This is a genomic window from Klebsiella sp. CN_Kp100 (genome assembly GCF_040065315.1).
Taxonomy (GTDB): Bacteria; Pseudomonadota; Gammaproteobacteria; order Enterobacterales; family Enterobacteriaceae; genus Klebsiella; species Klebsiella oxytoca.
In genome coordinates this window covers 1-56,400 of the sequence record NZ_JBEAIJ010000034.1, presented here as the reverse complement: position 1 = coordinate 56,400, position 56,400 = coordinate 1, and the positions used below count along the sequence as shown (strand labels likewise).

The 56,400-nt window shown below is 56.0% G+C and carries 53 protein-coding genes and 1 riboswitch (1 of these 54 only partly in view); of the genes, 27 read left to right on the top strand and 26 right to left on the bottom strand.

Annotated features, from left to right (window positions below; translation table 11 throughout):
* Positions 1-183: the 5' portion of a YdgH/BhsA/McbA-like domain containing protein gene (locus ABLV12_RS12365; protein WP_004106665.1), read on the bottom strand. The gene continues 87 nt to the left of window position 1, outside the view; only the first 183 of its 270 coding nucleotides appear in the window; it begins with the start codon at positions 181-183; the stop codon falls past the left edge of the window.
* A 110-nt stretch (positions 184-293) separates the two neighbouring features.
* A complete protein-coding gene (bioH, locus tag ABLV12_RS12360; RefSeq protein WP_004116175.1) occupies positions 294-1,076 on the bottom strand; it encodes a pimeloyl-ACP methyl ester esterase BioH in 783 nt (260 codons plus the stop codon).
* Between the two features lie 37 nt (positions 1,077-1,113).
* Between bioH and gntX the strand changes: the two genes are divergently transcribed.
* The 5 genes from gntX (at position 1,114) to rsmJ (ending at position 7,094) form a co-directional block, all read left to right on the top strand.
* Positions 1,114-1,788, top strand: coding sequence for a DNA utilization protein GntX (gene gntX / locus ABLV12_RS12355; RefSeq protein ID WP_023321737.1), 675 nt, complete (start codon positions 1,114-1,116; stop codon positions 1,786-1,788).
* A gap of 58 nt (positions 1,789-1,846) precedes the next feature.
* On the top strand, positions 1,847-2,422 hold the full coding sequence (nfuA, locus tag ABLV12_RS12350) for a Fe-S biogenesis protein NfuA (protein ID WP_004106660.1): 576 nt from the start codon (positions 1,847-1,849) through the stop codon (positions 2,420-2,422).
* 330 nt (positions 2,423-2,752) lie between these two features.
* Complete coding sequence (gntT, locus tag ABLV12_RS12345) at positions 2,753-4,069, top strand: gluconate transporter (RefSeq protein ID WP_004106658.1); 1,317 nt, start codon at positions 2,753-2,755, stop codon at positions 4,067-4,069.
* A gap of 210 nt (positions 4,070-4,279) precedes the next feature.
* Positions 4,280-6,322: an oligopeptidase A gene (gene prlC / locus ABLV12_RS12340; protein ID WP_004106656.1), complete on the top strand. Its 2,043-nt coding sequence runs from the start codon at positions 4,280-4,282 to the stop codon at positions 6,320-6,322.
* A 7-nt stretch (positions 6,323-6,329) separates the two neighbouring features.
* Positions 6,330-7,094: a 16S rRNA (guanine(1516)-N(2))-methyltransferase RsmJ gene (gene rsmJ, locus ABLV12_RS12335; RefSeq protein ID WP_004116171.1), complete on the top strand. Its 765-nt coding sequence runs from the start codon at positions 6,330-6,332 to the stop codon at positions 7,092-7,094.
* Positions 7,095-7,232: 138 nt separating this feature from the next.
* On the opposite strand, the gene dtpB is transcribed toward rsmJ, so the two are convergent.
* Together dtpB and uspA are read right to left on the bottom strand one after the other, a co-directional pair.
* Entirely contained in the window at positions 7,233-8,699 is a 1,467-nt protein-coding gene (dtpB, locus tag ABLV12_RS12330; protein WP_064397800.1) for a dipeptide/tripeptide permease DtpB, read from the bottom strand.
* A gap of 261 nt (positions 8,700-8,960) precedes the next feature.
* Positions 8,961-9,398 (bottom strand): universal stress protein UspA, encoded by a 438-nt coding sequence (gene uspA / locus ABLV12_RS12325; protein ID WP_004106650.1) that lies wholly within the window; start codon positions 9,396-9,398, stop codon positions 8,961-8,963.
* A gap of 380 nt (positions 9,399-9,778) precedes the next feature.
* Between uspA and uspB the strand changes: the two genes are divergently transcribed.
* Complete coding sequence (gene uspB / locus ABLV12_RS12320) at positions 9,779-10,114, top strand: universal stress protein UspB (RefSeq protein ID WP_004106649.1); 336 nt, start codon at positions 9,779-9,781, stop codon at positions 10,112-10,114.
* Between the two features lie 67 nt (positions 10,115-10,181).
* Here uspB and pitA read toward each other — a convergent pair whose 3' ends face one another.
* Positions 10,182-11,678 carry an inorganic phosphate transporter PitA gene (gene pitA / locus ABLV12_RS12315; protein ID WP_004106648.1) on the bottom strand — a complete coding sequence of 499 codons (1,497 nt, stop codon included), beginning with the start codon at positions 11,676-11,678 and terminating at the stop codon, positions 10,182-10,184.
* A gap of 229 nt (positions 11,679-11,907) precedes the next feature.
* On the opposite strand from pitA, the gene ABLV12_RS12310 reads away from it, so the two are divergent.
* A complete protein-coding gene (locus ABLV12_RS12310) occupies positions 11,908-13,104 on the top strand; it encodes an NAD(P)/FAD-dependent oxidoreductase (protein WP_017145283.1) in 1,197 nt (398 codons plus the stop codon).
* Between the two features lie 34 nt (positions 13,105-13,138).
* On the opposite strand, the gene ABLV12_RS12305 is transcribed toward ABLV12_RS12310, so the two are convergent.
* The 5 genes from ABLV12_RS12305 to ABLV12_RS12285 form a co-directional block, all read right to left on the bottom strand.
* Positions 13,139-15,022, bottom strand: a complete 1,884-nt coding sequence (locus ABLV12_RS12305; protein WP_160886719.1) for a sigma 54-interacting transcriptional regulator — start codon at positions 15,020-15,022, stop codon at positions 13,139-13,141.
* Positions 15,023-15,162: 140 nt separating this feature from the next.
* Entirely contained in the window at positions 15,163-16,326 is a 1,164-nt protein-coding gene (locus tag ABLV12_RS12300) for a metallo-dependent hydrolase (RefSeq protein ID WP_017145285.1), read from the bottom strand.
* A 12-nt stretch (positions 16,327-16,338) separates the two neighbouring features.
* The gene (locus ABLV12_RS12295) at positions 16,339-17,733 is read right to left on the bottom strand and encodes a DASS family sodium-coupled anion symporter (protein WP_004106639.1); all 1,395 of its coding nucleotides are present in this window, start codon (positions 17,731-17,733) and stop codon (positions 16,339-16,341) included.
* Between the two features lie 66 nt (positions 17,734-17,799).
* Positions 17,800-18,498 (bottom strand): RraA family protein, encoded by a 699-nt coding sequence (locus ABLV12_RS12290; RefSeq protein ID WP_004106638.1) that lies wholly within the window; start codon positions 18,496-18,498, stop codon positions 17,800-17,802.
* Between the two features lie 10 nt (positions 18,499-18,508).
* The gene (locus ABLV12_RS12285; RefSeq protein ID WP_004106636.1) at positions 18,509-19,462 is read right to left on the bottom strand and encodes a hydroxyacid dehydrogenase; all 954 of its coding nucleotides are present in this window, start codon (positions 19,460-19,462) and stop codon (positions 18,509-18,511) included.
* Positions 19,463-19,795: 333 nt separating this feature from the next.
* Here ABLV12_RS12285 and ABLV12_RS12280 point away from each other — a divergent pair, with 333 nt between their 5' ends.
* Complete coding sequence (locus tag ABLV12_RS12280) at positions 19,796-20,128, top strand: LysR family transcriptional regulator (protein ID WP_335269627.1); 333 nt, start codon at positions 19,796-19,798, stop codon at positions 20,126-20,128.
* Here the strand turns inward: ABLV12_RS12280 and ABLV12_RS12275 are convergent.
* The gene (locus ABLV12_RS12275) at positions 20,094-21,107 is read right to left on the bottom strand and encodes a magnesium transporter (protein ID WP_064397805.1); all 1,014 of its coding nucleotides are present in this window, start codon (positions 21,105-21,107) and stop codon (positions 20,094-20,096) included. The two genes, ABLV12_RS12280 and ABLV12_RS12275, sit on opposite strands and share 35 nt — an antisense overlap.
* A 56-nt stretch (positions 21,108-21,163) precedes the next feature.
* Positions 21,164-21,347, bottom strand: a riboswitch (M-box (ykoK) riboswitch).
* Positions 21,348-21,600: 253 nt separating this feature from the next.
* On the opposite strand from ABLV12_RS12275, the gene ABLV12_RS12270 reads away from it, so the two are divergent.
* Entirely contained in the window at positions 21,601-22,158 is a 558-nt protein-coding gene (locus ABLV12_RS12270) for a DUF1440 domain-containing protein (RefSeq protein ID WP_004106630.1), read from the top strand.
* 51 nt (positions 22,159-22,209) lie between these two features.
* On the opposite strand, the gene nikR is transcribed toward ABLV12_RS12270, so the two are convergent.
* The 7 genes from nikR to ABLV12_RS12235 form a co-directional block, all read right to left on the bottom strand.
* A complete protein-coding gene (gene nikR / locus ABLV12_RS12265) occupies positions 22,210-22,626 on the bottom strand; it encodes a nickel-responsive transcriptional regulator NikR (RefSeq protein ID WP_004106628.1) in 417 nt (138 codons plus the stop codon).
* A 5-nt stretch (positions 22,627-22,631) separates the two neighbouring features.
* Positions 22,632-23,402 carry a nickel import ATP-binding protein NikE gene (gene nikE / locus ABLV12_RS12260; RefSeq protein WP_004116149.1) on the bottom strand — a complete coding sequence of 257 codons (771 nt, stop codon included), beginning with the start codon at positions 23,400-23,402 and terminating at the stop codon, positions 22,632-22,634.
* Positions 23,402-24,163 carry a nickel import ATP-binding protein NikD gene (gene nikD / locus ABLV12_RS12255; RefSeq protein WP_335269626.1) on the bottom strand — a complete coding sequence of 254 codons (762 nt, stop codon included), beginning with the start codon at positions 24,161-24,163 and terminating at the stop codon, positions 23,402-23,404. Before nikD ends, nikE begins: the two co-directional genes overlap by 1 nt.
* Positions 24,163-24,996 (bottom strand): nickel ABC transporter permease subunit NikC, encoded by an 834-nt coding sequence (gene nikC / locus ABLV12_RS12250; RefSeq protein WP_004106621.1) that lies wholly within the window; start codon positions 24,994-24,996, stop codon positions 24,163-24,165. Before nikC ends, nikD begins: the two co-directional genes overlap by 1 nt.
* Positions 24,993-25,937 carry a nickel ABC transporter permease subunit NikB gene (gene nikB / locus ABLV12_RS12245; protein ID WP_070555438.1) on the bottom strand — a complete coding sequence of 315 codons (945 nt, stop codon included), beginning with the start codon at positions 25,935-25,937 and terminating at the stop codon, positions 24,993-24,995. Before nikB ends, nikC begins: the two co-directional genes overlap by 4 nt.
* Positions 25,937-27,505 (bottom strand): nickel ABC transporter substrate-binding protein, encoded by a 1,569-nt coding sequence (nikA, locus tag ABLV12_RS12240; RefSeq protein ID WP_335269625.1) that lies wholly within the window; start codon positions 27,503-27,505, stop codon positions 25,937-25,939. The genes nikB and nikA overlap by 1 nt, the downstream gene beginning before the upstream one ends.
* Positions 27,506-27,755: 250 nt before the next feature.
* The gene (locus tag ABLV12_RS12235) at positions 27,756-28,616 is read right to left on the bottom strand and encodes a LysR family transcriptional regulator (protein ID WP_348867068.1); all 861 of its coding nucleotides are present in this window, start codon (positions 28,614-28,616) and stop codon (positions 27,756-27,758) included.
* A 97-nt stretch (positions 28,617-28,713) separates the two neighbouring features.
* Between ABLV12_RS12235 and ABLV12_RS12230 the strand changes: the two genes are divergently transcribed.
* From ABLV12_RS12230 to arnF, 8 genes are all read left to right on the top strand, one after another.
* On the top strand, positions 28,714-29,220 hold the full coding sequence (locus ABLV12_RS12230) for a phenolic acid decarboxylase (protein ID WP_024274787.1): 507 nt from the start codon (positions 28,714-28,716) through the stop codon (positions 29,218-29,220).
* A 399-nt stretch (positions 29,221-29,619) separates the two neighbouring features.
* Complete coding sequence (arnB, locus tag ABLV12_RS12225; RefSeq protein WP_049593678.1) at positions 29,620-30,759, top strand: UDP-4-amino-4-deoxy-L-arabinose aminotransferase; 1,140 nt, start codon at positions 29,620-29,622, stop codon at positions 30,757-30,759.
* Between the two features lies 1 nt (position 30,760).
* A complete protein-coding gene (gene arnC, locus ABLV12_RS12220) occupies positions 30,761-31,744 on the top strand; it encodes an undecaprenyl-phosphate 4-deoxy-4-formamido-L-arabinose transferase (RefSeq protein ID WP_004106606.1) in 984 nt (327 codons plus the stop codon).
* A complete protein-coding gene (gene arnA, locus ABLV12_RS12215) occupies positions 31,741-33,726 on the top strand; it encodes a bifunctional UDP-4-amino-4-deoxy-L-arabinose formyltransferase/UDP-glucuronic acid oxidase ArnA (protein WP_016807572.1) in 1,986 nt (661 codons plus the stop codon). The genes arnC and arnA overlap by 4 nt, the downstream gene beginning before the upstream one ends.
* The gene (gene arnD / locus ABLV12_RS12210; RefSeq protein WP_064397814.1) at positions 33,723-34,625 is read left to right on the top strand and encodes a 4-deoxy-4-formamido-L-arabinose-phosphoundecaprenol deformylase; all 903 of its coding nucleotides are present in this window, start codon (positions 33,723-33,725) and stop codon (positions 34,623-34,625) included. Before arnA ends, arnD begins: the two co-directional genes overlap by 4 nt.
* The gene (gene arnT, locus ABLV12_RS12205) at positions 34,625-36,280 is read left to right on the top strand and encodes a lipid IV(A) 4-amino-4-deoxy-L-arabinosyltransferase (RefSeq protein WP_064397816.1); all 1,656 of its coding nucleotides are present in this window, start codon (positions 34,625-34,627) and stop codon (positions 36,278-36,280) included. The genes arnD and arnT overlap by 1 nt, the downstream gene beginning before the upstream one ends.
* On the top strand, positions 36,277-36,615 hold the full coding sequence (gene arnE / locus ABLV12_RS12200; protein ID WP_348867067.1) for a 4-amino-4-deoxy-L-arabinose-phosphoundecaprenol flippase subunit ArnE: 339 nt from the start codon (positions 36,277-36,279) through the stop codon (positions 36,613-36,615). Before arnT ends, arnE begins: the two co-directional genes overlap by 4 nt.
* Positions 36,615-36,998 carry a 4-amino-4-deoxy-L-arabinose-phosphoundecaprenol flippase subunit ArnF gene (gene arnF, locus ABLV12_RS12195; RefSeq protein ID WP_064397819.1) on the top strand — a complete coding sequence of 128 codons (384 nt, stop codon included), beginning with the start codon at positions 36,615-36,617 and terminating at the stop codon, positions 36,996-36,998. Before arnE ends, arnF begins: the two co-directional genes overlap by 1 nt.
* Here the strand turns inward: arnF and ABLV12_RS12190 are convergent.
* Positions 36,995-38,044 (bottom strand): AI-2E family transporter, encoded by a 1,050-nt coding sequence (locus ABLV12_RS12190; RefSeq protein WP_004106590.1) that lies wholly within the window; start codon positions 38,042-38,044, stop codon positions 36,995-36,997. The two genes, arnF and ABLV12_RS12190, sit on opposite strands and share 4 nt — an antisense overlap.
* Before the next feature lie 132 nt (positions 38,045-38,176).
* Here ABLV12_RS12190 and ABLV12_RS12185 point away from each other — a divergent pair, with 132 nt between their 5' ends.
* Complete coding sequence (locus ABLV12_RS12185) at positions 38,177-39,397, top strand: MFS transporter (RefSeq protein WP_348867066.1); 1,221 nt, start codon at positions 38,177-38,179, stop codon at positions 39,395-39,397.
* Here ABLV12_RS12185 and ABLV12_RS12180 read toward each other — a convergent pair whose 3' ends face one another.
* Entirely contained in the window at positions 39,398-39,955 is a 558-nt protein-coding gene (locus ABLV12_RS12180; RefSeq protein WP_004106586.1) for a DcrB family lipoprotein, read from the bottom strand. It abuts the gene before it with no gap.
* A gap of 73 nt (positions 39,956-40,028) precedes the next feature.
* Complete coding sequence (locus ABLV12_RS12175; RefSeq protein WP_004106584.1) at positions 40,029-40,694, bottom strand: 7-cyano-7-deazaguanine/7-aminomethyl-7-deazaguanine transporter; 666 nt, start codon at positions 40,692-40,694, stop codon at positions 40,029-40,031.
* 291 nt (positions 40,695-40,985) lie between these two features.
* Between ABLV12_RS12175 and tusA the strand changes: the two genes are divergently transcribed.
* Positions 40,986-41,231 (top strand): sulfurtransferase TusA, encoded by a 246-nt coding sequence (gene tusA, locus ABLV12_RS12170; RefSeq protein WP_004106582.1) that lies wholly within the window; start codon positions 40,986-40,988, stop codon positions 41,229-41,231.
* A gap of 234 nt (positions 41,232-41,465) precedes the next feature.
* Here the strand turns inward: tusA and zntA are convergent, their stop codons facing one another.
* Complete coding sequence (zntA, locus tag ABLV12_RS12165) at positions 41,466-43,670, bottom strand: Zn(II)/Cd(II)/Pb(II) translocating P-type ATPase ZntA (RefSeq protein ID WP_348867065.1); 2,205 nt, start codon at positions 43,668-43,670, stop codon at positions 41,466-41,468.
* A 78-nt stretch (positions 43,671-43,748) separates the two neighbouring features.
* Complete coding sequence (locus ABLV12_RS12160; RefSeq protein WP_004106578.1) at positions 43,749-44,375, bottom strand: lysoplasmalogenase; 627 nt, start codon at positions 44,373-44,375, stop codon at positions 43,749-43,751.
* A gap of 142 nt (positions 44,376-44,517) precedes the next feature.
* On the opposite strand from ABLV12_RS12160, the gene ABLV12_RS12155 reads away from it, so the two are divergent.
* Positions 44,518-44,877, top strand: a complete 360-nt coding sequence (locus ABLV12_RS12155) for a DUF2500 domain-containing protein (RefSeq protein ID WP_004106576.1) — start codon at positions 44,518-44,520, stop codon at positions 44,875-44,877.
* Positions 44,878-44,892: 15 nt separating this feature from the next.
* Here ABLV12_RS12155 and ABLV12_RS12150 read toward each other — a convergent pair whose 3' ends face one another.
* Both ABLV12_RS12150 and rsmD read right to left on the bottom strand, forming a co-directional pair.
* A complete protein-coding gene (locus ABLV12_RS12150; RefSeq protein ID WP_004106574.1) occupies positions 44,893-45,171 on the bottom strand; it encodes a DUF1145 family protein in 279 nt (92 codons plus the stop codon).
* The gene (gene rsmD, locus ABLV12_RS12145; protein WP_004106572.1) at positions 45,161-45,757 is read right to left on the bottom strand and encodes a 16S rRNA (guanine(966)-N(2))-methyltransferase; all 597 of its coding nucleotides are present in this window, start codon (positions 45,755-45,757) and stop codon (positions 45,161-45,163) included. Before rsmD ends, ABLV12_RS12150 begins: the two co-directional genes overlap by 11 nt.
* A 192-nt stretch (positions 45,758-45,949) precedes the next feature.
* On the opposite strand from rsmD, the gene ftsY reads away from it, so the two are divergent.
* From ftsY to rpoH, 4 genes are all read left to right on the top strand, one after another.
* A complete protein-coding gene (ftsY, locus tag ABLV12_RS12140) occupies positions 45,950-47,470 on the top strand; it encodes a signal recognition particle-docking protein FtsY (RefSeq protein WP_348867064.1) in 1,521 nt (506 codons plus the stop codon).
* A 2-nt stretch (positions 47,471-47,472) separates the two neighbouring features.
* Entirely contained in the window at positions 47,473-48,141 is a 669-nt protein-coding gene (gene ftsE, locus ABLV12_RS12135; protein ID WP_004106557.1) for a cell division ATP-binding protein FtsE, read from the top strand.
* The gene (gene ftsX / locus ABLV12_RS12130; RefSeq protein ID WP_024274786.1) at positions 48,134-49,192 is read left to right on the top strand and encodes a permease-like cell division protein FtsX; all 1,059 of its coding nucleotides are present in this window, start codon (positions 48,134-48,136) and stop codon (positions 49,190-49,192) included. Before ftsE ends, ftsX begins: the two co-directional genes overlap by 8 nt.
* A gap of 256 nt (positions 49,193-49,448) precedes the next feature.
* The gene (rpoH, locus tag ABLV12_RS12125; protein ID WP_004106554.1) at positions 49,449-50,303 is read left to right on the top strand and encodes an RNA polymerase sigma factor RpoH; all 855 of its coding nucleotides are present in this window, start codon (positions 49,449-49,451) and stop codon (positions 50,301-50,303) included.
* 32 nt (positions 50,304-50,335) lie between these two features.
* Here rpoH and ABLV12_RS12120 read toward each other — a convergent pair whose 3' ends face one another.
* A complete protein-coding gene (locus ABLV12_RS12120) occupies positions 50,336-51,850 on the bottom strand; it encodes a PLP-dependent aminotransferase family protein (protein ID WP_160886729.1) in 1,515 nt (504 codons plus the stop codon).
* Between the two features lie 117 nt (positions 51,851-51,967).
* Between ABLV12_RS12120 and ABLV12_RS12115 the strand changes: the two genes are divergently transcribed.
* The 3 genes from ABLV12_RS12115 to ABLV12_RS12105 all read left to right on the top strand — a co-directional run bounded on the left by ABLV12_RS12115 (position 51,968) and on the right by ABLV12_RS12105 (position 55,988).
* The gene (locus tag ABLV12_RS12115; RefSeq protein ID WP_004116085.1) at positions 51,968-53,233 is read left to right on the top strand and encodes a 4-aminobutyrate--2-oxoglutarate transaminase; all 1,266 of its coding nucleotides are present in this window, start codon (positions 51,968-51,970) and stop codon (positions 53,231-53,233) included.
* A 150-nt stretch (positions 53,234-53,383) separates the two neighbouring features.
* Positions 53,384-54,628, top strand: coding sequence for an amino acid permease (locus ABLV12_RS12110; protein WP_016807579.1), 1,245 nt, complete (start codon positions 53,384-53,386; stop codon positions 54,626-54,628).
* Between the two features lie 256 nt (positions 54,629-54,884).
* Complete coding sequence (locus tag ABLV12_RS12105) at positions 54,885-55,988, top strand: branched-chain amino acid ABC transporter substrate-binding protein (protein WP_016807580.1); 1,104 nt, start codon at positions 54,885-54,887, stop codon at positions 55,986-55,988.
* Positions 55,989-56,400 lie beyond the last annotated feature (412 nt).

Here is a 56,400-nt window from a genome sequence, read left to right as displayed (position 1 = left end):
CGCTTTTTTCGACAGATCGCGCTTTGCATCCATCGGAGAGGTTGTTCTTGAGGTCGTAATGGAACCGATTTTAGTCAGGTTCATCTTAGCCACTTCGTCTTTTTGGATCTCCTTGGCGGCGAACGCGCCAAAGGACAGGGAGCCAATCACCAGAGATGCAACAATTCCTGTAACAAGTTTCATAGCCTCTACTCTCCATTAGGTTGTTTTTTTAGGTCGCGGGTCCGGCGTGAAATAGTCAACCTCCGCAACAACCTAAGTATTGCTGCACCCTGCGTTTTTACCACGTCCCGCTAAAAATATTTACTGACCTCACGCTTCAGTTCGACCAGTTGAGCGCAAAACGCCTGCGGATGCGAAATGAACGGCGCATGGGCGGCTTTATCAAAGACGAACGACGTGCTGCCGGGCCACATGGCGTCGAGAATCGGGACGATTTTACGCGGCACCAGGCCATCCAGCCGACCGTACAGGCGCAAAAACGGCATATTGAGGGTAGATAACGGCTGGCGTAAGTCGGCGGTTTTGAGGATCTCCAGCCCGCCGTTTAAGACTTCCGATGATGGCATCGGTAGCGACAGCACCGCGCTTTTCAGCATTCTCGCATCCTGGCGTGCGCTCTCGGTACCCATGGTTTGCAGCGCCAGAAAGCGTTCGACGGTGCGTTGAAAATCTTCGCTCAGCTGCTGCTGGAATCCGCTCAGCACTTCGGGCTTGATGCCAGGCCAGCTGTCGTGAGCGCTAAAACAGGGGGAAGAAGCCACGGTAACCAGCGCCTGCACGCGATCGGGATGGGATAATGCTACCTGACTTGCTACCAGCCCGCCGAGGCTCCAGCCTAGCCAGATAGCGCGCTCCGGCGCTTTCTCCAGCACCCGCTGCGCCATCTCTTCCAGCGACAGAGCGCCAAAGCCGCCGCTGCGGCCGTAGCCAGGAAGATCGACGAGGTGCAGCGTAAAATGCGAGCGCAGCTGCGGCGTGATGCAATCCCACACCTGGGCATTCAGCCCCCATCCGTGCAGCAGCACAAGATGACAATTTCCTTCGCCCATGGTCTGCCACTCGATCGCGTTCATCAGTTACTGTTCTCTTTCCACCAATATGAGGGGAAATATGCTAACAGCACACAGCTTATGCTGGCTATGCCAAATGCCGCTGGCCATCGCCCGCTGGGGGATCTGTTCGCGATGCGCATCGGCGCTGCTGGCCTGCGAACCGCTATGCCCTCAGTGCGGACTGCCGGCCCAGTCAAACACGCTGCCTTGCGGACGCTGCCTGCAAAAACCGCCGCCGTGGCAGCGGCTGGTGACGGTCAATGACTATCGACCGCCGCTGAGCGGCCTGATTCACCAGCTGAAATTCAATAAGCGGCCCGAGCTGGCGCCCGCTCTGGCGCGTCTGCTGCTGCTGCGCATACGTCACAGCCCGGATCTTCCTCATCCGGACCGGATAATTAGCGTGCCGCTCTGGCAGCGCCGCCAGTGGAGGAGAGGGTTTAATCAGAGCGACCTGCTGTGCCGACCGCTATCCCGCTGGCTGGGCTGCGCCTGGCGTAGCGATGCGCTGACCCGCAGACGCCGCACCGCCACTCAGCATCAGCTCAGCGCCAGATTGCGCAAACAGAACCTGAAAAACGCCTTCCAGCTTGAATTGTCGCTACAGGGGCACCATATCGCCATTGTGGATGATGTCGTCACAACCGGAAGCACCGTCGCTGAGATATCCCGCCTGCTTTTGCGAAACGGCGCCGCGACGGTTCAGGTATGGTGTATATGCCGTACCTTGTAGACCCCTGCTGATGGGCGTATAATAACCCAGTAAAATAGTCAACTATTAGGCCAACGCTATGATCCGTATTTCCGATGCTGCACAAGCGCACTTTGCCAAACTGCTGGCAAATCAGGAAGAAGGGACACAAATTCGCGTATTTGTGATCAATCCCGGCACCCCTAACGCCGAGTGCGGCGTGTCCTACTGCCCACCGGATGCGGTGGAAGATTCCGATACTGCACTGAAATTTGAGCAGCTCACCGCCTACGTCGATGAGCTTAGCGCGCCGTACCTGGAAGACGCTGAAATCGATTTTGTTACTGACCAGCTGGGCTCCCAGCTGACGCTGAAAGCGCCTAACGCCAAAATGCGCAAAGTTTCTGACGATGCCCCGCTGATGGAGCGCGTCGAGTATCTGCTGCAGTCGCAGATTAACCCGCAGCTGGCCGGCCACGGCGGGCGCGTCACGCTGATGGAAATCACCGATGATGGCCTGGCGATTCTGCAGTTTGGCGGCGGCTGTAACGGCTGTTCGATGGTCGACGTAACGCTGAAAGAAGGGATCGAGAAACAGATGTTGAACGAGTTCCCGGAACTGAAAGGCGTACGCGATCTCACCGAGCATCAGCGCGGCGAGCACTCTTACTACTGATTCCCCGCCCGGCAGCTTTCCGCTGCCGGGCAACTCTCTTCATGTTACCGCGCAACATTCCCCGCTAAGCGACCCGCCAGAAACCCGGGAAAGAGTATGACTTAAGTCTCATATTTGAAATTTTCACCGCCCAGGTGATTCTCAAACTCGTCATGTTACCCGTATCATTCGCATCAGGCGCCACAGATAAAAAAATAGCCAGCTATCCTTTCTCTGGGTAAGGATAAAGCCAGCTTCTACGGCGTCAGACATTTTTTGTTCCGGTCGGGACGGATGAAGTCAATGTTGAAACTATGACGTTACCCATAACAAATTAAGGCCAGGTAAATCATGCCATTAGTCATCGTTGCTATCGGGGTTGCCCTGTTATTGTTGCTGATGATCCGTTTCAAGCTTAACGGGTTTATCGCTCTGGTTCTGGTGGCGCTTGCCGTCGGGCTCATGCAGGGTATGCCGCTGGATAAAGTTATCGTATCCATCAAAAACGGCGTTGGGGGAACCCTCGGCAGCCTCGCGCTGATCATGGGCTTCGGCGCGATGCTCGGAAAAATGCTGGCGGACTGCGGCGGTGCGCAGCGTATCGCCACCACGCTGATTGCCAAATTTGGTAAAAAACATATTCAATGGGCGGTCGTGCTGACCGGCTTTACCGTCGGCTTTGCGCTGTTCTATGAAGTCGGCTTTGTACTGATGCTGCCGCTGGTCTTTACCATCGCTGCTTCCGCCGGTATTCCGCTGCTCTATATCGGCGTACCGATGGCGGCTGCGCTCTCGGTCACGCACGGATTCCTGCCTCCGCATCCGGGCCCGACCGCGATTGCTACTATTTTCCATGCCGACATGGGTAAGACCCTGCTGTTCGGTACGATTCTGGCGATTCCGACGGTTATTCTTGCGGGACCGGTTTACGCACGTTTCCTGAAAGGCATCGATAAGCCGATTCCGGAAGGCCTGCACAACCCGAAGACGTTCACTGAAGAAGAGATGCCGGGTTTTGGCGTCAGCGTCTGGACTTCTCTGGTGCCGGTGATTCTGATGGCCATGCGCGCCGTCGCCGAAATGGTGCTGCCGAAAGGCCACGCTTTCCTGCCGATTGCGGAATTCTTTGGCGACCCGGTGATGGCAACGCTGATCGCCGTGCTGATCGCCATGTTCACTTTCGGCCTCAACCGCGGTCGTTCCATGGAGCAGATTAACGATACGCTGACCTCCTCGATCAAAATTATCGCCATGATGCTGCTGATCATCGGCGGCGGCGGCGCTTTCAAGCAGGTGCTGGTCGATAGCGGCATGGATAAGTACATTGCGTCTATCATGCACGAATCCAATATGTCTCCGCTGTTTATGGCCTGGTCTATTGCTGCGGTACTGCGTATCGCGCTGGGTTCCGCCACCGTTGCGGCCATTACCGCGGGCGGTATCGCCGCGCCGCTGATCGCCACCACCGGCGTGAGCCCGGAACTGATGGTTATCGCCGTTGGCTCCGGTAGCGTTATCTTCTCTCACGTTAACGATCCGGGATTCTGGCTGTTTAAGGAATATTTCAACCTGACCATTGGCGAGACTATCAAGTCATGGTCGATGCTGGAAACCATCATCTCAGTGTGCGGTTTGATTGGCTGCCTGCTGTTGGGGATGGTGGTATAAGCTGGTCGTCAGTCTGAAACGAGCCGGGTCGCCGCGATGCGAACCCGGCTTTTTTTATGCGCAATGGCTACCACGGCCAGACTTATCGCAGTAATACCCGCCTGCGCGCGGCGCCTGACATTGAAATTCAGCAAACTATCCCCCATTCTAGATCTCATGCTATAGCGCCGGACGCGCGCTTCATTCACCCAATTCAACAGGACTGCGCATATGACCAATCCATTACTGACGCCTTTTTCGCTCCCGCCCTTTTCTGCAATCAAACCCGAGCACGTGGTCCCCGCGGTCACCAAAGCGCTGGATGATTGCCGGGCGGCGGTCGAACGCGCGGTGGCGCAAGGGGCGCCGTATACCTGGGAAAACCTTTGCCAGCCGCTGGCGGAAGTGGACGACGTGCTGGGGCGTATTTTTTCCCCGGTCAGCCACCTGAACTCGGTTAAAAACAGCCCTGAGCTGCGTGAAGCCTACGAACAAACTCTGCCGCTGCTCTCCGAATACAGCACCTGGGTTGGGCAACATGAAGGTCTGTACAAAGCGTACCGCGACCTGCGCGACGGCGACCATTACGCCACCCTGAATACCGCGCAGAAAAAAGCGGTGGATAACGCGCTACGTGATTTTGAACTCTCCGGTATTGGCCTGGCCAAAGAGCAGCAGAAACGCTACGGCGAAATCGCCGCACGCCTGTCTGAACTGGGCAATCAGTACAGTAACAATGTCCTCGATGCCACCATGGGCTGGACGAAGCTGATCGCCGATGAATCCGAGCTCTCCGGGATGCCGGAAAGCGCACTTGCTGCGGCGAAAGCTCAGGCTGAAGCCAAAGAGCAGGAAGGGTATCTGTTGACCCTGGATATCCCGAGCTATCTGCCGGTAATGACCTACTGCGATAACCAGGCGCTGCGTGAAGAGCTGTATCGCGCCTATTCCACCCGCGCTTCTGACCAGGGGCCGAATGCCGGTAAGTGGGATAACAGCCCGGTAATGGCGGAAATCCTCGCCCTGCGCCACGAGCTGGCTCAGCTGTTGGGCTTCGACAGCTATGCCGATAAGTCGCTGGCGACCAAAATGGCGGAGAATCCGCAGCAGGTGCTCGACTTTCTGAGCGACCTGGCTAAACGCGCCCGTCCGCAGGGTGAGAAAGAACTGGCTCAGCTGCGCGCCTTCGCCAAAGCCGAATTCGGCGTGGATGAACTGCAGCCGTGGGATATCGCTTACTACAGCGAAAAACAGAAGCAACATCTTTACAGCATCAGCGATGAACAGCTGCGCCCGTACTTTCCGGAAAACAAAGCGGTTAACGGCCTGTTTGAAGTCGTTAAGCGTATTTACGGCATTACTGCGAAAGAGCGTACTGACGTCGACGTCTGGCATCCGGAAGTGCGCTTCTTTGAACTGTACGACGAAAATAACGAGCTGCGCGGCAGCTTCTACCTCGACCTTTACGCCCGCGAACATAAACGCGGCGGGGCGTGGATGGATGATTGCGTTGGCCAGATGCGCAAGCTTGACGGCACGCTACAAAAGCCGGTTGCCTATCTGACCTGTAACTTTAACCGTCCCGTCAGCGGCAAACCGGCGCTGTTTACCCACGATGAAGTGATCACGCTGTTCCACGAGTTTGGCCACGGTCTGCACCATATGCTGACCCGCATCGATACCGCCGGCGTTTCCGGTATCAGCGGGGTACCGTGGGATGCAGTCGAACTGCCGAGCCAGTTTATGGAAAACTGGTGCTGGGAGCCGGAAGCGCTGGCGTTTATCTCCGGCCACTACGAAACCGGCGAGCCGCTGCCGCAGGAGCTGCTGGAGAAAATGCTGGCCGCGAAGAACTATCAGGCGGCGATGTTTATTCTGCGTCAGCTGGAGTTCGGCCTGTTCGACTTCCGCCTGCATGCGGAATTTAGCCCGCAGCAGGGGGCGAAAATCCTCGAAACGCTGGCGGAAATCAAGCAGCAGGTCGCGTTGATTCCCGGGCCGTCCTGGGGCCGCTTCCCGCATGCCTTTAGCCACATTTTTGCCGGTGGATACGCGGCGGGCTACTACAGCTACCTGTGGGCCGATGTGCTGGCGGCGGATGCTTTCTCGCGCTTCGAAGAGGAGGGGATCTTCAATCGCGAAACCGGCCAGTCGTTCCTCGACAACATTCTTAGCCGCGGCGGTTCGGAAGAGCCAATGGTCCTGTTCAAACGCTTCCGCGGTCGCGAGCCGCAGTTGGACGCGATGCTTGAGCATTACGGTATTAAGAGTTAATCCTGTTGTGAAAATTTGTTTAATTGATGAAACGGGCGCCGGAGACGGCGCCTTATCTGTTCTTGTCGACCGCTGGGGGCTGGAGCAGGACGATGACAACCCGATGGCGCTGGTGATGACGCCGGAACATCTTGAGCTGCGTAAGCGCGATGAACCGAAGCTCGGCGGCATTTTCGTGGATTTTGTCGGCGGGGCGATGGCTCACCGGCGTAGGTTCGGCGGCGGCCGCGGCGAGGCGGTGGCGAAAGCGGTGGGAATCAAAGGCGACTATCTGCCGGATGTCGTCGATGCGACCGCCGGTCTGGGGCGGGATGCCTTTGTGCTGGCGTCAGTCGGCTGTCGCGTACGGATGCTGGAGCGTAATCCGGTGGTTGCCGCGCTGCTCGACGATGGCCTGGCGCGTGGCTACGCCGACGCTGAAATCGGCTCGTGGTTGCAGGAGCGCCTGCAGCTGATTCACGCCTCCAGCCTGACGGCGCTGACCGATATTACCCCGCGTCCGCAGGTGGTCTATCTCGACCCGATGTTTCCGCATAAGCAAAAAAGCGCGCTGGTGAAGAAAGAGATGCGGGTATTTCAGTCGCTGGTGGGGCCGGATTTAGACGCCGACGGTCTGCTGGCGCCGGCGCGTCAGCTGGCGACCAGGCGGGTGGTGGTTAAGCGCCCGGACTACGCGCCGCCGCTGGCGAATGTTGCGACCCCTAACGCGGTGGTGACCAAAGGCCATCGCTTTGATATCTATGCCGGAACGGCGGTTGAGCCGCAGGGGTAAACAAGCTGCATCAGGGCTATTTCCCCGGGGGCGGCGCGATGCGCCTTGCCCGGGCTACAGGTTCTTGCGATCTGGGGGTTCTGTAGCCCGGATAAGGCGTTAGCCGCAATCCGGGAAACCTCGTCGACCGCACCGTTTTTACGCGCTCTTTGTATTAATCATCCTGTTCAACCACGGCACCATGATCGCCATGACCACCGTGACGCCCAGGGTCACCAGGCCAATTTTACTGAATACGTTGGTGTATATCGGCAGCGTTTGTAGCGGGTCGGTAATGTTGTCCGGTACGGCGGTGAAGGTTGCGACGTAGCCGCCCAGCAGAAACGCGGCGGCCTGCGTAAGGAACCACATCCCCAGAATAAAGCCCATCAGATGCTGCGGCACCAGCGCGGCAACCATCGCCAGCCCCAGGGCGCTAATCAGCAGTTCTCCCAGACTCTGAAACAGATAGACCAGCACGATAAACCACGGCGAGGTCAATCCCTGGGCATCGGCAAACCACATTCCCGCCGCTGCGGCAGTTAAAAAGCCCAGCGCGCACAGGAACATGCCGAGGGTGAACTTCATCGGCATGCTCAGGTCTTTGCCTTTATTGCCCAAACGTGTGTAGATCGCGGCGAGGATCGGGCTGGCCACCACCACCCAGAACGGATTTAGCGCCTGAAAGCTCACTGGGTTAATCGCGAAACCGAGTATTTCATGGTGGACGTTGTTGATGGCAAAGAAGTTGAGTGAGGTCGGCATCTGCGCGTACAGAATATAAAACAGCACCGCTTCCAGCATCAGGATAAAGGCGACGAACATTTTATTGCGCCCGGTTTTATCCAGCCTGAAGGCTTCGCGGAAGAAGAAAATCGTCACCACCACTGAGAGGATAATTAGCACCAGATTGGCGATTTTTACATTATGCATCAGCCAGGCGCAGACAAAAATCATCACCACCGTTCCTGCCAGCACGTACAGTAAATTGCGCAGACTCAACGGCTTGTGGTCCGGCTCAGAGCCGATATCTTTCACCATACCCCGACAGACGAAGTAAACCAGCAGGGCGACAATCAGGCCGGCGCCGCACAGGTTGTAGGTCACCGCGTAGCCGAATTTATCGGCAATCACCGGCGCCAGCGACAGCGACAGCAGCGAACCGATGTTAATCGACATATAGAACAGCGTGAAGGCGCCGTCGAGGCGGGCATCTTTTGGCGGATAGCACTTGGAGAGCAGGCTCGCCGGGTTGGCTTTAAATAGCCCGTTTCCCACCGCAATGGTTCCCAGCGCGATAAAAATGAGATTGGGTTTGAGCAGCGACAGGCCGGTCATAAAGTAGCCCGCGGCGAGGACAATCGCGCCCAGCACCAGCGTACGTTTGGTGCCGAGCAGATGATCGCCGACATAGCCGCCGATGGAGATCAGGCCATATACCAGCGCCGCAAACGCGCCAAAGGTTATAAACGCCTGTTCCTGCGAGAAGCCGAGCTGTTTAACAAAGAAAACGGCCAGAATGCCCTGAACGCCGTAATAGCCAAATCGTTCCCATAGTTCCACAAAGAAGATCATGAAGAATGGGCGAGGTTGCTGCAGCAAGCCTGTGGGTGCGGTGGAGTTCATATTGCTTCGCCTTTTAGTCCTGTCCGAAAAAGTATGCACGCGTATGCCAAAACGCGCTTAAAAACCTTAATTTTGCGCAATGATATGATGTTTATACGCTTTGGCGAATGATTATATGGATAAATGGCGATTTTGTTGGTTGATCAATCTGGCAATTTGCGGATTTTATGGATTTATATTCTTTCTTTTCGGCGGGGAGTAAGAAATAAAAACGCCCGCATGGGCGGGCGTTGGTCATCAGCGAAATGAAATAACGTGCTGTTATTCCTCTTCTTCGTCGCGCAGTGGGACAATCAGCATATCAACGTGAACGGTGTTGATAAGCTGACGCGCGGAGGACATCAGCTTGCTCCAGAAGTCCTGATGGTGACCACAAACCACCAGGTCCATATCATATTTTTTAATCGCATCAACCAGCACCTGGCCGAGATCGCCGCTGCCGCTGAGGGTCTCAGTGATCGGGTAGCCCGCGTTCGTCGACAGCTCGCTTAACGCGTGGTGAGTTTCTTCAGAGATGCGTTTCTGCATGTCGCCCAGATTGACGTCAATAAGGCCGGTGTAGAGATCGGAGTAATTCACATCCACGTGGATCAGGGAAACTTTTGCATTGTAGGGACGGGCCATAGAAACGGCTTTTTCTACCAGTACTTTGCTTTCCGGGGACAGGTCTACTGCAATAAGAATATGTTTGTAAGCCATAGTGTTACTCCTTCCATAAGTTGTCGATGACCGTTGGACCTGACAGCCAGCGCTGCCGCTTCGCCCGCGTCCTGCGTGCTACATTCGCGGGGGCTAGTCCTTAAGGACCTAATTGTAGAAGATATTTCTACCTTATAGCGCCCCTCGCGATCCGTCAATCTACCTTGTTCAGCAAATAGTTAAACAAATATATCCGACTTATGCATTGATAATGATTAACGTTGTGGTAAAAAAATTAACTGATCTCCTACACTATTTAATGAGCCGGTCGGATAAATAAACGTGATCGGAATCGCACTCTTTCACAGTACAGTCGGTTTGATATTGGGGAGCGGTAGTCCCGGAGGGAGCCTCCGAGGACGGGTCGCCGGGGAGGAGGTATGATCAGCACTGTTGCGCTGTTTTGGGCCCTGTGTATCGTATGTGTAGTGAATATGGCACGCTACTTCTCGTCGCTGCGTGCATTGCTTGTTGTGCTACGTGGTTGTGACCCTTTGCTCTATCAATATGTCGACGGCGGCGGTTTTTTTACGTCGCATGGACAGCCCAGCAAACAGATGCGCCTGGTGTGGTATATCTACGCTCAGCGCTACCGCGATCATCACGACGATGAGTTCATCCGCCGCTGCGAGCGGGTTCGTCGGCAGTTTATCCTTACCAGCGCCCTCTGCGGCCTGGTGATGGTGAGCATGATTGCCCTGGCTATCTGGCACTAGTGACACTGCGGGTAAAAAAAACGGGCCAGTTTCCTGACCCGTTTATCTGTCTTATTACCGAGACGGCTTAGATAATCTGCAGCGAGAGCCAGTATAGCGCGCCGGAGAGCAGAATCGCCGCGGGCAGGGTGAGTACCCATGCCATCAGAATACTGGTGACAGTCTTCTTCTGCAGACCTCCGCCATCGACGAGCATTGTCCCCGCAACCGAGGAGGAGAGCACGTGGGTGGTGGAAACCGGCATACCGGTATAGCTCGCCAGACCAATCGATACGGCTGCGGTCATCTGAGCTGACATACCCTGTGCGTAGGTCATCCCTTTCTTACCGATTTTCTCGCCGATGGTGGTCGCCACGCGACGCCAGCCGATCATGGTGCCGATACCCAGCGCCAGCGCAACCGCCATAATAATCCAGATGGGCGCGTATTCGATGGTGCTCAGCATATCGGTTTTCAGCTTTTTAAGCAGACGCTTATCGTCGGCACTGACTTCCGGCAGCTTCGCCACTTTATCGGTGGTATCGGAGATGCAGAGCATAATGCGGCGCAGATGGCTGCGTTGCTCAACGGAGAGCGTGTCGTAGCTTTCGGTTCCGGTCAGCATCGTCTTCACGCGGTCAAGCGCGTTGATGGTGTTTGCCGGGTGGCAGTGGAATTCGCCATTTGCGGCTGCCCCCGCGTCCGGAGACGGGATGAGCTGCTCAGCGCCGGTCGCTTTCTTCAACAGCTCAGGACGCTGCTGGAAGAAGGTTTCCACGTTGTTGACCGCATCGCGGGTACGGGTGATTTCGTAGCCGGAAGCGTTCATATTGACCACGAAGCCAGCCGGAGCTACGCCGATCAGAACCAGCATGACCAGGCCAATGCCTTTCTGACCATCGTTCGCGCCGTGGGAGAACGCAACGCCAATGGCGGAGAGAATCAGCGCAATACGCGTCCAGAACGGCGGCTTTTTCTTGCCGTCTTTCTTTTCACGCTCGGCTGGGGTCAGGTGGATACGGGCGCGTTTTTTGGTTCCGCTCCAGTAACGACGCAGGATGAAAATCAGGCCGCCCGCCACGACCAGGCCAACGATTGGCGAGATGATAAGCGAGCCAAAAATACCCATGACTTTCGGGATGTTCAGCGCGTCCACCACCGACGTACCGGTCATCAGCGCATTGGTTAAACCAATACCGATAATCGCGCCGATCAGGGTGTGCGAGCTGGAGGCCGGAAGGCCGAAGTACCAGGTGCCGAGGTTCCAGATAATTGCCGCCAGCAGCATGGAAAAGACCATGGCGAGGCCATGTGCTGAACCCATGTTAAGCAACAGGTCGGTCGGCAACATATGCACGATGGCATAGGCTACGCTGAGACCGCCCAACAGAACGCCGAAGAAGTTAAAAAGAGCCGCCATCGCCACAGCAAGCTGCGACCGCATTGCGCGTGTGTAGATCACAGTTGCAACAGCGTTTGCGGTATCATGAAAACCATTGATCGCTTCGTAAAAAAGCACGAAAGCCAGAGCAAGCAATAACAGTAGCCCGGTATGTAAATCCAGACCGGCAAATAAATGTAGCATAGGACGTTACGCCATTTTGAGGACATGAACGCGGCGCATTATCAGTGACTTTAGCGGCGCGGGCAAAGTGAAATATAGACTTTTTTTGATTTTCTTCCTGTTTAAGTTTTACCTTGTTGGGAGTATTCCTATATCTTTCAATGAGGTACGTAAATCTGTTTTTTTCATGCTGGTGCGACCAGAGTGAAAAATTTACAATTCCCGACAATCGGGATATGAGGAATGTTGTGTGGAAAGGTTTGATGCCATCGTAATCGGCGCCGGAGCGGCGGGAATGTTTTGTGCGGCGCAGGCAGGGCAGGCAGGCTGCCGGGTGCTGCTGCTCGATAATGGCAAAAAGCCCGGGCGCAAGATCCTGATGTCAGGCGGCGGACGCTGCAACTTTACTAACATGTATATCGAACCCGCGGCATATCTCAGCCAAAACCCGCATTTTTGCAAATCCGCGCTGGCGCGCTACACCCAGTGGGACTTTATCGATCTGGTTAGCAAACACGGTATTGCCTGGCATGAGAAAACCCTGGGCCAGCTTTTCTGCGATGATTCCGCCGAGCAAATCGTCAACATGCTGCTGGCGGAGTGTGAAAAGGGCGGCGTACAAATTCGCCTGCGTAGCGAAATTATCAGCGTTGAGAGGGATGATGAGGGCTACATGCTGCAGCTTAACGGCGAGACGATGGCGGCGAACAGGCTGGTGGTGGCCTCCGGCGGGTTATCCATGCCCGGTCTGGGCGCTTCGCCGTTCGGCTATAAGCTTGCCGAGCAGTTTGGCCTGAAGGTACTGCCGACCCGCGCGGGCCTGGTGCCGTTTACCTTGCATAAGCCGCTGCTTGAGCAGCTGCAGGTGCTTTCCGGCGTCTCGGTGCCGTCAACCATCACGGCGGAAAACGGGACCGTATTCCGGGAAAATCTGCTCTTTACCCACCGCGGGCTGTCCGGGCCGGCGGTACTGCAAATTTCCAGCTACTGGCAGCCGGGAGAATTCGTCAGCATCAATCTGCTGCCGGATTGCCATCTTGATGACTTCCTCAACGAACAGCGCGCGGCGCATCCTAATCAGAGCCTGAAAAACACGCTTGCGATGCAGCTGCCGAAACGGTTGGTTGAGTGCCTGCAGCAGCTGGGCCAACTCCCGGATGTCACCCTGAAACAGCTTAACGTCCGCGAGCAGCAGGCGCTGGTTGAGACGCTGACCGCATGGCGCGTCCAGCCGAATGGCACCGAAGGCTATCGTACGGCGGAAGTGACCCTCGGCGGCGTAGATACTAACGAACTCTCTTCGCGCACCATGGAGGCCCGTAAGGTGCCCGGGCTCTACTTTATCGGCGAAGTGATGGACGTTACCGGCTGGCTGGGAGGTTATAACTTCCAGTGGGCATGGGCGTCAGCCTGGGCATGCGCGCAGGCTTTAGCGGAACAGAAATAACCGCCTGCTCTGTATCAGCGGAGCAGGCTTCGACTTATCCGCTGATATTATGCTGCTTTAATTTGCGCCACAGGGTGGTGGGGCTAATACCCAGCATGACCGATGCTCTGGTTCTGTCTCCGTCGGTTTTTTCTATTACGCTGGTAATCAGTTGTTTCTCTTGTTTCTTTAATAGATCGGTTTCATCGGATGAGACGCTCACAGCCGGGGAGTGAGCGAGTTGCTGATGGTCATCGGGTGTAATTTGACTAACCTGGAGTAAAATCTCCTTGTTCACCCTGTCTATATCGAGCAGCACAATGAGTCGGTAGATCACCGCCTGGAGTTCGCGAATATTGCCGGGCCAGCGATAGCTATGTAAAAAATCCACCGCGTCGGGGGTAAAGGTAATTTGCTTATCCTGCTGATGAAGCAAGTGCTGAATTAACAGCATAATATCGCCCGGTCGTTGGCGTAAGGCCGGTAGCGTCAACTCAAGGATATTGATTCTGTAGTACAGATCCTGCCGGAATTCACCGTTGGCGACGAGCTGGCGCAGATCCTTATTGCTGGCGGTGATCAGGCGAAAATCGGCGGTAATAAGCGTATCGCCGCCGAGACGAGAAAACTGCTTTTCCTGCAATACGCGCAGTAGCTTAACCTGTACCGATAGCGGCGCTTCGCTGATTTCATCGATAAACACCGTACCGTTCATCGCCATTTCAAACACCCCAGGTTTGCCGCCCTTCCGCGCGCTGGTAAAGGCGCCGTCGGCATAGCCAAAGAGTTCACTTTCCAGAATGCTCTCGGGGATGGCCGCGCAGTTAATCGCGATAAAAGGACTATGGCCTCTGGCGCTATAGTGGTGAATACTTTGGGCGAAAAGTTCTTTGCCCGTGCCGGTATCACCTAAAATATGAATCGGCAGTTCATGGCGGGCACACAGTTTGGCTTTTTTTATAACATCGAGGATGGCCGGAGACTGACCAATAATATCGTCGAAAGACCAGGTTGTGGAAAAACCGCGCAGCTTACTTTTTTTGTTGACGCTGTTTTGCCAAAGCGTGCTCTCCTGGCTTAGCCCCGTAATAACGGCATAAGATATTTTTCGGTTAGAAAAGTGGCGCACGGAAATATGAATCGTTACGCCGTTGATGTCTATAGCCTGCTCTTTGATGTCTAATTCATTAATAATACTGGCGTAGATCTCTTTAAACGCTTCTTTTTTGAATATTTTATCTCCGGCTTGACATTGGAATAATGCCACGCCGGTAGCGTTGATATTGATAATTTCACCAAGCTGATCGATGCACATAATACCTTCACGCGCCTGATTCAATGCTGAGTGGCTCATGATCAGTTTGCTGTTTTCACGATTAATGTATTTCAATAAACTGTGAGCTTCATTGATGGCCTGCTCAATGGAAATGTTATCAGTATCCCCCATAATAGCATTGAGGTGATATTTTTGAGCCATTTCAGCAACGGTCAGTCCGCCGATTACGGTATGGTAATTATTCTCCGAAAGATTTTTTATAACATTTTCAATATCGTGATGATTATAAACCTGACAAATTTTAAAATCTTCATTGGTCATGTTCTGGTAATGGCGTAAGGCGCTGCAAAACTGCGGGAAACCAACGGCGGCGATTTTTTGCGACTTACTATTCGCTTCTTGTAAGATGCGATAAACGCCATGAAAATCATGGGCTATTTCAATGACGGGGATAGTAATATTGCTACGCAGGAGTGCGGCGGTACCGCCTCGGCTAATAATTATCTTAGTGCCGGATTGAATCATCTCATGGGCTTTGTCGAGAACTTCTGAATAACGAAATTCATACACGGGGATGTCGAGTTTCCTTTCAATAAGGACATTCATGATTCGTTGGGTTATTGTCCTGGAAACTGAAAAGATAACAATTTCATTATTATTCATGCATTATTCTCGCAGAAAGCAGGGTAGGCAAGCCTTAGTATATGATGAGCGCGAGGAGAATCAATGAGTGAAGTCATATTATACGCGATTCAGAATAAAAGCCTTACGCCGATGTAGACGTAAGGCTTAATAATTAGCGATTAGAAGCGCAGGCGGCGGTAGACAATTTGACCATTACACAGGGTAGCGCAGTTATCAATGTAACGGTCGCCTTCAATTTTAACGCCCTGAGTATCTTCAAAAACAATCTTCTCTTTTTGCAGTTTAACAATCGAAATATCAGCAAACGCGCCGGGCGCCAGGGTACCAATTTGTCCCTGCATCTTCATCAGGCGGGCCGGCGTAGCGGTTACCGCGCGAACAATATCGAAGAAGGACATTCCCATGTTGAGATATTTCGACATGACGTGGAGCAGACTGTAGACCTTATCCGTCCGTAAGCTATTTCTTAAAGTGAGATCGGTACTAATGATATCAGGATAGAATCCCTGCGCCATGGCGGTTCTGGCAACGTGAAAATCAAAGTGGGCCACGCCGTTTGAACAGTCGAAGATAACGCCCCGGGACTGGGCCTCTTTTATCGCCGCATAGACCTCGCCTTGTTCATTGAGAATCGAGTGGCCGGTGCCGTGGAAACAGTGCGCGTAAATATCATCGGCATTAAAATAGCGGATCAGTTCATCGGCGCAGAGAAGAGAGTCCGTGACGTGAACGCAAATCGTGGTATCCAGTTTACGCGCCAGGGAGACGGTAGAGAGAAGAGGGTCGCTGGCGTACTGTTTCCCTTTAGCGATATCCTGGCTGTAGCGTAGTTTCAGGCCGAGAATATTGTCTCTGTTGCCATTCAGCGTTTGCGCTATCTTCTCCTCGTTGTAATTTGCCGGATTGGTATTTTCCAGATAACCGGTCGGCCCGCCTCCGAGGGTAGAAAGTCCGACGTTGACCACGTTCAGATAGCTTTTGATTTTCACCATGGCAGGATGAATCACGCTATTGCGAAAAAGCTGATAATTTACCCAGCCGCTGCTGCCGGCATCGACCATACTGGTGACCCCATTAGGCAAGCATACGATATCAGGGTTAACACTGATGGCGGTCCCGCCATGAAAAACATGGCCATGGAAGTCGATTAAGCCAGGCAGTACGATACAACCTGCGGCATCAATAACCGTTTCGGCCTGCAAATCATCAACGGCATTTAAGTCAACGATACGATCGCCGATGATGCCAATATTGCGATTAATATAATCGCGGCTATCAAGATCGGCGACCAGACCGTTTTTAATCAGAATATCCAGTTTCATTTTATGCTCCTGTTAAATGCCGATAAACTTCCAGTAGGGAATACCGATCAGGAAGAAGATTAATACGTTGACCACCACCATGATGGTGCCCAGCATCCAGAATGTTTTTTGCGGCACGTAGCCGCTGGAGAACGTAAATACGCCAGCGCCGTTGCCATAGTGCGTCAGCAATGCGCCATAGCCTGCGGAGAAGGCCAGAGAAAGCGCCACGTACATAGGATGCGCCTGAGTCGTCATTCCCAGGGTAAAAAGTACCGGGTAGAATGAGACCACGAACGCGCTATTAGAGACAAAGAAATAGCGGACAGCAAGGCTGATAAAGACCAGGACGGCAATCGCGCTGATTTCATTCAGGTGCGACAGGTCAAGATAGTTTTTGATAACGTCGACCAGGAAGACATAGAACCCGCCTTTTGATAGCGCAACCGCGCATCCATAAAACGCGCCGTACCAGACGAAGGTCTGCCAGGCCGATTTTTCGCTCACCACGTCGTTCCAGCTCAGGACGCCGAAAAGCAGCAGGCAGGCGAGGAAAGCCAGGCCGACGGGAATAAAGGCGATGCCGGTAATGGAGCCCGTCATCCAGCCGAGTACGCCCAGAATAAAGAATACGATCAACAGCTTCTCTTCGCGCTTTACCGGACCCAGTTCACGCAGGCCTTTTTCAGCAATTTCGTTCACGTTATCAATAACTTTGAGTTCCGGGGCGTAGATTTTATACAGAATCCATGGCGCGAGCAGCAGCACCAGTCCGGCGGGCACAATGGCGGCTTTAAACCAGGTCATCCATTCGAGATTCACTTTCATGATCTCGTTAGCCAGCGAGACGGTAATTGAGTTGGTCGCCATCCCCGTCAGAAACAGGCTGGAGGTTCCCATTGAGACGACGTACATCAGGATGGTCAGATAGGCGCCGATTTTCCGGCTACCGTCGTCGGGCTTCGAGCCCAGCGCTTCGGCGATGTTCCTGAAGATGGGATAGGTGATGCCTCCGGAACGGGACATATTTGAACCTGTTGCCGGGGCCAGTACGGTATCCGTCACCATCATCAGATAGCCCAGGGTGAGGGTATTTTTACCGTAGCGTTTTAGCAGCAGATAGGCGATACGTTTACCCAGACCGGTAATGACAAACGCTTTGCAAATAATAAAGGCGCTGATGATAAACCAGACCATCGGGCTACCAAAACCCGCAAACAGAGGAGCAGGGTCGAGAACCAGAGAGGCAAACCCGAGAATAATCAGCATAATGACCGCATCGGTAAACGGACGTAAAACCAGTCCGCACAGCATCGCCAGATAGATGCCAACCATATGCCAGGTCGGCGCGGCGACGCCTTCCGGGTGCGGTATTATCCAAAATAAAACGGGAAAAAAGATAATGGGCAAGAGTTTTAAATAAAGCATTTTTATTACCTTTGCTTTAAAGCCACGGCCCGTCAGGGCACCGCGGCCTGATATTATTTAATCAAATTAACGATACATGTCGTCGATAAACTCAACGCCTGTCTCATCCAGTGATTTTTTGACCCAAAGGCGATTCGCGGTGCCGTTTTTCGCGGCCTCTACTTTGCTTGCATCGAATTTTGCATAATCTTTGGCTTTATTCAGTACGGCTTCTGCGTCGCCGAGGGGGATAACAATGACGCCATCCGCATCGCCGACGATCAGGTCGCCCGGACAAACCGCGACGCCGCCAACGGCGATCGGCGTGTTCACCTCGCCGGGACCTTGTTTAAACGGGCCTGCGGGGTTGGAGCCGGTGGCGAACAGTGGAAAATCGAGAACCGACAGCGCATCGATGTCACGGATTGGCCCGTCCAGCACGATACCGGCGACTTTCTTCATGCAGTGGGCGTAGGCCACCATGATCTCGCCCATCAGCGCTCGCGAACGGTCGCCTTCGTTGGAGACCACAATCACATCGTTCTCACCCGCCATATCCAGCGCGGCGTGCAGCATCAGGTTATCGCCCGCACGAACTTTTACGGTGATGGCGAAGCCCGCCATAATCGGTTTTTTCGGCGAAGAAATCCGTTTAATCCCGTTACCCAGTACGGCAATACGATTCATGGTGTCAGCAATATTCGCCGCCGGGAGTTGTTCAAATTCTTTCAGAAGATCGACGCTGCAGGCCGGACGTTTTAAAAAAATACGGTTACCAATAGTCATGTTTTTCTCCTTAAAAACCCGGCACCGGCCAGGATGGTTTCTTACCGGATAAGACTTCATCAATGCCAATCGCGGAATGGAGCGAGGCTCTGTCGGTCGCTTCGATAGTGGCGGCGCCAATGTGCGGGGCAATCACGATATTGCTTAGCGAGAAAATCGGATCGTTGGCATCAAACGGCTCTTTCTTTAAGACGTCCACGCCCGCTCCGGCGATAGCGTGGGTGCTCAAGGCGTGATACAGCGCCTTTTCATCAACCAGCTTTCCGCGTGCGGTATTAATGAAGTAGGCGGTGGGCTTCATCATGGAAAACTGTTTCTCACCGACAAAATCGGTGGTTTCCGCGGTCGTCGGGCAGTGCAGAGAAACGAAGTCGCTCTCTTTGAAAATACGGTCAAAATCGTCGGTGAGCTCTACGCCTTCGGGGATCTGCTGCTGGGTTTTATACGGATCGTAGGCGATAACTTTCATATTAAAGCCATGCAGCGCTTTGATTGCCACGCGTGAACCGATATTTCCCACGCCAATCAGGCCCAGCGTTTTACCATCCAGCTCAACTTTTGGTGTGCGCAGTTTTGCCCAGTAATAATCTTCAAGCATCTTTTCCTGTACCAGCTTGAAATTACGCGAGCAGTGCAGCATATAAAATATGGCCAGTTCGGCAACGGACATGCTGTTAGCAATTGGCGCATTTAATACGACTACGCCGTGACGTTTCGCTGACTCCAGATCGACCGTATCGTAACCGGCACCGTGTCGTGCAACGACTTTCAGCTTTTTAGCCGCCTCAAATACGCGATCGGACATTTTTGAAAGGCGTACGATAATACCGTCGCAGTCCCCGATGTCGCGAATGATATCTTCTTCTTCCATCCCTGATCCGTTAATCAGCTGATAACCGCGACTTTCCAGGTATTCTCTCCCTTCAGCCATGATTTCCTGCGGGAGTAAAATTTTGTACGTCATTTAACTATCTCCAGTGTTGATTACGTGGAGGTAATTGCATGGCGTGTGCCATAAATTAATTCAGCAAGTGCGTTTTCTTTAATTGTTTGATAAATATGAATATTTTGTTTTTTGGTTGGCTGGCTTATAGTGATGTCGTTCACATCCGCAGACGCCGCCGCGAGACTGGATATTTAATAATGAAATGGCTGAAATGCATAATTAAATGCGCTAGCGGTCAGCTTCACACTTTATTTTATTTGTAGGGGCGGAGGGGCCGTTTGTACCGATTGACATTGCGTAATGGACAACTTAAAACGTAAGCCAAAGGTTTAAGCAGGAGGAATTTCGGCAATGAATAAATTACAGGTGGAGATATTCATGCTTATGGTTCGGGAGGGGAGTATTCACTTTGCATCGCAGCGGCTGAGTATTGCCCCTTCGCTAATAACAACCAGCATATGTGCGCTAGAAAATGAACTGGGTTTTAACCTGATTACGCGTGGCAGGAATATCAGAAAAGTTATTTTAACGGAGAAAGGGCACGCTTTTTATCGACTTGCACCGGATTTACTGAGATTGCTTAATGCGATTGCTGATATTCGTGCGGGGATAAAACAGCCCGGCAAGACGTGCCCGCCGGGTGCAATAATCAATTCAGGCCAAGAAAATACTGGGCGATTTTAAAATAGATAATTAATCCGGTACCGTCGATGAGGGTGGCGATAAACGGCGCTGACACCACCGCCGGGTCGATGCCGACGCGCTTAAGCGTCAGGGGGATCACCGACGACACCACCGCGCTCCACAGGGTGATGCATACCAGCGTCAGACTGACAATCAGGGTGATCTCCATTCCGATGCCCATCGTCCAGGCGCGCAGGCAGCCCGCCAGGCCGAGCGTGATGGCGATCAGCAGCGAGGTTGAGACCTCTTTGCGGATCACGCGTCCCATATCGCGCAGTCGCACTTCCCCCAGCGCCATCGAACGTACTAGCGTAGAGGTTATCTGCGTTCCGCTGTTTCCGCCGGTACCAATCAGCAGTGGTATGAAAAAGGCCAGCGCGATAGCCGATTCCAGCGCCTCTTCAAAATGCTGTAACACGCTGCTGGTGTAGGCTTCGGCGACAAAGAGCAGCAGCAGCCATACCGAACGTTTTTTCCACAGCGCCCACGGGCTGGTTTCCAGATAGGGCTTTTCCAGCGGCAGCGTCGCCCCCTGGCGCTGAGCATCCTCGGTCACGTCATCTTCCAGCAGATGAGCGATCTCTTTTTCCATCAGGCAGCCGACCAGCTCACCCTTTTCGACCACCGGCACCAGATCGAGCCCGCGCTCGCCGAGTTCGGCGACCACCTGCGGGCGCGGGTCGTCGGGCCTGACGCGAAACAGACAGCTATCCATTAAATAACGGATGGATTGCGCGGTATCGCTCTCCTGCAGCAGCTTTTTAATCGATAAACTGCCGCGCAGTTTTTTTCCGGCGACGACAAAAACCTGGCCGGGGATCTCATCGCTGGCCAGCTGAGAAACGAACAGTTCTCGCGCCTCATGAACGCTGAGATGCTCCGGCAGGGTAATGAAATCGGTACGCATGTACTGGGCAATTGCGTCGCCGTCGAAAGTCGAAGTCGCCTGGTGTGCGGCGCACAGTTGAATGGAAGACATGGTGTAATTCCCTATAAAAAATCACTCATAGGGGCGAACAAGACAGGATGAGCACAAGCAGATCCCTACGTCCTGGTTTTAGCACTGCACAACGTATCTGTCCGACATGAACGCCGTCAGAAGTTACCTTGGCAACACCTTGATTCGATGGAAGCCTGTATTTCCCTGAGTGGTCTCTCTCGATACCAACAGGGCGGTAACTTATGTTTATGCAGGAGCCTCGCCATAACGAGATCGTTAAATGAGACGTGATTATTAGCGAAGTGAAATAATTAACCAAACGTATAATTCATATCGTTTATTAATGGTTGAGAAAAACCGCTGGTTTTCGCGATAGGGGAGGTAGCAGGAGCGGGTTGTCTTAGCATGCACTTGTTAGTGGCAAACTATAATGATCGATGAATAAGTCAAGCAGGCTGTTATCAGCGCATTGATTAGTTGAAAAATCAGAGGTGACACATCCTATAAGCGATATTGTAAGAGGAAATCTATTATGTTGAAAAACAGGGTTAATCTCCAGGTTATTATCTGGACTACGCTGATTGGGGGCTTTATTAGCTCCCTGGTTAAGTCGGGAACGGAGGCCAATATGCCGCCTCGCGTGGCGGGAGAAATATCGCCTCCGGCGGCGCATATCGACGCCTGGCTTGGCTGGCTCGGTATTAATTCACACTCGCTGGACTACGTTTACCAGGGAGTGACGATCCCCGGCGCCGTCATGCTTTATCACTGGTTATTCAGTTTTGCTTTCGCCTTTCTTTATGTCTTTATTTCCGCGTACTGGCCAAAGATTCGGCTCTGGTACGGCGCGGCCTATGGTCTGATTATTACTCTCGTTATGCACGGCTTTCTCATTCCCGCGTTGGGCTTCAGGCACCCGGCCTATTTAAACGGGGAAACCGGATGGCTGTGGAACCTGAACGGCTACGAGCTGTGGAGCGAAACCCTCGGTCATATTTGCTGGTCGTTTTCGATTGAAATCAGCATGATTGCCGTTCTTGCCCTGCTGGCAAAACCGCTACGAGGCGCATGGGCTAACGAGCCAGCATGATAGCGTTAGCCCCACTCGCGAGTTAAAAAGCCGTTTATCCCCGCGCACAGTTTATGAGTGGGGGGATTCTTTCTCCGTCGGCAGGCACTGCAAATGGCCGTGGCGCACGCCGCGCTGGGCGATAACGTCATCGGCAAAATGCTGAACGTCGCCCATATCCCCCTTCAGCACGGCAATTTCCAGACAATCGTCGTGATTAATATGCACATGCAGAGTAGCGACGGAGAGATCGTGGTGGTGATGTTGGGTGGAGACTAAACGGCTGGCGAGATCGCGTTTCTCATGTTCATAGACGTAAGAGAGCACCGCGAAGCCCTGGGTACCGTGCTCCTGAGCGGCCTCCTGGGCCAGCGCGCCGCGCAGAATATCGCGGATCGCTTCGGAACGGTTGTTGTAGCCACGGCGCTGGCTCAGGCTATCCAGCGTATCGAGTAAATCGTCATCGAGAGTAATGGTAATTCGTTGCATCTGGCTTAAACCTTATTTCGGCGCACGGGAAAGGCGGGAAGTACCGCATTTTGTAACACGCGACCGGCGTCAGAGGAAAAAGTTAATGCCTCGCCCACGGTTTGTATCTCCACGATTTTCCCCTCATCCATCACCATCACCCGCTGGCAAAAGCGCTCAACCAGGCGTAAATCGTGGGTGATAAAAAGACAGGCGGTGCCGAACTGCTGCTGGAGCTTTTTGAGCAGACGAATAACGCTCGCCTGGATCACGAGGTCGAGGTTAGAAACCGCCTCATCCAGGATCAGCAGCTTCGGTTCTACCGTCAGCGCCCGCGCCAGGCAGATGCGCTGTAGCTGCCCGCCGCTCAGCTGCGGGGGGCGCTTATTCAGCACGCTATCGTCGAGATCCACCGCCCTGAGCATTTCGCTGGCCCGGGCCAGCTGCTCCGCTTTCGTCAACGATAGCAGGTGACGCATAGGCTCGCGCAGAATCTCGCGTACGGTTTTACGCGGATTGACCGCGCTGATGGCGTCCTGAAACACCATCTGAATATCCCGACGGAACGCCTTTTGTTTAGCGCGATTGAGCCGGGAGAGCGGCTCTCCCCGCCAGCAGATGCGACCCTGCGTTGGGGATTCCAGGCCGACGAGCAGGCGCGCCAGCGTGCTTTTGCCGCAGCCGCTACGCCCCAGCAGGGCCACGGTTTCACCGCTTTTCAGCGCTAAAGAGACCTCTGTTAGCACCTTTAAGTCCGGGTAGTGATGGGTAATTGTCGAGGCGGTCAGTAATGTCATCAGCTTAGCTCCAGACCATAAAGGGCGAGATGCGCCGCCACCAGCCCGCGGGTGATGTCGTGTCGCGGGGCGCGAAACAGAGATTCCACATCGCCCTGTTCCACAATGCTGCCGCTATCCATTACCGCGACATCGTCCGCCAGCCTGGCCACCACCCCCATATCATGCGTCACCAGCAGCATGCCGGGGCCGCGGTTTTGCATAATACTTACCAGCAGATCGAGAATGCGTGCCTGGACCACCGCGTCCAGATCGGTGGTGGGTTCGTCGGCAACGATAAAGGGCGCATCGCACAGCAACGCCATAGCAATCATCATTCGCTGCAGCATGCCGCCGCTCATCTCAAACGGGTATAGCTTGAGCACGCGCGGCGCGTTCTCCAGCCCGACGGCTTCCAGCGCCGCAATAAGCGTGGCGTCGTCTGAGGCTTTATCCAGGGCCCGGCAGGTTTCCCGGACGTGATCGGCCATTGTTCGCAGCGGATTAAAAGCGCTGCGCGGATTCTGCATAATGGTGGCGATTTTGCTGCCGCGTAGCGCACAGGGAGAAACCGGCTGGCCGTCGGCAAGGATTATCCCCGCCGTCTGGCGTACGCCGGGAGGCAAAATGCCCAGCGCCGCGGCGCAGGTCAGGGATTTGCCGCTGCCGCTGCCGCCAACCAGCGCCAGCACGCGTCCGCGTTTGATCGTCAAAGAAACGCCGTGCACCAGCGGACGCTCGGCCCGTAAGGCGATGTTTTGCAGTTCAATTTGTTGCGGCATCAGTGGGTATGCTCCGTAACCAGATGAGGGTCCAGACGATCGCGCAGCGCGTCACCCACCATGTTAAAGGCCATCACGGTGATAAACAGCGCCAGCCCCGGCCAGAACATTTGCAGCGGCTGGGTCCAGATATACTGGCGCGCGTCGTTAATCATCACCCCCCATTCGGCGGTGGGCGCGGTGACGCCGAGGCCAAGGAACGACATCCCGGCGACGTGCAGCATCATGTGACCAATATCCAGCGTCGCCAGTACCAGCAGAGACGGAATCACGGCACCGGCCAGATGGTCGATAAACACCCGAACATGGCCCGCGCCGGAAAGCCGGGAAGCGAGCACAAATTCGCGCTGGCGCAGGGAGAGGGTCAGGCTGCGCACCATCCGTGCGTACCACGCCCAGTGCGACAGGGCGATGGCGATAATCACATTGGTCAGCCCGGTTCCCAGCACGCCGACCATAAAGAAAGAGAGGATCGAGGTCGGGAAAGTCATAAACATATCCGCGATGCGCATGGTGACCTGATCGACGCGACCGCCGATAAGCCCCGCGCTGCCGCCGACGATCAATCCCAGCGCCAGCACCAGCAGCAGGCAGGCCATCACCGAGCCAAGCGATATGCGGGTTGCCGCCAGCAATCGCGAGAAGATATCGCGGCCCAGATGATCGGTGCCCAGCCAGTGCTGGCTATCAGGTGCCAGCAGGCGCGAAGGCAGATCGATCGCCTGCGGATCGTAAGGCAGCCACCACTGGCTGGTGAGCGCAACGACCGCCAGCAGGGCGATGATGAGTAAAGAGAGGCGAACAGACCCGCGCGAAGAGAGGAAAAAGTTCACGAACGCGCTCCTTCATGGCGACGAATGCGCGGATCCAGCGCGGCATTCAACAGGTCAACCATCAGGTTACAGACCACAAAAACAATCACCATCATCAGCGTAAAGCACTGAATGACCGGATAGTCGCGGTTAAATATCGCCGAGACGGCGTAGCGCCCCACGCCGGGCCAGGCAAAGATATTCTCGATAATCATCGTGCCGCCAATCAGCTCGCCGATATGCATTCCTACGGCGGTGATCATCGGCAGCGAAGCGTTACGCAAAATATGGCGACGTTCGGTTTGTTTCTCGTTCAGACCGCGCAGTCTGGCCCAGGTCACATGGCGCTGCCCGGCGACCTCCAGCATACTGGCGCGCAGCAGACGAGCGTTGATCGCCAGCGACATAAAGGCAATCGACACCGCCGGTAGAATGATGTGCTGCCAGCCGCCATAGCCCATCGCAGGCAACCATTGCAGGTAAACCGAAAAGAACATCACCAGCAGAAAGGCAAGCCAGAAGTTGGGCATCGACACGCCAAGAAAGGCGATAACCCGCACAATAAAATCCGGCAGGCGGTCACGATGCCGCGCCGCCCAAATACCGAGCGGTACGGAGGTGAGGAGAATCAACACCAGCGCAGCCCCCGCCAGCTGTAGCGTGGCGGGCAGGAAGTTCAGCATGTCATCCAGCACCGGACGCTGGGTGGCGAACGAGATGCCAAAATCCAGATGCAGCGCCTGCCACAGCCAGTTGCCGTACTGGACGATAAGCGGCTGATCCAGTCCCAGCATCACGCGGGTAGAGGCGACCATCTCTGGCGTTGGCGGCAGGTTCGACAGTCGCAAATAGTCGAGCGCCGGGTCGCCGGTACCCAGGCGCAGCATGAGGAAGATAATCACCGAGGCGGCGAAGATCATCGGGATCAGCAGCGAGATCCGCCGTAGCGCGTAACGTAGCATTAGGGTTTCACCGGTTTAATCTGTTCAAACGGAATTTCAGACGCAATTGGCGCGTAAGGAATAGCACCCAGCTCCGGTCTGGCGACCACCATCGTCGAGACATAGCTGATAGGCAGATAAACCGCGTCATTGTGCAGACGGGTCAAAATGTCGCGGTACAACGCCTGACGGTGGGGTTCGTCGGTGGTTTCCAGCACCTCGCTAATCTCTTTATCGATCAGCGGCTTGTCGGCTAAACCCTGCTGCGCCTGAAAATCGGCGTGCGACGGCACGCGCATCGAACTCATAAAGGCGTGCGGATCGTACGGCGCCCCCCAGGTGCGGTTGAAAATCATGCCGAAGCGACCATCGCGCTGGCGGGCATAAATACTGCTCTCTTCCTCGCCGACCAGCGCCACGTCCACGCCAATCTGCCGCATATCGGCCTGAATGATTTCCGCCATCGACTTGCTCAGGGCGTCAGTGCCAATGAACGACAGTTCAACGCGCAGCGGCTGGCCGTTTTTCTCGCGAATCTCTTTTCCCGCAGGCAGTAGCCAGCCCGCTTTTTCCAGCAACGCTTTCGCCTGCTGCGGATCGTACCGGCGCGGCGTCAGGCCAATGTCGGCATAAGGCACGGTGGGGGCAAACAGCGTATCAGCAACCTGCTGCGTGCCGTACAGAGCGTTATCAATCAGCGATTTTTTATTCACCGCGTAGTTCAGCGCTTCACGCACCAACAGCTCACTGGTGGGCGCTTTGGCGGAATTTAGCGCCAGCATCACCGTCTCTATTGGCCGGGAAAGCTGGGTATGGTATGCCGGGTTCTGGCTAAAGCGCGCGAAGGTGTCGAGCGGCAGCAGCCCTTCGTTACCGTACAGTAGGTCGATATCTCCGGTTTCAAAAGCTACAGCGCGGGTCGTCGGGTCCGGGATCACCTTGACGGTAATCTTTTCAATTTGCGGCTTTTCCCCCCAGTAGCGCTCGTTACGCACCAGCACATCGTACTGATTGAGTTTTGATGCCTTCAGTACCCAAGGGCCGGTGCCAATCGGCGCTTTAATGCCGTGCAGGGTCTCATTGTCTTTAAACTGCGACGGGGCGATAAAGCGGAAAGGGCGCGGCAGGGCCAGCTCTTGCAGGAACGGGTAATACGCGCTTTTCAGGGTGATTTGCAGTTGGTTTTGGCTGAGCGCTTTGACATCGACAATCTGATTGACCAGCTCCAGCCAGGCGTGGCGCTGGCGGTTATCGAGCACCACGCGGAAGTTCTCCGCGGCGGCATGGGCGTCAAACGCTTCGCCGTTGGAAAATGTCACATCATCGCGCAGGGTGAAAATCCAGACTTTGCCGTCCGCCGATTGGGTCCAGCTTTTGGCCAGCCAGGGTTTTACCGAACCATCCGCCTGATACTTTACCAGTGGCTCATAGACCATGCTCTGGGCGAACATCTGGTTGGGCGTGTAGAGGTGAGGATTAAGCGGCCCCACGTTGACCGGCCATGCGGTGGTGAGTTCATTGGGCGCGGCGCAGGCCAGCAACGGAGCGCAGGCGAATAGCGCCAGCAGGGTGGTGCGGATGATAGACAAAGCATTTTCTCAGCGACAGGAAAGTATGACGATTTTAATAATTCATCATACTTTCGACGTAAGCTGGATCAATATAGGGGCTGAAAGTATAAGAAAATGATATGTCTATTTCTGCTGTATGAGATTGTGAACCCGCCTGCAGCCTGGCTAAGCGTAGCGCAAGCCTTGAAGCATCAGCTTCGGGATCAGAGCGCAGCGTGGCAGAATTTCCCGGAGGCGATGCTGCGCATCTGTCCGGGCTATCAGACCCTCAGGGGGTTCTGAACAGATCCAGCAGCGTGGCGACCTGCTCATCAATGGGCGTTAAAACACGCTTAACGATCAAATGCAGCGGCGTGGCGCGCCGCGCGCCGTGTCCCAGCGGCAGCATCTTCAGCACTCCTTGCTGTAGCTGAGGGCGAATACGCTCCTCCGGCAGCCAGCCGAAACCGACCTGGTACAGCACCGCATCAATGGCGGCATCAATGGTGGAAAAGGTCCATGCATCGCGGGAGGATTGCGGGTCGTTGCTGCGATCGGCGATGCGCACCAGCGGCCAGGGGGCCAGCGCGTTATCATCCAGCGGTCCCTGAAGCGCGGAGAGCGGATGCTCGCGATGGGCGACGGCGACAAAATCAATATTCATCAGCCATTCTCCGCGGCCGGTAATATCCTGGCGGCGGGTCAGCACCATCACGTCCGCCTCGCTGCGGGCCGGATGTTCCTCTTCAACGTTTTCCAGCACTTCGGTCAGCCTGACCTGGGTCTGCGGATAGCGCTGTTGAAACTGGCGCAGAATGGCGAACAGCCGCTCGCGCGGAAAAATGCTGTCGACCACCAGGTCCAGTCGGGTTCGCGTGCCATCGCGCAGGGTGGCGGCATGGGTTTCGACGTAAGCGAAGGCCTGCAGCAGCGGTTTAACCTGGCCAAGCAGCAGCTCACCCGCCGGGGTCAGCACCGCGCGACGGCCCGATGGCGTGAGTAGCGTGACGCCGAGGCGCTCCTGCAGCAGCGCGAGATTATAGCTCACCGACGACTGACTGCGGTGGGTCTCTTCCGCCGCCTTCGCGAAGCTACCCAGTTCGACCACCTTTTCCAGCAGCGCCCATTGTTCCAGCGTAGTCTTGTGCATGATTCATCTAAAAAGTGAATGAGTTTAATCCAAACATAGCGTTATTCATCCATTTTTTAAAGCAGTATGCTTGTTCTCAACAAATAGAGGAGAACAAATTATGAGCACATTCGACAAACATGACCTGAGCGGTTTTATCGGTAAACATCTGGTTTATACCTATGATAATGGCTGGAACTACGAAATTTACGTGAAAAACGCCACCACTCTGGATTACCGCATTCACAGCGGCATCGTCGCGAATCGTTGGGTGAAAGATCAACAGGCTTACATCGTTCGCGTTGGTGAAAGCATCTACAAAATTTCCTGGACCGAACCGACCGGTACCGACGTCAGCCTGATCGTAAACCTCGGCGACAAACTGTTCCACGGCACTATCTTTTTCCCACGCTGGGTGATGAATAATCCGGAAAAAACCGTCTGCTTCCAGAACGATCATATCCCGCTGATGGTTTCCTACCGTGAAGCCGGCCCGGCGTATCCGACGGAGGTGATTGATGAGTTTGCCACCATCACTTTTGTGCGCGATTGCGGCGCGGATAATGACGAAGTGATTAATTGCCCGGCTAATGAATTGCCTGAAAATTTTCCTGGCAATCTGTAATAATTTTGAAATAGTTTAGTGATTCGACTGGATTTTTTATATTTGGTCATCCATGTTTAAAAATGGCTAATTGAAAAGTGGTTTAACCTCCGTTTACTTTTCCCCACTGCGTTCCCGCTATTTCGCCATATGGCGGGAACGCTACACATCCCTTTCTTACGCTGAATTTTTTCCTACCTGATTGAATTTAAACATAATTATCATTATAAATTAATTAATATTAATTTCTTAATATTATCCTAAGCAAACCTGTCTAGATTTAATAACATCTGAATACAAAGTAATGAAACGCGGCATCGGGCTGATTTGCTTTCATTTTCATTTTGTTTAAGTCAGCAGGTGCAGGATATTTCTTATCGACCCCGTGTTTAGTCGGGTCATTTATAGAACAGGAAAATGATGAGCGATTTTTTGCCGTTTTCGCGCCCGTCGATGGGCGACGCAGAGCTGGCTGCGCTGCGTGAAGTTTTGCAATCCGGCTGGATCACCACCGGACCGAAAAATCAGGCGCTGGAAGAAGCGTTTTGCGCATTAACCGGCAACCGTCACGCCATCGCCGTCAGTTCGGCGACCGGCGGCATGCACGTTACGCTGATGGCGCTGGGTATCAGCGCCGGCGATGAAGTGATCACCCCTTCGCAGACCTGGGTCTCCACGCTGAACATGATCTGCCTGCTCGGCGCAACGCCGGTGATGATCGATGTCGATCCCGAGAACCTGATGATTACTCCCGAAGCGGTTGAAGCGGCGATCACTCCACGGACCAAGGCGATCGTCCCGGTGCACTATGCGGGCGCGCCGGTGGATATCGACGCCATTCGCGCGATTGCCGAGCGTCACGGTATTCCGGTGATTGAAGATGCTGCCCATGCGGCAGGGACGTACTACAAAGGCCGTCACGTCGGCTGGCGCGGCACCGCCATTTTCTCATTCCATGCGATCAAAAATATGACCTGCGCCGAAGGCGGGCTGGTTGTAACCGACGATGATGAACTGGCCGCACGTATTCGCAGCCTGAAGTTCCACGGCCTCGGCGTAGATGCTTATGATCGGCAGACCCTGGGCCGCGCCCCGCAGGCGGAGGTGATTTCGCCGGGCTTTAAATACAATCTGGCGGATATCAACGCCGCGCTGGCGCTGGTGCAGCTGGACAAGCTTGCCGCCGCCAATCAGCGCCGTGCCGCCATTGCGCAACGCTATCTCCGCGAGCTGGCGGATACGCCTTTCAGGCCGCTGGCGGTGCCGTCATGGGAGCATCAGCACGCCTGGCACCTGTTTATTATCCGCGTTGATGAAGCCGCCTGCGGTATCAGCCGCGATGCCCTGATGGAAAAACTGAAGGCCATGGGCATTGGCACCGGTCTGCACTTCCGCGCCGCGCATACGCAAAAGTATTACCGCGAGCGTTTCCCCGACGTTTCATTACCGCATACGGAATGGAACAGCGCGCGCATTTGTTCCATCCCGTTGTTCCCGGATATGACCGACGACGATGTCACTCGGGTCATTTCCGCACTGCACCAGCTGTCAGGACGTTGATATGTTTAGCTATCCTCCCGTGAAAAAGGTCTCGGTCGTTATTCCTGTCTATAACGAGCAGGAGAGCCTGCCGGAGCTTATCCGCCGTACCGATACCGCCTGCGCGACGCTCGGTCGGCAGTATGAAATTCTGCTGGTCGACGACGGCAGCAGCGATGACTCGGCGCGAATGCTGACCGAAGCCGCTGAAGCCGAAGGCAGCCATGTAGTGGCGGTACTGTTGAACCGCAACTACGGCCAGCACTCGGCAATTATGGCGGGTTTTAGCCACGTCACCGGCGACCTGATCATCACCCTCGATGCTGACCTGCAAAACCCGCCGGAAGAGATCCCGCGCCTGGTGGAGAAGGCCGACGAAGGCTACGACGTTGTCGGTACCGTGCGTCAGAATCGCCAGGATACCTGGTTCCGTAAAAGCGCCTCCAGGATGATCAATCGTCTGATTCAGCGCACCACCGGTAAAGCGATGGGCGATTACGGCTGCATGCTGCGCGCCTATCGCCGCCATATTATCGACGCGATGCTTAACTGCCATGAGCGCAGTACCTTTATCCCGATTCTGGCGAATACTTTTGCCCGTCGCGCGGTGGAGATCCCGGTGATGCACGCCGAGCGCGAGTTCGGTGATTCCAAATACAGTTTTATGCGTCTGATTAACCTGATGTATGACCTGGTGACCTGCCTCACTACCACGCCGCTGCGCCTGCTGAGCCTGTTCGGCAGCGCCATCGCTCTGCTGGGCTTCGCCTTCGGTCTGCTGCTGGTGGTGCTGCGCCTGGTATTTGGCCCGCAGTGGGCGGCGGAAGGGGTGTTCATGCTGTTCGCGGTGCTGTTTATGTTTATCGGCGCCCAGTTCGTCGGTATGGGTCTGCTCGGGGAGTATATCGGCCGTATCTATAACGACGTTCGCGCCCGTCCCCGCTACTTTATTCAACGTGTTGTTCGCCAGCCGGAAACGGCATCTCAAGAGGAAGATCGTTCATGAAAGCCGTAGTCTTCGCTTATCACGATATGGGTTGTGCAGGTATTCAGTCTCTGCTGGATGCCGGTTATGACATCGCCGCCATTTTTACCCATCCGGATAACCCTGGCGAAAACCATTTCTTTGGCTCCGTGGCGCGCATTGCCGCGGAACAAGGTATTCCGGTATGGGCGCCGGAAGATGTGAATCATCCGCTGTGGATCGAACGTCTCCGTGAGATAAAACCGGACGTGCTGTTCTCGTTCTATTACCGCAATCTGCTGTGCGAGGACATTCTGAATATCGCGCCGCAGGGGGCTTTTAACCTGCATGGTTCCCTGCTGCCGAAATACCGCGGCCGCGCGCCGCTGAACTGGGTGCTGGTCAACGGCGAAAGCGAAACTGGCGTGACGCTGCACCGCATGGTGAGCCGCGCCGATGCCGGGAATATCGTAGCGCAGAAAAGCGTAGCCATCGGCGAGGATGAGGCGGCGCTGGCCCTGCATCGTAAACTCTGCGCTGCGGCGTCGGACCTGCTGGCTCAGGCGCTGCCCGCGATCCGCGATGGCAAAATCGAAGAGCGCGCGCAGGATGAAAGCCAGGCGACTTGGGTCGGTCGCCGCACGCCGGAAGACGGTCGCCTCGACTGGGATCACTCCGCCCGGAGCCTGCATAATCTTGTGCGCGCGGTTTCCGATCCATGGCCGGGCGCGTTCGGCTATGCTGGCGCGAACAAGTTTATCGTCTGGAAGTCCCGCGTACGTGACGATCTACCCGCCGCCAAAGCGGGGACCGTGCTTTCCGTCACGCCGCTGGTCGTCGCCTGTCAGGAAGGGGCATTAGAAATCGTCACCGGGCAGACCGAGCGCGGCGTTTATATGCAGGGTACGCAGCTGGCGCAGGCGCTGGGGCTGGTAGCCGGAGCGGTGCTGAGCAGCAAACCGGTCGTGGCGATTAAGCGGCGCACCCGCGTGCTGATCCTCGGGGTGAATGGTTTTATCGGCAACCACCTGACCGAGCGTCTGCTGCAGGACGACAACTACGAGATTTACGGACTGGACATTGGCTCAGACGCCATCAGCCGCTTCCTCGACAACCCGCGTTTCCACTTCGTTGAGGGCGATATCAGCATCCACTCCGAGTGGATCGAGTATCACATCAAGAAGTGCGATGTGGTCCTGCCGCTGGTGGCGATTGCCACGCCAATCGAATATACCCGTAACCCGCTGCGCGTGTTTGAGCTGGATTTCGAAGAGAACCTGAAGATTATCCGCGACTGCGTGAAGTACGATAAGCGCATCATTTTCCCGTCGACCTCCGAAGTGTACGGCATGTGCACCGACAACAATTTCGATGAAGATGCCTCTAATCTGGTCGTCGGGCCGATTAACAAACAGCGCTGGATCTACTCGGTCTCCAAGCAGCTGCTGGATCGCGTGATCTGGGCCTACGGCGATAAGAACGGCCTGAAGTTTACCCTGTTCCGTCCGTTCAACTGGATGGGGCCGCGCCTTGATAACCTGAACGCCGCGCGTATCGGCAGCTCTCGCGCCATTACCCAACTGATCCTCAACCTGGTAGAAGGCTCGCCGATCAAGCTGATTGAAGGCGGGAAACAGAAGCGCTGCTTCACCGATATCAGCGACGGTATCGAAGCGCTGTTCCGCATCATTGAGAACAAAGACGGCCGCTGCGACGGGCAGATCATCAACATCGGTAACCCGGATAACGAAGCGAGCATCAAAGAGCTGGCGGAAATGCTGCTGGCCTGCTTTGAACGTCATCCGCTGCGCGACCGTTTCCCGCCGTTTGCCGGTTTCCGCGAAGTGGAAAGCAGCGATTATTACGGGAAGGGTTATCAGGACGTCGAGCACCGTAAACCCAGCATTCGCAACGCGAAACGCTGCCTGAACTGGGTGCCGACGGTCGAAATGGAAGAGACCGTGGAACATACCCTGGACTTCTTCCTGCGCACGGTTGAATTGACGGACAACGGCAAATCATGAAACAGGTCGGCTTACGCATAGATGTCGATACCTTTCGCGGCACGCGGGACGGGGTCCCGCGGCTGCTGGCTCTGCTGAGCCAGCACGGGATTCAGGCAAGCTTCTTTTTCAGCGTCGGGCCGGACAATATGGGGCGTCATTTATGGCGCCTGATAAAACCGAAATTTCTGTGGAAGATGCTGCGCTCAAAGGCCGCTTCGCTGTACGGCTGGGATATCCTGCTGGCAGGTACCGCCTGGCCAGGGCGCAGGATCGGCGCGGGCAATGAAGAGGTTATCCGCGCCGCCGCGCAGGAGCATGAAGTCGGTCTGCACGCCTGGGATCACTATAGCTGGCAAACGTGGAGCGGAGTCTGGCCGCAGGAGAAGTTGACGCTGGAGGTGGAGCGCGGGCTGCTGGAGCTGGAGCGGATCATCGGTCGTCCGGTGACCTGCTCCGCCGTTGCCGGCTGGCGTGCCGATCAGCGGGTCATTAAAGCCAAAGAGGCGTTTGATTTCCTCTACAACAGCGACTGCCGGGGAACCGCCCCTTTTCTGCCGCAGCTCGGTCACGGCGCTTCCGGGACCGTGCAAATACCGGTTACCTTACCCACCTGGGATGAAGTGGTCGGCAGCGCGGTCGATATTGCGGGCTTCAATCGCTATCTGCTGGATTGCATCCACCGCGATAAGGGCACCCCGGTCTATACCATCCACGCTGAAGTGGAAGGGATCGCCTTTGCGCAACAGTTTGACGAGCTGCTGACCATGGCCGCTCAGCAAGAGATCCGTTTTTGCCCGCTAAGCCAGCTGCTGCCCGCCGATTTTAGCGCGCTGCCGCGAGGCAAGGTGGTTCGTGGTGAATTAGCTGGCCGGGAAGGCTGGCTTGGGCGTGAACAATTACTGAATTCGGGTGTTTGATGAAAAGCATTCGCTACGGCGCCTCTCTGGTCGCCCTTTTTGTCCTCTACTATTTACTCCCCCTCAACTTCCGCCTGCTGTGGCAACCGGATGAAACCCGCTACGCGGAGATCAGCCGCGAAATGCTGGCGACCGGCGACTGGGTGGTGCCGCACTTCCTCGGTCTGCGCTACTTTGAGAAGCCGATTGCCGGCTACTGGATCAACAGCATCGGCCAGTGGCTATTCGGTCATAATAATTTTGCCGTCCGCTTTGGGGTGGTGTTCTCCATTACCGTCACCGCCCTGCTGGTGGCCTGGCTTGCATGGCGTATTTTCCGCGATAAACGCCTGGCGATTTTGTCGCCAGTGATATTCCTGACCGCGCTGCTGGTCTACGGTATCGGCACCTATGCGGTGCTCGACCCGATGATTACCATGTGGCTGGCGCTGGCAATGTGCAGCTTCTGGGGTGCGGCGCAGGCTCAAAGCCACAGCGGTAAAATCTTCGGCTACGTCTTGCTGGGCGTGGCCTGCGGGATGGGGGTGATGACCAAAGGCTTCCTCGCGCTGGCGGTGCCGGTGGTTGGAGTGCTGCCATGGGTCATTGCGCGTAAACGCTGGCGTGAAGTGCTGACTTACGGCTGGCTGGCGGTGGGCGTCTGCGCGCTGGTGGTTCTGCCGTGGGGGCTGGCCATCGCCAAACGAGAGCCGGACTTCTGGCGCTACTTCTTCTGGGTTGAACATATCCAGCGTTTCGCGGAAAAAGATGCCCAGCATAAAGCGCCGTTCTGGTACTACATCCCATTCCTGATTGCCGGAAGCCTGCCGTGGCTGGCGCTGCTGCCGGGAGCGCTCAAGCGCGGCTGGACCGAGCGCGACGAGTCGCGCGGGGCGCTCTATTTGCTCGGATGGGTGGCGATGCCGTTTCTGTTCTTCAGCATTGCTAAGGGTAAGCTTCCGACCTACATCCTGCCGTGTTTCGCGCCGCTGTCGATTCTGATGGCGCGCTACGCGCTGGATGCGGCAAAGGCGGGGGCGAAAGCGCTGAAAATTAACGGCGCGATCAACCTGGCTTTTGGCCTGATTGGTCTGGTAGCGGTGCTGGTGGTTTCGCCGTGGGGCTTTATGCACAAGCCGGTATGGAGCCATATTGAGCTGTATAAATGCCTGCTGGCGGCGCTAATATTCGGCTGTTGGGCGCTGATGGGATGGCTGGCGATGAAGAATAACGGTCGCCGCTGGACGCTTGCCGCGTGCTGCCCGCTGGGGTTGGCGCTGCTGGTGGGTTTCGCGATTCCCGACCGGGTTATCGACAGCAAGCAGCCGCAGTTTATGGTGGATATCGTGAGCGAATCGTTGACGCCGAGCCGCTACGTGTTGACCAATAACGTCGGTATTGCCGGCGGACTGTCCTGGGAGCTCAAGCGCAGCGATATTATCCTGTTCGACAAGCAGGGCGAGCTGAAATATGGTCTCTCCTGGCCGGATGCGCAGCACCAGTTTGTCGATAAGGCGCAATTTGCTGACTGGTTAACGGCGCACCGCCAGCAGGGGCCGATCTCGTTGGTTCTGCTGATGGATAAAGGAGAGAGTATGGCCGATCTACCGCTACCGAAACCGGATAGCTCTTATGAGCTGGGGCGGGTAGTGTTTATCCAGTACCTGCCGCAATGAGCGTGTGGATCTGTCTGGTTTTCGCCAGCCTGCTGAGCTGCGCCGGACAGCTGTGCCAGAAACAGGCGACCCGCCCGTCCAAATCCGGGTGGCGCGGGCACCATATTCTTGGCTGGCTGGGGCTGGCGCTGCTCTCTCTGGGCTGTAGCATGCTGCTGTGGCTTAGCGTGCTGCAGTCGATTCCGGTCAGCATCGCCTACCCTATGCTGAGCCTGAACTTTGTCTGGGTGACGCTGGCAGCATGGGGGATCTGGCGCGAGCCGGTCGCACGCCGCCACTGGTTTGGCGTGGCGCTTATCGTCGTTGGGATCGTTATTCTGGGGAGCCGCATCTGATGGGCTTAAACTGGGCGTTATTCAGCGTCGGACTGGTGAGCGGCGCGCAGCTGCTGCTGCGCAGCGCGATGGTCGAGCTGCCGCCGCTGACGGATCTATTTACCTTCCTCAACCATCTGCTGCATCTGCGGGCGGGCACCTTTGGCCTGGCGTTTGGTCTTTTGGGCTACCTGCTGTCGATGGTCTGCTGGTACTTTGCCCTGCATCAGCTGCCGCTGGCGAAAGCCTACGCGCTGCTGAGCCTGAGCTACATTCTGGTCTGGGCCGCCGCCATCTGGCTCCCCGGCTGGCATGAACCTTTCCACTGGCAATCGCTGCTGGGCGTGCTGCTGATTGTCGCCGGGGTGCTGACGATCTTCTGGCCGGTGAAGCGGCAGGGCTAGCCCGGCAGCCTGCTTTTCGGGCGTCCGGGCCCGAGCAGGATGGCTAACTTACTGCCGCCTTTAGTGGTTTCCATCCATATTTTACAGACGCTGGTTAACGGCACCGACAGCAGCATTCCCACCGGGCCAAGCAGCCACCCCCAGACCAGCAATGAGAGGAAAACTACCAGCGTAGACATGCCCAACCGGTGGCCCATCATGCGCGGTTCGAGAATATTGCCGATAATCATATGCACGACTAAAAAGAGCGCGCCAACCAGCAGGCATTCGTAATAACCGTTAAAAAGTAACGCCTGGATCATTGGCGGGACGGCGGAAATCACCGAGCCAATGTTAGGCACATAGTTCAGCAGAAAAGCCAACACGCCCCACATCAGCGCAAACTGAACCCCCATCAGCATCAGTCCTAACCAGATAATCCCCCCTGTCCACAGGCTGAGCAGCGTTTTCAGCGCCAGATAATGCGAGACGCCTTTTAACGCCCGGTGAAGACCGGCGATATGGATTTGCGGGTTGTTCAGTGCAAAGCGGAGTTTATAGGGGACATGACGGACTTCAAACAGCATAAAGACCACGGTCATGACCAGTAAAATAACGCTGGCCATGGCGCCAGAGAGGCCAGTCATCAGGACGGTAGTGAATGTCATTAACTTGTCGGAGTCCATGCGTTGCAGCATACGTTCCGGGGACATGTGAATATGCAAAAACGGCAGCGCCTCCTGCAGGCGCAGGACTTTCGCCGTCAGCTCCTTATTATACTTTGGCAGCATGGCGACGAATTCGTTAACCGACGCGGCCAGCACGCCAATTAACGCGGTAAGTACGATCAGCATCACCACGACCACGATGGTAATGGCTACCGGACGTCTGATACCGCGGCGAATAAACCAGGTGACCAGCGGATTCAGGACAATGGCGAAGAACAATGCCAGTAATAGCTGCACGATGATATCTGCCGCGGCGTGGATACCGGCGAGGATAACCACCAGTGACGCCAGTTTGAGCAGAATATGCATGCCCGTTTTATCGGGCTGAGGGGTTGTCATTCACTCTTCCTTTCTATGATTTTCATTAAGTGTAGCGTCTGGCTTGCTGCCAGGAATCCTAATCTGGCTGCTGATTTATAACGTGCGGCGTGGTAGAAATGAAACACTGTTGTAAAAATCTGGTGGAACCCGATGCCCGAAACCGTCGCTGAACCGGCGCTTAATAGATTGCGCCTCAATCTGCGGATTGTCTCTGTCGTTATCTTTAACTTTGCCAGCTACCTGACCATAGGCCTGCCGCTGGCGGTATTACCCGGCTATGTTCATGATGTAATGGGGTATAGCGCCTTCTGGGCCGGGCTGGTGATTAGCCTGCAGTATTTTGCTACGCTGCTCAGCCGCCCTCACGCCGGGCGCTATGCCGATCTGCTGGGCCCGAAAAAAATCGTTGTTTTTGGCCTGTGCGGCTGCTTTCTGAGCGGACTGTGCTATCTGCTGGCGGCGTTCTGCGGCGACTGGCCCGTGGTTAGCCTGGCGCTGTTGTGTCTGGGGCGCATTATTCTCGGCATAGGGCAGAGCTTTGCGGGCACCGGCTCAACGCTGTGGGGCGTAGGGGTAGTCGGTTCGCTGCATATCGGGCGGGTTATTTCCTGGAACGGGATTGTGACCTACGGGGCGATGGCGATGGGCGCGCCGCTCGGGGTGCTCTGTTACTCGCTGATTGGCCTGCACGGTCTGGCGTTGACGATTATGGTGGTTGCGCTGGTGGCGGTGCTGTGCGCGTTGCCGCGGGCGGCGGTAAAAGCGGGTAAGGGGAAAGCGATGTCGTTTCGCGCGGTGCTGGGGCGCGTCTGGCTCTATGGCATGGCGCTGGCCCTCGCATCGGCGGGTTTCGGCGTTATCGCCACCTTTATCACCCTGTTTTATGATGCCAAAGGTTGGGACGGCGCGGCCTTCGCCCTGACGCTGTTTAGCTGCGCCTTTGTCGGCACTCGCCTGCTGTTTCCCAACGGAATTAATCGCCTCGGTGGGCTTAACGTGGCGATGATCTGTTTTGTCGTCGAGATTATCGGGCTGCTGTTAGTGGGCCTGGCGGAGACGCCGCTGATGGCGAAAATCGGTACTTTCTTTGCCGGAGCCGGTTTTTCGCTGGTGTTCCCGGCGCTTGGCGTGGTGGCGGTGAAGGCGGTGCCGCAGCACAACCAGGGGTCGGCGCTGGCAACCTATACGGTATTTATGGATCTCTCGCTGGGGATCACCGGCCCGCTGGCCGGGCTGCTGATGGCGTGGGCGGGAATTTCATCGATCTATCTGGCGACGGCGGGGCTGGTCGCGGTAGCGCTGCTGCTGGGATGGCGATTAAAAAAACGGCCCCCGGTCAATGAACCGGAGGCCGCGGCGTCAGGCCAGTAGTTACTGGATGACGAGGGTGTTGATAATGTTTTCCGCTTCGGTCTGAGCCTGCTGCTGGTTGTCCGCTGGCAGCGTGATCTGCAGCGTCAGCAGTTTGTCATCAACCTTGCCGAGAAGCACGGAAGACCAGGCGGTCTGGCCCTTAGCGGAGATGATGGTGTCCAGCTGTTGCAGGGTGTGGCCTTTGAGCTCAATGGATTTATTGCTCACGACCTGCAGCTGCGGGTCGCGGCTGCGCTGCTGCTCTTCCAGGCGCTGGCTCATCACCGCCAGCTCTTCATTGGTATTGTCGCCAACAATCACGATCACCGCTTTTTGTCCGGTGGCATCAGAGTAGACGTGCATATTGTTGGCCTGGGTGCCCAGCTTGCCGCTCTGGTCGGTCATACCGGCAGGCAGGGAGAAGCTCAGTTTGCCATCCAGCAGACTAATAGGTTGCCCGCTGGCGTTGCTTTCCGCAGCAGCCCCGGCAGTCGGCGTTTTGGTATCGCTGTTATCACAGGCAGCAAGCCCCATAACCAGCAGGCCAATACCGACATATTTAACCAAATTGCGCATTGACATCTTCCTTTCGATAAACGGCCATTAACGGCTCATTCGCTTATCTTATCACATCGTTTCGCGAGTACTCTTAACCTGGCTGCAATGCGGATAAATCAGATTTATCTGCCAGTTTTTTCAGCAGCATATTCAACAACATGCCGTACATCGGCAGGAAGAATACGATGCTAATCAGCACTTTGAAGCAATAATCGACGATGGCGATTTCCCCCCAGTGCGCCGCCATAAACGGGTCCGGGCTGCGCCAGAAGGCGATAAAGAAGAAGGCCAGCGTATCGCTGATGTTACCGAAAAGGGTGGATGCCGTGGGCGCCAGCCACCAGCGGCGGCTCTGACGCAGGCGGTTAAAGACGTGGACGTCAAGGATTTGCCCCAGCGCGTAGGCCATAAAGCTGGCGGCGGCGATACGAGCGACAAACAGGTTAAAGCTGGTTAAGGCGGCAAAGCCCTGCCACTCGCCCATGTAGAACAGCGCGGAAACCCCGTAGGAGATCAGCAGCGCCGGGATCATCACCGCGAGGATAATGCGTCGCGCCAGCGGAGCGCCGAAAATGCGTACCGTCAGATCGGTGGCGAGGAAAATAAACGGAAAGCTGAACGCGCCCCAGGTGGTATGAAAACCAAAGATGGAGATCGGTAGCTGCACCAGATAGTTACTGGAAGTGATGACCAGCAGATGGAAAAGCGATAGCCAGATCAGCGCTTTTTTACGCTGTACGGTAGTAAACGGACTCATATTGTGACCTTTTTATGCCCATTATTCTTCAAGCTGCAGATGCGTTAACTTTCCTCGCTCATCCCAGTCACTTACTGATGTAAGCTCCTGGAAATTCGCTGCGTCGTCGCCTTTCTGCAACTCGAATGATTTAGGGCCAGAGAGTTGGGGTGAGGGAACCCAATAAAAACGGCTGCATGATACTGCGTTGCGTGCGTAATGCAATGGTTGTTTTTCGCGCAAACGTTAACCTGGCTTGCGTACTGGCGAACTGGGGGTAAACTAGGGCCGTTTTGTTAATGTGAGATGAAAATGAGCGAACTTTTCTCCAGCCCTGACCATACGCTTGATGCGCAGGGGCTTCGTTGCCCGGAACCGGTGATGATGGTGCGCAAGACCGTGCGTACGATGCCGGTGGGCGAGACGCTGCTAATCGTGGCCGACGATCCGGCGACGACCCGCGATATTCCCGGTTTCTGCCGCTTTATGGAGCATGAGCTACTGGCGCAGGAAACCGAGGCGCTGCCGTACCGCTATCTGATTCGTAAAAGCCACTGAGCCAGGCCTCCCCGGATCGCGGCTGACGCCTTATCCGGGCTACAAAAAACAGATCGCACTCATCCATGGCCCGGGCAAGGCGCGTCAAGCGCCGCCCCCGGGGAAAGTATGCAGAGTTCGCAGCCAGTGATTTCCCGGATGGCGGCTGACGCCTTATCCGGGCTACAAAAAACCAGACCGCACTCATCCATGGCCCGGGCAAGGCGCGTCAAGCGCCGCCCCCGGGGCTTGCCCTCACTTCTTACGCAGCAGGCGTAGCGCGTTAGCGGTGACCAGCACCGTCGCCCCGGTATCAGCCAGCACCGCTAGCCACAGGCCGGTCAGGCCGAGCAAGGTGGTGACGAGGAAAATGCCCTTCAGACCCAAAGCGATGGCGATGTTCTGCCGGATATTGGCGTGGGTGGCGCGCGCCAGCGAAATCATCTGCGCCAGCCCGGTCAGGCGGTTATGGGTCAATGCCGCATCGGCGGTCTCCAGAGCAACGTCGGTGCCGCTGCCCATCGCGATACCTATCGTCGCCGCTTTCATCGCCGGCGCATCGTTGATACCGTCGCCGACCATGGCCAGCGGCGACTGGGCATTAAGCGCTATCACCGCCTGCACTTTGTCCGCGGGCAGCAGCCCGGCGCGGAACGCCAGTCCCAGCTCGTTAGCGATAGCCGCCGCCGCACGTGGATTATCGCCGGTCAGTATCACTCCCTGAACGCCCAACTGATGGAGCTCATCCACCGCCTGACGGGCATCATCGCGAAGCGTATCGCGCAGCGCCAGAATTCCCAGCAGCGTCTTATCGCGCATTACCAGCACCACGGTTTGCCCGGCGCTCTCCAGCTGCTGAATAGGTTCATCGTACTGCGGATCGCGAGTTTTACCGGCGGCGCAAATCAGCACCTGGCGTCCTTCAACCTGAGCCTCAATGCCGGATCCGGCCAGCGCGCGCTGATCGCTTGCCGACGGAAAGACCAGCCGGCGCTGTTCTGCCTCACGCACGATAGCCTGGGCTAACGGGTGGCTGGAGCCTTGCTCCACGGCGGCCGCGAGCGCCAGCAGATCGTTTTCGCTGATGTCTGCGGTCGCCATCACCGCAGTGACGCGCGGCTGGCCGATGGTCAGGGTACCGGTTTTATCAAACGCCACCTGGCGCACGCGGCCGAGCTGCTCCAGCGCCGCGCCGCCTTTAATCAGCGCGCCGCGTCGTGCCGCTACCGCCAGCCCGGAGGTAATTGCCGCCGGGGTGGAGATCACCAGCGCGCACGGACAGCCAATCAGCAGCAGCGTTAAGCCTTTATAGATCCACGGCAGCCAGGCGCCCGCAAACAGCAGCGGCGGAACAATGGCCACCAGCAGGGCGACGACCATAATCGCCGGGGTATAGATGCGGCTAAAGCGATCGATAAAGCGTTCAATCGGCGCGCGGCGCTCCTCCGCTTCTTCAATCAGCTTAAGAATACGATCGATAGCGCTGTCGCCCGGTTCGGAGATCACCGTCAGCTGTACCAGACGATCGACGCTGGTGGCGCCGGCCGCTACGCGTTCCCCGGCGTTACGCTCTACCGGTACGGATTCACCGGTCAAAGCGCTCTCATCGAAGCTGGCGAAGGGGGAGAGTAGCTGGCCATCGGCAGGGAGGCGGCCTCCGGCGGCGACTTCAATCACGTCGCCGGGGCGCAGGTCGCGCTGGGCTACGGTTTCACGCACGCCATCGCGCACGCGGATTGCCGTGTCGGGCTTCAGCGCCATCAATGCGCTGACGCCTTGCCGCGCGCGGCTGGCAGCCCATCCCTCAAGACGTTCGCCGATTAAAAACAGTAGCAGGACCATCGCCGCTTCGGCGGTGGCGCCGATAAACAGCGCGCCGATGGCTGCGACGCTCATCAGGGTTTCAATGGCGAACCAGCTTCCGCTTCTGATCAGGCGTATCGCTTGCCGGGCGACCGGCCACAGGCCGACCAGCGTGGTTGCGATGAAGGCGATTTCGCCCAGAGGCGGGCTGAACTGCTCCAGCCCCCAGCTTAGTCCCATCATGATGACCAGCGTGATGAGCGGCAGATTCTCGCGCAGCCACGAAGTGGGCGCCTCTGCCCGTGGCGCGTTTTCATCACGCAGCTGATAGCCCGCGGCGCGCACGGCGCTTTCGATTTGCGGACCAACATCGCCCTCGGCGTTGACCAGCAGCTTTTCGGTGGCGAACAGTACCTGCACCTGGCTGACCCCCGGTACCTGGCGAACGGCGGTTTCGACCTTGCGCGCGCAGGCTGCGCAATCCATGCCTTCTACCAGCCAACTAAAGCGTGCGTGCCTCAGAGCCTCGTTTTCCTCGGTGGTTTCGCTGCGGCAGGCGTGGTCCGCGCAGCAGCTTTCCGCCGGCTGCGCGGCAGGGGTAAATTTTAACGATGAGAAGTGTGGGACTTTTTTATCCTGCGATTCTGGAGCCGACATAGGACCCTCCGGGTAATGATAATTTTCTCATTACCCGCAGGATACACTCTGGAGTCGACTCCAGAGTCAAGCGCTTAATTACAAATAAAGCGCGCGGACGATCAGGAAGTGCCCGGCGAAGTAAAATGCCGAGGAGATCGCGTTGTCAGCGCGGAAGCGGCGGCGATAATGGCTGATCAGCCAGACCGCGTTGCCGAGCAGCAGGAATGCCGCGCCAGCGAAGCCGGACAGGGCGGTATCCGTCGGGCGGGCGAACCACAGCTCCCCGGCCAGCCAGACCATCACCAGCGTCATCGCGATAAAGGTAAACACCGGCATCCGCATCTCTTCCAGACGCGTCCAGATAATCGCCAGCAGCAGCGCGCCGAGGATCAGCAGCACCAGCGGCAGCGGCCAGAAGAAAGATAGCGTCAGCTGGCTGGCAAACCAGATGGTGTAGAGCAGATGCGAGAGAAAGAATGCCCCCACGGCGTACATTACCCGCTGCCGCGGCAGCAGGGTCAGCGCGTCGCCGACCAGCGAGGCGCAAAGCCCCGCCAGCACCAGATAGCTGATGGCGTTAAACATCGGCGCTTGCCAGGCCAGTAACAGAAGCAGGATCAGCGTGACGGGTTTAAACACCCAGCGACGCCAGGCAGGCCCACGATAAGACGCATCGACGTAAAGCCATGCGGAGAAACAGACAGCAATAAATGACCAAAGCATAGTAAGTCCCTGTATCTGTTATCATTACGTAAGTGATTGTACTTACAGTACTGAATCTCAGTGTAGTGGTTTGCAGAGGAAGATGACAATGATAATCAAGCCACAGTATGCTTATTCCTGATAATTCCTGGGGGCAAGGTGAATGAGTAAAGTTCCGCTGTTTTTTATGGTTGCCGTTGCCATCATTGCGGTTGCCGCGTCGTATCGCTATGTGCAGCAGCGTCGGGAAAAAATGGATAACGATGCCGCGCCGCTGTTGCAAAAACGGGTGGTGGTGAGCAATAAGCGGGAGAAGGTGATTAACGATCGCCGTTCGCGCCAGCAGACGGTGACGCCTGCCGGCAGCGAAATGCGTTATGAAGCAAGCTTCAGGCCGGAAAGCGGCGGGCTGGAAGTGGTTTTTCGTCTGCAGGCGCCGCAGTATCATGCGCTAAGCGTCGGCGATAAGGGCGTACTGAGCTATAAAGGTTCGCGGTTTATGGGTTTTACGCCCGAGCCCTGAACCTTTTATTCGGCCTTATTTCTTCTTCAGGGTCGCCTTGAGCTTTTTCTGCCAGGCGACCAGTTCGAACACGCCGAAGATGAAAATACGAATTTGCTCGAAGCGCCCCAGCGGCGGCATCTCTTTCGTCTGCGTCGCCTTGAGCAGCGTGAGCTGCAGGCCGTGCATCAGAATCATAAAGATCAGCGCCACGTTAACAAAGATATTGAGCGGCTTTGGGAACGGTTGGAACAGATTCAGCAATAAAAACGCCCACACGCACAGCATCAGCAAGCGGCCAAAGTTAATCAGCATGGTTTTCTCCTTGTGCCTCACGTTGATAGAGACGGTAGGCGACCTGTCCGGCTACTTTCTCACGGTACGGATGCCAGTTTACAGGCACCGGCGGTAACCCGTTTTCAACTTCACTTTCAATGTAGATGAGCGCTTCATCGCTAAGCCAGCCGTTGTTTTCCAGCAGCTTTAGCGTCTCTTCAAGCAGCCCTTTGCGAAACGGGGGATCGACAAACACGATGTGATGCGGCGTGCCCGCCTGAGCAAGAAACGCTAAGGTATTGGTATTCACGACTTTGCCGTTGCTGGCTTTGAGAGTCGCCAGATTTTTTTGCAACTGCTGCGCGACGCCGCGTTCCATTTCCAGCAGCGTGGCGTTAGCCGCGTAGCGGGAGAGGGCTTCAAGGCCCAGCGCGCCGCTGCCGGCGAAGCAATCGAGGCAGCTCGCGTCAACGATCGACGGCGCCAGCCAGTTAAATAGCGTTTCGCGCACCCGGTCGGTGGTCGGGCGCAGACCCGGGCTCTCCGGCACCGGTAATTTACGGCCTCGCCATTGCCCGCCGATAATACGGATCTGACCGCTGCCTGCGTGGTTTGGTTTCTTCATTTCTTTGCTCAAGTCTCAACTTCCGGGCTGCTATTCTAACGATCGCCAGCGGTTGACGAAACCTTAATCCGGGGGCGGTGATGCGAGTTAAGTTAAGTGGTAGACTATCCGACTAATTTCATCATTTTTCAGCTTCCGCTATCAACAGGCCGAAGCTGTGCCATGAATTAACAGCGAGGAGTGTAGTCGCAAATGGCGAAAGACAAAAAACGTGGCTTCTTTTCCTGGCTGGGCTTTGGTCAAAAAGAACAGGCGCAGGAAACCGACGCAGAACAAAAAGTAGAAGCCCAGCAAGAGGTTGAAGAACAGGCTCCGGAAAGCGAAACGCCTGCGGCTGCGCCGGAAACGGTCGACGCGCTGGCGACGGAGCACCAGGATGCCGAAGCCTTTGCCGCCGAGGTGGTCGAGGTGACCGGGCAGGTTGTGGAGAGCGAACAGCCGCAGGCGGTTGTCGACTCCCCGGCGGTTGAGACGATTGCAGAACCGCCTGTGGTTGAAGAAATTGTCGCTGAGCCTGTAGTTGAAGAAGCTATCGCCGAGCCGGTAGTGGCTGAAGCTATAGTTGAGCTGACGCCGGAAGAGGTGATTGCCGAACCGGAAGCTGTCGTTGTTGAAAAGGGTGAAGAGGCTGTCATTGAAGAGCCGGAAATCGTTGAGCCGGTAGAAGAAGCCCAGATCACCGACGAAGAGCTGGAAGCGCAGGCGCTGGCTGCAGCCGATGCGGCGGAAAACGCCGTGGAAGTGGTGCCGGACGAAACCGTGGTGACGCCGTTAGAGCAGGAAAAACCCACCAAAGAAGGGTTCTTCGCTCGCCTCAAACGCAGCCTGATAAAAACCAAGCAGAACCTCGGTTCCGGATTTATCAGTCTGTTCCGCGGCAAGAAAATCGACGATGATCTGTTTGAAGAGCTGGAAGAGCAGCTGCTGATTGCCGATGTCGGCGTGGAAACCACCCGTAAGATCATCACTAATCTTACCAACGACGCCAGCCGCAAGCAGTTGCGCGACGCCGAGGCGCTGTACGGCCTGCTGAAAGAAGAGATGGGCGATATTCTGGCGAAGGTGGACGAGCCGCTGAACGTAGAAGGCAAGGCGCCATTTGTCATTCTGATGGTTGGCGTCAACGGCGTCGGTAAAACCACCACCATCGGCAAGCTGGCGCGTCAGTTTGAGCAGCAGGGCAAATCGGTGATGCTGGCCGCGGGCGATACCTTCCGCGCGGCGGCGGTAGAGCAGCTTCAGGTGTGGGGTCAACGCAACAATATTCCGGTGATTGCCCAGCATACCGGCGCGGATTCGGCATCGGTTATTTTCGATGCCATCCAGGCGGCGAAGGCGCGCAACATTGACATCCTGATTGCCGATACTGCGGGTCGTCTGCAGAATAAATCGCACCTGATGGAAGAACTGAAGAAGATTGTCCGCGTCATGAAAAAACTGGATGTCGATGCGCCGCATGAGGTCATGCTGACCATTGACGCCAGCACCGGGCAAAACGCGATTAGCCAGGCCAAACTGTTCCATGAGGCGGTTGGACTGACCGGTATCACTTTGACTAAGCTGGATGGTACCGCCAAGGGCGGGGTTATCTTCTCGGTTGCCGATCAGTTCGGTATTCCGATTCGCTACATCGGTGTTGGCGAACGTATTGAAGATCTGCGTCCGTTTAATGCGGGCGACTTTATTGAGGCACTTTTTGCCCGAGAGGATTAAAAATGATTCGCTTTGAACAAGTCAGCAAAGCCTATCTCGGTGGGAGACAAGCGCTGCAGGGGGTGACTTTTCACCTGCAGGCGGGTGAGATGGCGTTTCTGACCGGCCATTCCGGCGCGGGGAAAAGTACCCTGCTGAAGCTTATCTGCGGTATCGAGCGGCCCAGCGCCGGCAAAATCCTTTTCGGCGGCCATGACATTAGCCGCCTGAAGAGCCGCGAAGTGCCGTTTTTGCGCCGTCAGATTGGCATGATTTTCCAGGACCACCATCTGCTGATGGACCGTACCGTTTACGATAATGTGGCGATCCCGCTGATTATCGCCGGCGCCAGCGGCGATGACATTCGCCGTCGCGTGTCGGCGGCGCTGGATAAAGTCGGGCTGCTGGACAAAGCGAAAAACCTGCCGATTCAGCTTTCAGGCGGGGAACAACAGCGCGTGGGTATCGCCCGCGCGGTGGTCAACAAACCAGCGGTCCTGCTGGCGGATGAACCGACCGGTAACCTCGACGAAGCGCTGTCGGAAGGGATCTTACGTCTGTTTGAAGAGTTTAACCGCGTTGGGGTGACGGTGCTGATGGCGACGCATGATCTGGGGCTTATCTCCAGTCGTCCGTATCGCGTTCTGTCCCTCAGCGAGGGGCATATGCATGGAGGCCATATCGGTGAATAAGCGCGAGGCAATGAACCACATTCGCCGGTTCGGCAATCGATTCGATCGTTTCCGCAATGCGGGCGGAGCGGGCGGCAGCGGTGGACGCAATACGTCGAAGCGGCCTAAGGCGGCGCCGAATCCGGCTTCCCGCAAGAGCAACGTGTTCAATGAACAGGTGCGCTATGCCTGGCATGGTGCGGTGCAGGATCTGAAAAGCACGCCCCTGGCGACGTTCCTGACGGTGATGGTTATCGCCATTTCGTTGACCCTGCCAAGCGTGTGCTACATGGTCTACAAAAACGTCAGCACCGCGGCGTCGCAGTATTATCCCACGCCGCAAATCACCGTCTATCTGGAGAAAACGCTGGATGACGATGCCGCTGCGCGGGTAGTCGGTCAGCTGCAGGCGGAGCAGGGCGTCGAGAAGGTCAACTATCTGTCGCGCGATGAAGCCCTTGGCGAATTCCGCAACTGGTCAGGCTTCGGCGGCGCGCTGGATATGCTGGAAGAGAACCCGCTGCCGGCAGTGGCGATCGTCGTGCCGAAAATTGATTTCCAGAGTGTCGAAGCGCTGAACACGCTGCGCGACCGCGTGAGTCATGTTCAGGGCGTCGATGAAGTCCGAATGGATGATAGCTGGTTTGCGCGCCTCTCGTCGCTGACCGGGCTGGTCGGACGCGTGTCGGCGATGATCGGCGTACTGATGGTGGCGGCGGTGTTCCTGGTGATCGGCAACAGCGTGCGTCTGAGCATTTTCGCCCGCCGCGATACCATTAACGTGCAGAAACTGATTGGCGCAACCGACGGCTTTATTCTGCGTCCTTTTCTTTACGGCGGTGCGCTGCTGGGGTTCTCCGGCGCGTTTCTGTCGCTGATCCTGTCGGAAATTATGGTCATGCGCCTTTCGTCGGCGGTCACCGAAGTGGCGAAAGTCTTCGGCACGCAGTTTGAACTCAGCGGCTTAGGCTTTGATGAGTGCCTGCTGATGCTGATTGTTTGCTCAATGATTGGCTGGGTCGCCGCCTGGCTGGCAACTGTACAACATTTACGTCACTTTACTCCCGAGTAGTAAAAATCTGGTATAATCTTTCCCTGCACTGAATATCTCTCTGCAGGGAAAGAGTCCCTGTCGACGCTTCCCTAAACTTCATAACCATGTCACATTTTGTGCGTAATCTATTCACATCGTTGCATGGAACTTGTGGATAAAATCACTGTCTGATACTAATGTGAGTGATATTCTCGTTGCTCATCAATGCTGGCATGTTTGTTGCTCCGCTGTGAGGACAGAATGGTGCCAGAAGATATCGATTGAGAGGATTTGAATGACCAAAGATATGCAAACTTTAGCCTTAGCCCCCGTTGGTAACCTGGAATCGTACATCCGGGCTGCTAACACTTGGCCGATGTTGTCGGCTGATGAAGAGCGGGAGCTTGCTGAAAAGCTGCATTACCAGGGCGATCTGGAAGCAGCGAAAAAGCTGATCCTGTCTCACCTGCGCTTTGTTGTTCATATTGCTCGTAACTACTCGGGTTATGGCCTACCGCAGGCGGATCTGATTCAGGAAGGCAACATTGGCCTGATGAAAGCCGTGCGCCGTTTTAACCCGGAAGTGGGCGTGCGTCTGGTTTCCTTCGCCGTGCACTGGATCAAAGCGGAGATTCATGAATACGTTCTGCGTAACTGGCGTATTGTGAAGGTCGCGACCACGAAAGCGCAGCGTAAGCTGTTCTTTAACCTGCGTAAAACTAAGCAGCGTCTGGGCTGGTTCAACCAGGACGAAGTCGAAATGGTGGCTCGCGAACTGGGCGTATCGAGCAAAGACGTGCGTGAGATGGAGTCACGTATGGCGGCGCAGGATATGACCTTCGACATGTCGTCGGATGATGAATCCGATAGCCAGCCGATGGCGCCGGTGCTCTATCTGCAGGATAAAACGTCTAACTTTGCCGACGGCATTGAAGACGACAACTGGGAAGAGCAGGCGGCGAACAAGCTGACTGACGCGATGCAGGGTCTTGACGAACGTAGCCAGGATATCATCCGCGCCCGCTGGCTGGACGAAGACAATAAGTCCACGCTGCAGGAGCTGGCGGATCGCTACGGCGTATCGGCCGAGCGAGTACGGCAGCTGGAAAAGAACGCCATGAAAAAACTGCGCGCCGCTATCGAAGCCTAATCTGCGCGCCAGTCCCGCGATAACGCCCCACATTACGTTGGGGCGTTTTGTTTTTCTGCCTCCGTCAGCGCCTGCGGGCAGTGCCTGTTCAGACACTCAAGCAGCACGTTGAACGCTGGCTCCATCTGCGTTTCCGGCTGCGAAGCAAACCCCATCAACAGTCCTTTCTTCCGCTGCGCCGTCAGGTAATAGCGCGACAGCGGACGCACTAAAATATTGCGCGCGTTGGCATCGCGGGCAATCGCCACGTCATCTGCCTCATCCGGCAAATTCAGAATCAGATGCAGTCCGGCATTGTCGCTGAAGTCCGACAGCGCATGCGCTCCGCAGTGCCGCTGAATCAGATCGGTCAAAAAGACGCGACGGCGGCTGTAGAGCAGGCGCATACGACGAATGTGCGCCGAGTAATGACCGGCATTGATAAATTCCGCCAGCGCCAGCTGGATAAGCGAATGGCCGCCGCGGTAGAGCTCGGCATGGGCGTTTTTGAGTTCAGCCGCAAGCGGTCGAGGCAGCACGACGTAGCCCAGCCGCAGCCCCGGGTAGAGCGTTTTACTGAACGTGCCGACGTAGACCACCGGCGCTTCGGGGACTAAGCCCTGTAGCGCCGGGATCGGCTGGCCGGAAAAGCGAAACTCGCTGTCGTAATCATCTTCCACAATCCAGCTGCCGTGCTGATGGGCCAGGGTGAGCAGGCGCTGTCGGCGTTCAAGGCTCATTACCGCGCCGAGGGGATACTGATGGGATGGCGTAACGAAGATCAGCCGCGGCGCTTCGGCTACGCTTTCGGGCGGGCACAGGCCGCTGGCATCCACCACAATCGGCTCAGCCCGCACTTCATTCATCGCCAGCACGTGGCGAATGCCCCAGTAGGAAGGCTCCTCCACCCAGGCGAGATCGCCGCGGTCGCACAGCATGCGGGTGATCAGGTCGATGGCCTGGTGGATCCCTTCAGTAATAAGAATTTGATCTGCCTGACACAGAACGCCGCGCGCTACTCTCAGATAGTCCACCAACGCGTGCTGCAGCTCGGCGGTACCGCCGTTACAGCTATAGCTGAGCTGTTCGGGTTTTGGACGGCGGCTGATGCGTGCCTGAATTTTACTGAACAGCGGGTGGGGAAATGCATTGACGTCCGGTACGCCGGGGATAAACGCCCCCCACTGACGCGGGCTGGCGCTGATGTGCCCCAGCAGATGTTGGCCGCGACGGGAAATAGTCCCGCTGGGGGGCTGCGCGGGATGGCTTTCGTTGGCGCTGCTGGCGGGAAGAAACATATCGGGCAGCGTTTTCGCCACGAAAGTGCCGCTGCCGCGACGGGACACAACGTACCCCTCAGCCAGGAGTTGTTCGTAAACTGTTAAAATTGTGTTGCGAGACATTCCTAGTTCCCCCGCCAGATCCCGCGACGGCGGCAGCCGGCTATGGGGCGGGAGAGAACCATCCAAAATGGCGTGGCGAATCGCCTTATAAAGGCGCTTGTGCAGGAGCGGATCGGTTTCTTTCTGCAATCTGACCAGCACCAGGTCTGCGATAAGCGAACGCAATTGGATCCCTCAGATAATCTGAATTGGTACTCGATTATAGGGCCAAATCCTGTGTAAATAAACGACATAGTTTCGGATTTGTTGCGATAACGTGACACACATGACAGGAGATTCCCGGTGAAAAGTTCAGAACTGAATCAGCGTCGCCAGCAGGCGACTCCACGCGGCGTAGGGGTGATGTGCAGCTACTTTGTTGAGAAAGCTGAGAACGCTACGCTGTGGGATATTGAAGGGAATGAGGTGATCGATTTCGCCGCCGGCATCGCGGTGCTGAATACCGGCCATCGCCACCCAAAAATCGTTGCCGCCGTTGAACAGCAGCTGCAGGCCTTTACCCACACGGCTTACCAGATTGTCCCGTACGAAAGCTATGTCACGCTGGCCGAGCGGATTAACGAACTGGCGCCGATTGACGGTCCGGCGAAAACCGCCTTTTTTACCACGGGGGCAGAAGCGGTTGAAAACGCGGTGAAAATCGCGCGCGCTTATACCGGCCGTCCGGGGTTGATTACCTTCGGCGGCGGCTTCCACGGCCGTACGTTTATGACCATGGCGCTGACCGGCAAAGTGGCGCCTTACAAGATTGGTTTCGGCCCGTTCCCGGGCTCGGTTTATCACGCCGTCTACCCTAACGCCGCCCATGGCATTACCACCGCCGACGCGATGAAGAGCCTGGAGCGCATTTTCAAAGCGGATATCGCGGCCGATCAGGTGGCGGCGATTGTGCTGGAGCCGATTCAGGGGGAAGGCGGCTTTAACGTTGCCCCGCCTGAGTTTATGCAGGCGCTGCGCGCGCTGTGCGATACCCACGGCATTCTGCTGATTGCCGATGAAGTACAAACCGGCTTTGCGCGCACCGGTAAGCTATTTGCGATGCAGCACTATGATGTGAAGCCTGACCTGATGACGATGGCCAAAAGCCTGGCCGGCGGTTTCCCGCTCTCCGGCGTGGTAGGTCGCGCCGAGGTGATGGATGCGCCTGCGCCGGGCGGCCTGGGCGGCACCTATGCCGGTAACCCGCTGGCGGTCGCGGCGGCGCACGCGGTGCTGGACGTGATTGAAGAAGAACAGCTGTGCCAGCGCGCTGAGCGCTTAGGCAGCCATCTGAAAGAGGTGTTGAATCAGGCGCGTCAAAGCTGCCCGGCCATTGCTGACGTTCGCGGTCAGGGCTCGATGGTGGCGGTGGAGTTTAACGATCCGCAAACCGGGGAGCCGTCGGCGGAGATCACCCGTCAAATCCAGCAACAAGCCCAGGAGAACGGCCTGCTGCTGCTGAGCTGCGGCGTCTATGGCAACGTTATTCGCTTCCTCTATCCGTTAACGATTCCGGATGCGCAGTTTACGAAAGCGCTGGATATTCTGGCCCGCGTGCTGAAGCGCTAACTTTTCGTCCGGTCAGGCTGCGGCGGCACGGAAGCCGAACAGAAACAGGAGGCCGCAGACTGGTTATTCATGCTCAGCGTGAGTGGTTTATCACCCTGATATCACCTTTTTTCCGGCAGCGCATGCTGCCGGAATAAAACGGAAAATATTATGTCTGACAACTCCACCTTTTCTTCGGTTCTGACGAGCCGGGAGCGTACCGCTGTACCTGCAAAATCCCTGAGTTTCATTGAAGGCGTGTCGATGATCGTTGGCACCAATATCGGCGCTGGGGTGCTATCCATCGCCTATGCCTCCAGCAAAGCGGGCTTTCTGCCGCTGCTGTTTTGGCTGATTGTGGTCGGTAGTCTGACGACCATTACCATGCTCTACGTAGCGGAGTCGACGCTGCGCACGCGCAAGCATCTGCAGCTTAGCGGCCTGTCGCAGCGCTACGTTGGCCGCTTTGGCGCGCTGATGATGTTCCTCTCTGTTTGCGTCAACAGCGTCGGCGCGCTGACGGCCTATATGACCGGCAGCGGTAAATTATTGCATTCGTTATTCGGTATCTCGCCGGCTCTCGGCAGCGCGCTGTTTTTTATTCCGGCGGCCGGGGTGCTTTATCTTGGCCTGAAGGCGATTGGCCGGGGCGAGAAATTTATCAGTATCGGCATGGTCGTCATGATAACCATACTTGTCGCCGCGACGTTGCTGAAAGAGACCGCCAGCGTCGGCTATTTGCTGGAGGGTAACTGGCTGTATATGGTGCCGGTATTTAACGTTGTCGCGTTCTGCTTCTCCGCGCAGTATATCGTGCCGGAAATGGCGCGCGGTTTCGCTGATAAACCGGAGAAACTGCCGAAGGCCATTATGGTGGGGATGTTATTAACCTTTTGCCTGCTGGCGCTGGTCCCGCTCTCGGTGATTGCATTAAGCGGGCTGGATAATATTTCTGATGTGGCGACCATTTCCTGGGGCCGTGCGCTCGGCGAGTGGGCCTTCTTCTCGGCAAACCTTTTTGCGCTCTGCGCGATGCTGACCTCCTATTGGGGGCTGGGCGGCAGCTTCCTGACCAATATCTTCGATCAGTTTCGCCTTGGCAACGACGAGCAGCCGTTGAAACGCTTTAAGGTGCTGTTAGTGGTCGCCGTACCGCCTTTCATTCTGGCCTACAGTGGGATGGTATCCTTCGTGAATGCGCTCTATTTTGCCGGGGTATTTAGCGGGGTGATTTTATCTATCATGCCGATCCTGATCCTTAAAGGCTCGCGCAGGCAGGGTGATATCAATCCCGGTTGGACCTGCCCGGCGCTGATTACGCATCCTTTAATCCAGATCTTCATCGTATTGCTCTATCTTTGCAGCGCCGCCTACGCCATTGCTTCCGCCTTTGGCTACCTGCCTGCGGGCTGGTAGTACCGTCGCTCATGCCACCGCGTTCGGTTTATTCCGGCGCGGGTTTTTATTTGTCACTTATCTGTTACATACTCCGCAATTTTATCGTTTCCAATTCTCCTGAATGACGGTATGTTTAGCATAGTGTGCTGCAAAAGCGCAGGCGGCAGACCCTAATCTAACTATCATATGCTTTACTTATGTGTCTAATTAGAATAATGCGCTAATAAACAACATCACAACAAATGCAAAAACCATAATAATGGGGAGCCTCAGGATGAATATGAAGGGTAAAGCGTTACTGGCAGGATGTATTGCCTTAATCATGAGCGGTGCGGCAATGGCCGAGGATATCAAAGTGGCCGTTGTTGGCGCGATGTCCGGTCCGGTAGCGCAGTACGGCGACCAGGAGTTCACTGGCGCAGAGCAGGCTATTGCGGATATCAACGCTAAAGGCGGTATCAAAGGCAATAAGCTGCAGATGGTAAAGTACGATGACGCCTGTGACCCGAAACAAGCGGTTGCCGTCGCCAACAAAGTGATTAACGACGGTATCAAATACGTTATCGGCCACCTGTGCTCTTCTTCCACCCAGCCGGCGTCTGATATCTATGAAGATGAAGGCGTGCTGATGATCACCCCGGCGGCCACCGCGCCGGAGCTGACAGCTCGCGGCTATCACCTGATTCTGCGCACTACCGGCCTGGACTCCGACCAGGGGCCAACCGCCGCCAAATATATTCTGGAAAGCGTGAAACCACAGCGTATCGCGATTGTTCACGATAAGCAGCAGTACGGCGAAGGCCTGGCCCGTGCTGTACAGGATAATCTGAAGAAGGGTGGCGCCAACGTGGTGTTCTTTGATGGCATCACCGCCGGCGAGAAAGACTTCTCCACCCTGGTGGCGCGCCTGAAAAAAGAGAATATCGACTTCGTTTACTACGGCGGCTATCACCCGGAGATGGGGCAGATCCTGCGTCAGTCTCGCGCCGCTGGCCTGAAAACGCAGTTTATGGGGCCGGAAGGTGTCGCCAACGTGTCGCTGTCTAATATCGCGGGCGCTTCTGCGGAAGGTATGCTGGTCACCAAGCCGAAAAACTACGACCAGGTTCCGGCGAACAAACCGATTGTGGATGCGATCAAGGCGAAGAAACAGGATCCGAGCGGCGCGTTCGTGTGGACCACCTATGCCGCGCTGCAGTCGCTGGAAGCGGGCCTGAATCAGTCTGACGATCCGGCTGAAATCGCGAAATACCTGAAAGGGGCAACGGTTGAGACCGTGATGGGGCCGCTCTCCTGGAACGAGAAGGGCGACCTGAAAGGCTTCGAATTCGGTGTGTTTACCTGGCATGCGAACGGTACGGCGACCGACGCCAAATAAATTTAACCTGCGCCTTTCGCGCCGCAGAGGCGTTGGCTGCACGCTTCAACCCCGGTCACTTACCGATGTAAGCTCCCGGGGATTTCAGCGCTTGCCGCCTTTCTGCAGCGCGAAATTCTTGGTTAAATGAAAGGGGCCCTTCACGCCGCAGAGGCGTTGGCTGCGCCCCTCAACCCCGGTCACTTACTGATGTAATCTCCCGGGGATTTCAGCGCTTGCCGCCTTTCTGCAGCGCGAAATTCTTGGTTAAATGAAAGGGGCCTTTCACGCCGCAGATGCGTTGTCTGCGCCCCTCAACCCCGGTCACTTACTGATGTAAGCTCCCGGGGATTTCAGCGCTTGCCGCCTTTCTGCAGCGCGAAATTCTTGGTTAAATGAAAGGGGCCCTTCACGCCGCAGAGGCGTTGGCTGC

What these genes read in the sequence shown, in the direction of transcription:
- bioH (WP_004116175.1), bottom strand. Translation starts at nt 1,076, where the DNA reads ATGAACGCGATCGAGTGGCAGACCATGGGCGAAGGAAATTGTCATCTT.
- gntX (WP_023321737.1), top strand. Translation starts at nt 1,114, where the DNA reads ATGCTAACAGCACACAGCTTATGCTGGCTATGCCAAATGCCGCTGGCC.
- nfuA (WP_004106660.1), top strand. Translation starts at nt 1,847, where the DNA reads ATGATCCGTATTTCCGATGCTGCACAAGCGCACTTTGCCAAACTGCTG.
- gntT (WP_004106658.1), top strand. Translation starts at nt 2,753, where the DNA reads ATGCCATTAGTCATCGTTGCTATCGGGGTTGCCCTGTTATTGTTGCTG.
- prlC (WP_004106656.1), top strand. Translation starts at nt 4,280, where the DNA reads ATGACCAATCCATTACTGACGCCTTTTTCGCTCCCGCCCTTTTCTGCA.
- dtpB (WP_064397800.1), bottom strand. Translation starts at nt 8,699, where the DNA reads ATGAACTCCACCGCACCCACAGGCTTGCTGCAGCAACCTCGCCCATTC.
- uspA (WP_004106650.1), bottom strand. Translation starts at nt 9,398, where the DNA reads ATGGCTTACAAACATATTCTTATTGCAGTAGACCTGTCCCCGGAAAGC.
- uspB (WP_004106649.1), top strand. Translation starts at nt 9,779, where the DNA reads ATGATCAGCACTGTTGCGCTGTTTTGGGCCCTGTGTATCGTATGTGTA.
- pitA (WP_004106648.1), bottom strand. Translation starts at nt 11,678, where the DNA reads ATGCTACATTTATTTGCCGGTCTGGATTTACATACCGGGCTACTGTTA.
- ABLV12_RS12305 (WP_160886719.1), bottom strand. Translation starts at nt 15,022, where the DNA reads ATGAATAATAATGAAATTGTTATCTTTTCAGTTTCCAGGACAATAACC.
- ABLV12_RS12300 (WP_017145285.1), bottom strand. Translation starts at nt 16,326, where the DNA reads ATGAAACTGGATATTCTGATTAAAAACGGTCTGGTCGCCGATCTTGAT.
- ABLV12_RS12295 (WP_004106639.1), bottom strand. Translation starts at nt 17,733, where the DNA reads ATGCTTTATTTAAAACTCTTGCCCATTATCTTTTTTCCCGTTTTATTT.
- ABLV12_RS12290 (WP_004106638.1), bottom strand. Translation starts at nt 18,498, where the DNA reads ATGACTATTGGTAACCGTATTTTTTTAAAACGTCCGGCCTGCAGCGTC.
- ABLV12_RS12285 (WP_004106636.1), bottom strand. Translation starts at nt 19,462, where the DNA reads ATGACGTACAAAATTTTACTCCCGCAGGAAATCATGGCTGAAGGGAGA.
- ABLV12_RS12280 (WP_335269627.1), top strand. Translation starts at nt 19,796, where the DNA reads ATGAATAAATTACAGGTGGAGATATTCATGCTTATGGTTCGGGAGGGG.
- ABLV12_RS12275 (WP_064397805.1), bottom strand. Translation starts at nt 21,107, where the DNA reads ATGTCTTCCATTCAACTGTGCGCCGCACACCAGGCGACTTCGACTTTC.
- ABLV12_RS12270 (WP_004106630.1), top strand. Translation starts at nt 21,601, where the DNA reads ATGTTGAAAAACAGGGTTAATCTCCAGGTTATTATCTGGACTACGCTG.
- nikR (WP_004106628.1), bottom strand. Translation starts at nt 22,626, where the DNA reads ATGCAACGAATTACCATTACTCTCGATGACGATTTACTCGATACGCTG.
- nikE (WP_004116149.1), bottom strand. Translation starts at nt 23,402, where the DNA reads ATGACATTACTGACCGCCTCGACAATTACCCATCACTACCCGGACTTA.
- nikD (WP_335269626.1), bottom strand. Translation starts at nt 24,163, where the DNA reads ATGCCGCAACAAATTGAACTGCAAAACATCGCCTTACGGGCCGAGCGT.
- nikB (WP_070555438.1), bottom strand. Translation starts at nt 25,937, where the DNA reads ATGCTACGTTACGCGCTACGGCGGATCTCGCTGCTGATCCCGATGATC.
- ABLV12_RS12235 (WP_348867068.1), bottom strand. Translation starts at nt 28,616, where the DNA reads ATGCACAAGACTACGCTGGAACAATGGGCGCTGCTGGAAAAGGTGGTC.
- arnB (WP_049593678.1), top strand. Translation starts at nt 29,620, where the DNA reads ATGAGCGATTTTTTGCCGTTTTCGCGCCCGTCGATGGGCGACGCAGAG.
- arnC (WP_004106606.1), top strand. Translation starts at nt 30,761, where the DNA reads ATGTTTAGCTATCCTCCCGTGAAAAAGGTCTCGGTCGTTATTCCTGTC.
- arnA (WP_016807572.1), top strand. Translation starts at nt 31,741, where the DNA reads ATGAAAGCCGTAGTCTTCGCTTATCACGATATGGGTTGTGCAGGTATT.
- arnD (WP_064397814.1), top strand. Translation starts at nt 33,723, where the DNA reads ATGAAACAGGTCGGCTTACGCATAGATGTCGATACCTTTCGCGGCACG.
- arnT (WP_064397816.1), top strand. Translation starts at nt 34,625, where the DNA reads ATGAAAAGCATTCGCTACGGCGCCTCTCTGGTCGCCCTTTTTGTCCTC.
- arnE (WP_348867067.1), top strand. Translation starts at nt 36,277, where the DNA reads ATGAGCGTGTGGATCTGTCTGGTTTTCGCCAGCCTGCTGAGCTGCGCC.
- arnF (WP_064397819.1), top strand. Translation starts at nt 36,615, where the DNA reads ATGGGCTTAAACTGGGCGTTATTCAGCGTCGGACTGGTGAGCGGCGCG.
- ABLV12_RS12190 (WP_004106590.1), bottom strand. Translation starts at nt 38,044, where the DNA reads ATGACAACCCCTCAGCCCGATAAAACGGGCATGCATATTCTGCTCAAA.
- ABLV12_RS12185 (WP_348867066.1), top strand. Translation starts at nt 38,177, where the DNA reads ATGCCCGAAACCGTCGCTGAACCGGCGCTTAATAGATTGCGCCTCAAT.
- ABLV12_RS12180 (WP_004106586.1), bottom strand. Translation starts at nt 39,955, where the DNA reads ATGCGCAATTTGGTTAAATATGTCGGTATTGGCCTGCTGGTTATGGGG.
- ABLV12_RS12175 (WP_004106584.1), bottom strand. Translation starts at nt 40,694, where the DNA reads ATGAGTCCGTTTACTACCGTACAGCGTAAAAAAGCGCTGATCTGGCTA.
- tusA (WP_004106582.1), top strand. Translation starts at nt 40,986, where the DNA reads ATGAGCGAACTTTTCTCCAGCCCTGACCATACGCTTGATGCGCAGGGG.
- zntA (WP_348867065.1), bottom strand. Translation starts at nt 43,670, where the DNA reads ATGTCGGCTCCAGAATCGCAGGATAAAAAAGTCCCACACTTCTCATCG.
- ABLV12_RS12160 (WP_004106578.1), bottom strand. Translation starts at nt 44,375, where the DNA reads ATGCTTTGGTCATTTATTGCTGTCTGTTTCTCCGCATGGCTTTACGTC.
- ABLV12_RS12155 (WP_004106576.1), top strand. Translation starts at nt 44,518, where the DNA reads ATGAGTAAAGTTCCGCTGTTTTTTATGGTTGCCGTTGCCATCATTGCG.
- ABLV12_RS12150 (WP_004106574.1), bottom strand. Translation starts at nt 45,171, where the DNA reads ATGCTGATTAACTTTGGCCGCTTGCTGATGCTGTGCGTGTGGGCGTTT.
- rsmD (WP_004106572.1), bottom strand. Translation starts at nt 45,757, where the DNA reads ATGAAGAAACCAAACCACGCAGGCAGCGGTCAGATCCGTATTATCGGC.
- ftsY (WP_348867064.1), top strand. Translation starts at nt 45,950, where the DNA reads ATGGCGAAAGACAAAAAACGTGGCTTCTTTTCCTGGCTGGGCTTTGGT.
- ftsE (WP_004106557.1), top strand. Translation starts at nt 47,473, where the DNA reads ATGATTCGCTTTGAACAAGTCAGCAAAGCCTATCTCGGTGGGAGACAA.
- rpoH (WP_004106554.1), top strand. Translation starts at nt 49,449, where the DNA reads ATGACCAAAGATATGCAAACTTTAGCCTTAGCCCCCGTTGGTAACCTG.
- ABLV12_RS12110 (WP_016807579.1), top strand. Translation starts at nt 53,384, where the DNA reads ATGTCTGACAACTCCACCTTTTCTTCGGTTCTGACGAGCCGGGAGCGT.
- ABLV12_RS12105 (WP_016807580.1), top strand. Translation starts at nt 54,885, where the DNA reads ATGAATATGAAGGGTAAAGCGTTACTGGCAGGATGTATTGCCTTAATC.